The organism is Camelimonas sp. FR25 (assembly GCF_059740505.1).
Genome location: NZ_JCAWFG010000036.1, coordinates 1 through 57,671 on the forward strand (window position 1 = coordinate 1; position 57,671 = coordinate 57,671).

The window sequence follows — 57,671 nt, forward strand, 5'->3', positions numbered from 1 at the left end:
ATTCCGCGCATTTTAATTATATAAAGCGCATCAAATGCGCGAACGCCGCGTCACACTCAGATTACAATTGATATAATGTCATACTATATTGAATCTAAAAGATAACTATTGCACTTAAATCTTCACAGCCCTTAAACGCCCCCAACCAACGTTAGGAACGGGGCGCCATTGTGACGATCACTGCGCACATCAAACAGCCAAATGCGGCGCTTAACCGGCAGGGGCGCGCAGGCGCGGCCGTCGGCATCGGGGAGAACCCTACGCCTCACACCGCGACAAATATCAGGCGGCCCCGGCTTCCGGGCGCCGTCTCGCTGGGGGTGCTGATCATGCTGGCCGGGGCTGGCGACGCCTACGCACAGGAGCGCTCACGCACAGCTGAGCGCAAGCCCTCATCGACGACTGCAACAACCGCTGCGACAGTCGACAGCGCCGCTGCAACTGCGGCGCAAGCCCCGCACAGCATTGAACTCGACACCATCTCGGTCACGGCGACGCGCCAGCCCACGCAATTGCTTGATATCCCGGCCACGGTCAGCGTAATTGGCCGGGAGACCATCGACCAGTTGCAGATCAATAACAATCAGGAACTGGTGCGTTATCAGCCAGGTATTACGGTCGATCGCACCACCTCCGGCGCAGATCCGTGGGGTAATCTCGGCGGCTTCACCATCCGTGGCGTCAGTGGCAATCGTGTGCAGATCCAGGTCGATGGCGCGCGCATTCAGGAGCGTATTGGCGACGGCAACCGCAATTTCACAGACATGCCGGGCCTGAAGGCCGTCGAGATCGTGCGAGGGCCAGGCTCGGTGCTGTGGGGCTCCGACGCGCTTGGCGGCATCGTGGCCTTCCGCACGCTGGATCCGGATGACCTGCTGAAGAAGAAGCGTGACGGGGCAGGCTGGGCCGGGCAGGTCGAAGCTTCCTATGACAGTCTCGACAATGCCTTCAGCAAGACGGCGATGTTCGCCGCCCAGTTCAATCCTCAGTGGCAGGGGCTCGTGCTGGTTAATCAGAAGACCTACAATGAGGCGAAGCTTGGCAAGGCGCGCGCCGATGGCGGCGCCTGGGGCTGCCCGCGCCTTCCGGAAGCCATTCGCTGCAACGAGTTGAACCCGCTGTCCGGAACAACCTGGAACAGCTTGACCAAGCTGGTGTTCCGGCCTTCCGCCGACCACGAGTTCAAGCTGACCGGCGAGAGCTTCTCGTCCAGCGCCACCGTGTTCCAGCTGTATGATTACGGTCGTCAGAGCAACCGCTCGATCAATGGCGAATACAATCGGCAGCAGGAGCAGACCCGCTATCGCCTCGCCTTCTCCCACGCCTGGACCGTGGGCGCCCCGTGGCTCGACAATGTGCGCTGGAACGTCTCGTGGTCGCCGCAGAAGCGCGCCCTCGACAGCTGGCGTCACCAGATCAACACCGCCCGGCAATATGTGGTCACAAACGCTATCAATGATTACAGCGAAGAATTTCTGCAGGGCGATATACAGATGTCATCGCACGTCGACCTGCTGGGCGCGCGGCATAATTTGACCTATGGCTTCCAGGGCGACATGGCGACGGCGGATTACGTGCGCTATGACGACGTGTTCAATATTACCCGCAAAACCACCTCGCAGAGCAAGCCGTCGGGCTTCGCCAACGCTGATACCTGGCGGGCGGATTTCTATATTCAGGATGAGATCCGTATGTTTGGCGACAGGCTTGTCGTCACCCCCGGCCTGCGTTGGGCCAATTACAACATCAACCCCCGCCCCAACGCCGATTATGTGGTGGCGCCGGGGCGCGAGCCGCGCGAGCTCAGCTCCAGCAAGGTCATCCCGCAGATCGGCGCCTTGTTCCGCCTCAACGACCAGCTGGCGTTGTATGCGCGCTATGCTGAAGGCTTCAAAATGCCGACGGCGCAGCAGCTGTATTCGTCGTCGGTCTCCACCACCTTCATGACCATTCCCAATCCCAACCTGCGGCCAGAGAGCGTGCGCTCTTATGAGGGCGGGTTGCGCGGCAAGTTTGACAATGGCTGGTTCTCGATCGGCGCCTTCCACGCCGATTACGACGACTTTATCCAGAGTTTCTACCAGATTTACCCCAACACCTATACCTATCGTAATCTGACGTCGGTGAAGATATGGGGCATCGAAGCGTCGGCTGAATACCATTTCAACGAGAATTGGGCGGTGAGCGGCGCGCTGTCATGGCAATATGGCAAGCAGCAATATGAGCGTGGCGATCGCTACGTGCCCTATGATGGCGCTTCGCCGCTCAACGGAACGCTTGGCGTTAGATGGATGAAGCCCGAGTGGGGCCTTGAGACCGAAGTGCGCGGGTTGTTCTCCAGCGCCGTGACGCGGGCCAGCGCCCCGGATCTCTTCCTGCCAGGCGCTTATGCGGTGTTTGACGCTTTCGCCAACTGGAAGATCAACGACACTTTCACGCTACGCGCCGCCGTGCTGAACATGTTCGATACGCGTTACTTCAAGGGGCCAATGCCTTACACTTACAACCTTCAGCCGGGGAGTGCGGTGGCGAGCACCAACCCGCTTGAGCTGCAGACTGCTCCCGGCCGCACCTTCCGTCTCAGCGCGGTCGCCAATTTCTGAGCCAGGCCGAACCGCGCCTCGCAGACGCAACCAGCGTCTGCCTGGCGGCGACAACCGACGTCTGCAACCGCATTGGCCGTGCTGGCGTTTCGCCAGGCCGCCCGGCGCGCTGCATGGCCGATACCCGGCGCCACAGACGCGACATGATCAGAAGAACCCATATGAGCAACGCAGCCGAACGTTTCTTGCTCGACGCCAGCCCTGTCGAGGTGCTGAAGCGCGTCACCAAAATGAAGCGCGTCATGCAGTTGTTTCGCCATGGCGGCGCCGCCCGTCCTGCGCCGGGCCGCGGGCGCTCGCCGCCCCCCCCTGCCGACCGGTTGCGCCACAGGCAATTGTTGATGACGCTACAAATGAAGGTACATCGACAAAAGGCTGCCCGTAATTGCGTCAAAATATGACGTAATTACGGGCAGTCAAGACGTAGCGAGTGAGCCATTAATATACACGACTTTGCTGCATCGGCAACAGCGCCCAACGTTCCCTGACGCCTGATTACTTGAAGCCAAAGACGATTTTGCCACACCCGAATAGCTTCAGAACAAACGCTTTACGGCCAGATCAATCGCCATTTGTAGACACGCGCGCTCAGGGCGGGCAATGTCACCTTGTCGTGATATCGCGCATACCATATGGGGCGCGTGACGAGCACTACGACTGGACTGCCGAATGCGCAGACGCGGCGCCCGTCGACAAGCTGGATTGAATCTGGACCAGGAGATCACCACCCCGTCAGGCGCCGCCCCGTCAGGCGCCGCTCACGGGCGCGGCAAGGTTCACTGGAGTCTCGCGCCTGCGCCAGCTGCACGGGCGGCGCAATCGCCATTGTCTCCATACAATAGCGCGCGGGCTCCGCCGCAATTCAGATCACAAAGGCGCGATTGAATACAGTGTTACAACCAGCTTCCTGCCTTGGTTAACCTGACGTTTCACTTCAGCGTCGCGCAGAACCAGACGACACCTTGTTGAAATGGCGCGCCGCGCCAGGGGCAACAGGGCGGCCGATCAAACCGTGGCGTTCTCAGGCTTTGCGCCGCCGCCCCCGATCAAAAGACTGCGAGGCGCAGGCGCACAATTTACCCGACGGCGCCATAAAGTCCCGGACGGCTGGCCTCAAACACAAGGCCCAGGCGTTCAGCAGCTTCGGCTAGATTGACGTAAATAGGGGGAGAGTGTTCGCTGATGCGGAGACTGCATTTTAGTCAAATGTTTACGCCAAGGCTGTTGCTTGAGTGTTACAGACAGCATGCCTGATACCATGCATAGTGTGTCTCCTTCGCGGTGCGCGGGCGAGCCATCGCTAGAATGATACGGAGTGGGTCATGAAAAAAATTCTTCTCGCGGGTGTCGCTGCAACAGCCATGCTGGTTGCGGGCTCCGCCTTCGCCGCTGACTTGCCTTCAACCAAATACGCGCCGCCTGCGCCGGTTGTCGTGGTGCCAGTCTTCACCTGGACCGGCTTTTATGTCGGTGTGAACGCCGGTTACGGCTGGAACACCAACAACAACAACAATGCCTGGAACTATTACACGCCGGTCGCTTCTGACTATTTCTGGCATGGCGGCAGCAGCTCCAATGACGGTGGCTTCGTCGGCGGCGGTCAGATCGGTTACAATTACCAGATCGGCCAGTTCGTTATCGGCGTTGAAACCGACATCCAGTACGCTGACATGGGCGGCAAGAACCACTATGGTTACGGTAACCAGGGTATGGACTGGTTCGGCACCGTGCGCGCCCGCGCTGGTTTCGCTATCGACCGCGCCCTGATCTATGTCACCGGCGGTTTCGCTTATGGTGGCGGCGGTAATAGCCACAACTATTACGGCTATGGCCTCGCCAATACCGCGCTGAACTACGGTTATTACGCCGGCAACGGCAACGACACCGCGACCGGCTGGACCGTCGGCGGCGGCCTCGAATATGCCTTCACCGACAACATCACCGCCAAGATCGAGGGTCTGTACGTCAGCCTGGATCGCGGCAACAGCGACATCTATATCCCGGGCGCGGCCCTCGCCAGCCTGTATTACTCTGGCGGCCAGAAGACCAACGAATTTGGCGTCGTCCGCGTCGGCCTGAACTACAAGTTCTGATTTCATCAGGACTGCAAAGCTCCTGCACCCCCCGGCGCAAGCCGGGGGGTATTTCGGCACGCTGCGGCGTACTGGCCTCGAACGGACTCATAGCTTTGCGACGGGCGACGGGCCCGTCACGCGCGGCTATCGGCTTCGCAAAGCAGATGTGGGGCTGGATGTCCCGGTCATCCACGCACTGATGTGACGATGACGCTAACGCTGCGCACTCGTCTTCCGATCCGGGCTTTATGGGTGAGACGCAAGCGCCCCATGTGACCTGGGCGACGCGTGCATGGGCCGGCGGGTCGTGAGCGCCGGCCGTCGCCAGCCCTCGTCAAGCGGCCAATTGTTCTGGCGAGCGCTGCGCCCACCCACCTGCCTGTCGGCAGACCAATTCCCTTGCGCAACGTCAACGTGCAGCGGCACTGGCGCCGCAAGGATCGCCACCCCTGATACCATGATGCGAGGATGCTGACCCATCCGCATCCTGACATGCTCAGACGCCGTACGGGCTTAACCAGACCCCGATCCGTCATGCTCATCGGGGGCTGGCATTACCTTGGGGCTTTGCGGTGCAACGAGCAAGGAATAGACCACAATCGGCGACGTTGCGCTGCGCAGGGCTCTGGACGTGTCGCGGGCGTTCAATCTTCGCGCAGCAGCGGACAGCACGCTGAGATGTCGCCCTGAGGCGTCGCCAGGCGTCAGGAGCAGGAACACCAGGTCGACTGGCGCGCCGTCGATGGCGTGGAAGTCTACGGCGTGCTTCAGCACGAACATGACGGCCAACGCCTCGGGCAATCCGTCGATGGCGGCGTGGGGCAACGCCACGCCCTGGCCGATGCCGGTTGATCCCAGCTCTTCGCGACGCGTGAGCGCCAGTCGCACCGCCTCCTCAGCCACGCCGGCGCGCAGGGCGGCATGGGCCGCCAGTCTGCGGATCAGGCTGGCGCGCGAGTGCGTCACTGTTTCGATCAACACATCTTCCGGCTTGAGAATGTCCGCGAGTTTCAGCGTAGCGGCCGCTCCAGTCGCGGTGGGCGTTGTGTGGCTCATGGGTCAGCCTCGCGCAGGCGGTAACCCACGCCTGTCTCGGTGAGGATGTAGTGCGGCTGGTCAGGGGCGTGCTCAATCTTCAGGCGCAACTGGCGCACGTAAACCCGCAGATACTGGACATCGGCGGCGTTGCCCCAAACCTGTCGCATGATGTGTTGATGGGTGATCACCTTGCCGGCGTGCTGCACCAGGATGCGCAGGATGTCGTATTCCTTCGGCGACAGTTTCACCTCGCGGTCGCTGACGCGCACCAGGCGCTTCACCAGATCAACCGACAGCGCGCCTGTCTGGAACACCGGGCGTTCGCCCTGCTGCTGCAATTTGTGCCGCAGCGCCACACGAATGCGCGCCGCCAGCTCGCGCATGCCAAATGGCTTGACCAGATAATCGTCGGCGCCAAGCTCAAGCGCCTCGACGATCCCGGTCTCATCGGTGCGGCTCGACAGGATGATGACGGGCGTAACGATCCCCGCCGCGCGCCACATCTGCAACAGCTCAAGTCCGGACATGTCAGGCAGGCCCAGATCAAGCACAATCAGGTCAGGGTGGCGTCGCCCCGCGCCCTGGACATCCTGCGCATCGTCGCGACCGTCGCAGGCCTCGCCGGCCTCGCCGGCATGCGGCCTTTCGCCCGCTTCGCCGCCCATGCCGAGAATCTCCATGGCCTCGGCGCCGCTGGACGCTTCGATGACGGCGTGACCATTGGCCGAAAGTCCGACCCGCAGCAGGCGTCGGATCGCCGGCTCGTCATCAACCACCAGAATTTTCACGGCGAGTGTGCTCATGTCGCATCGTCCAGTTCGGCGCAATTCGGGGTGATGGGGAACCGCAGAGTGAACGCCGCGCCCGCCTGGCCGGGCCGGTTTGCGGCGGTGATCACACCACCCATGGCCTCGACGAAGCCCTTGCATACGGACAGACCAAGCCCGGTGCCCGCCGGGGCCTGATCGCGCCGTTGAACCCGGTGGAAATGGTCGAAAATCCGTTCCAGATCGTCGGGAGGGATGCCCGGTCCCTGGTCCAGCACCTCAAGCACAACGTCGGTCTTGTCACGCCCGGCCCGCACGGTCACCGTCGAGCCGGGAGGAGCAAACTTCCGGGCATTGTCGAGCAGATTGAACAGCGCCTGCTCGAACAGCACCGGGTCGATGCGCAGCATCGGTAAATCCGCCGGGACCGATACATCGACCTTGTGGCCCTGCAAGATCTTGCTGGCCCGGCGCAGCGCGCTGCCGATGGATGTCGCCGGGATAATTGAGCGAGGCTGTGGCGGCCAGCGCGCCCGATTCCAGTCGCATCATGTCGAGCAGATTGGCGATGAAACGGTTCAGCCGCTCAGCCTCATCCACAATGGTGCTGATCAGGTCGTCGCGCGCCGGGCTGGCGATACTTGCTCCATAGTCCCTGAGCGTCGTCGCCGAACCAAGAATTGAGGCGAGCGGCGTCCGCAAATCATGCGACAGCGACGTCAGCAAAGCCGAGCGCAAACGGTCTGCCTCTGCATCCAGCCGCGCCTGTTCGACATCTGCGGCCAGCTGGACGCGTTCGATCGCCAGCGCCGCCTGATCGGCCAGGGAGTCAAACAGCCGCTGCTGTGAAGGCGTCAGCACCGCCCCGGCGCCATCCCTGTCGAGACCGATCACGCCGAGACGGCTGCGGCCGGTGGTCAGCGGAAGGTACAGCCGTCGCGCGCCGGGCAAGGTGTCTGCGCCCCGTCCAGCCGGTCGATCATGCTCCCACGCCCATTGCGCGGCGGCGAGATCAGCCTCATCGAGCGTGTCATCCGGCGGGAAGCCGGCCTGAACGACCAGCACGCTGTCTGACGGCATGAGCGCGACGACCCGCACCTGCAACATCGCCGCCATCTGATATGACGTCGCCCACAGCACATCGTCGAGGCTTGCGGCTGCCGACAGTTTGCGGCTGAACAGGAACAGGCCTTCGGTGGTGCGGGCGCGGCGGCGCGCCGCCTGGGCCTGCCGTTGCACCCGCCCGACCAGATTGCTGGCGACGACGGCGACGCATAGAAAGAAACCAAGGGCGAGGATGCTTTCGGGATCCCCGATGTCGAGCGTGTACAGCGGCGCCAGAAAGAAAAAATTGAAAGCGAAGGCGGCGACCACCGAGCTGAACAGCCCCGGCCACAGGCCGCCTTTCAGCGCCGAAGCCAGCACAGCCATCAGGAAGACAAGGCCAATATTACGCACGTCGAGAAACTGGAGCAGCGCCAGCCCCGCGCCGACGGCGCAGGCCACAAACGCAGCGCTCCACACAAATGGCGCAACTTCCAGCCGGCGCGGCGCAGGCGCTTCAGCGCGGCGGCCTGCAGCCGGCCCTTCACCAGCGCCTGGCGAGATGACGTGGATATTGATCCCCGACGACGCGCGCATGAGATCGCTGGGCGCTGAGCCTGCCAGCAACTCCCGCCAACGCGGCGCACGCGGCTTGCCGACGATGATATGGGCAAAATTATTGGCCGCCGCGTAGTCGAGAATTTCGTGGGCTATGGCGTCTCCAGGCAGTGTCACCGTTTCCGCGCCGAGCTGACCGGCGAGGCGCATGGCGGCGGCGATGCTGTCCTTGCCGCCATCGGCGAGGCGCCCTTCCCTGCTGGTCTCCACATGTAGCGCCGCCCATGGCGCGCGTAGCCGCTCGGCCTGCCGCCGGCCGTACCGCACCAGCGCCTCGCCGCCCGCATTGGCGCCAATGCAAACCAGCACACGTTCGCCGGCCGACCACGGCCCCGGGATGGCGTGGGCCTGCATGTGGGTGAGCAGCTGGTCGTCAACCCGTTGAGCCGTGCGCCGCAGGGCGAGTTCGCGCAGGGCGGTCAGATTGCCTGGCGAGAAATAATTGGCGACCGCACGCTTCGCCGTGCCTGCCAGATAGACCTTGCCGTCATCCAGCCGCCGGATCAGGTCAGCGGGCGTGATGTCGATGATCTCAATGTCATCGGCGCGATCGATGATTGAATCCGGCACGGTTTCGCGCACCCGGATGCGGGTGATCTGCGCCACCACGTCGTTCAGGCTCTCGACGTGCTGGATGTTCAGCGTGGTGTAGACGTCGATGCCTTGCGCCAGCAATTCCTCGACATCCAGATAGCGCTTGGGGTGGCGGCTGCCGGGCGCATTGGCGTGAGCGAGTTCGTCGACGAGCGCAAGCTGTGGTCGCCGCGCCAGGATGGCGTCAATGTCCATTTCATCGAGTTTCAGGCCACGGTGCGCGGCGAGTCGGCGCGGGATCAGTTCAAACCCTGAGACCAGCGCTGCAGTTTCGCTGCGCCCATGCGTCTCCACAAGGCCAATCACCACATCGACGCCATTGGCCAGTTGCGCCCGGCCCGACAGCAGCATCTCATAGGTCTTGCCGACGCCCGGCGCTGCGCCGAGGAAAATCTTCAACTTGCCGCGACCGGCGCTGTCGGCCCTGTCGAGCAGGGCGTCCGGCGACGGACGCCCCTGTCGCGCTGATGCTGTTGGCACTGGCCGTTCCCCCGAGATCGCCTGGCGTCAGCCGCGTTTCGCATCATCCAGCGCCAGATTGAGCTTCAGCACGTTGACAACGGGCTCGCCCAGCACGCCGAGCATACGTGGTTCAATGTGCGCCTCAATCAGCGCCCGCAATTTGTGTTCGTCGATGCCCCGGGCCCTGGCCACCCGCGGCGCCTGGAACTGCGCCGCCGCAGGCGTAATATGCGGATCAAGGCCGCTGGCGGAGGTCGTCGCCAGATCGCCAGGAATGGCGGCGGCGCCATTTTCGGTGCGCAGCTTCTGCACGTCGCCCTTTATGCGGCTGAGAAGCGGGGCGCTGGTCGGGCCAAGATTGGAGCCGCCCGACGCCGTTGCATCATAGCCTGCCTGCCCGGCGGCTGACGGGCGACCATGAAAATAGCCAGGCCCGGCGAAGCCCTGCCCGACCAGCGCCGAGCCGATCACCTTGCCGTCACGGCTGATCAGGCTGCCATTGGCCTGTCCAGGGAACACCGTCTGGGCGACTCCGGTGATGGCCAGCGGATAGGCCAGCCCGGTGAGGACGGTGAATGCGACGATCATGACAATCGCCGGACGTATCTGGTTGCGCATGACGCCGTCTCCTCAGGCGAGGCCAATGGCCGTAATGGCCATGTCGATGAGTTTGATGCCGATAAACGGCGCGATGAGGCCGCCAAGGCCATAGACCAGCAGGTTGCGTGACAGCAGGGCGCCAGCGCCGATGGCGCGGTATCTGACGCCCTTCAGCGCCAGCGGGATCAATGCGACGATGATCAAGGCGTTGAAGATCGTCGCCGCCAGAATGGCGCTTTGCGGCGTCGCCAGGCCCATGACGTTGAGCGCGCCAAGTTGTGGGTAAAACGCCAGGAACATCGCCGGGATAATGGCGAAATATTTGGCCACATCATTGGCGATGGAGAAGGTTGTCAGCGCGCCGCGCGTCATCAACAGTTGCTTGCCGATCTCGACAATCTCGATGAGCTTGGTCGGGTCGCTGTCGAGATCGACCATGTTGCCAGCTTCGCGCGCCGCAACGGTTCCGGTGTTCATGGCCACGCCGACGTCGGCCTGGGCCAGGGCCGGGGCGTCATTGGTTCCGTCGCCGCACATGGCGACCAGTCTGCCCTTCGCCTGCTCGTCGCGGATGAGCGACAGTTTGTTCTCCGGTGTCGCCTGGGCCAGAAAGTCGTCGACGCCTGCTTCCGCCGCGATCGCCGCCGCCGTCATTGGATTGTCGCCGGTGATCATCACCGTACGGATGCCCATGCGACGCAGTTCGGCGAACCGCTCACGAATGCCGCCCTTGACGACGTCCTTCAGATAAATCACCCCGAGCAGGTCGCCGTCCCGCGCCACCGCCAGCGGCGTACCGCCTTCCTTTGCGATGGCGTCAGCAATCGACCGGATCTCACGCGCCCGCCAGCTGGCGTCGGGCCGCGTGGGGTCGCCGCCTTCGATATGCTTCAGCACCGCGTCGACAGCGCCCTTGCGGATCGCGTAGCCATCCATGTCGACGCCGCTCATCCGGGTTTGCGCTGTGAAGGGGACAAAGCGGGCGTTGCCGCCGCTGACCACCTCGCCACGCAGCCCGTACTTTTCCTTGGCGAGGATGACGATGGAGCGCCCTTCCGGCGTTTCATCGGCCAGCGAAGCCAGTTGCGCCGCCACGGCGAGTTCGCGTTCACTGACCCCGCTCACTGGCTGGAAAGCGCTGGCCTGGCGATTGCCTAGTGTGATGGTGCCAGTCTTGTCGAGCAGCAGGATGTCGACATCGCCGGCTGCCTCGACTGCCCTGCCGGACATGGCCAGCACATTGAAGCGCACCAGCCGATCCATGCCGGCGATGCCGATGGCGGACAGCAAGGCGCCGATGGTCGTCGGGATCAGCGTCACAAACAGCGCCACGAGCACGATCACCGGCACGGCGCCGCCAGCATAGCTGGCGAAAGCCGGAATGGTTGCAACGGCCAATACAAAGATCAGCGTCAGGCCGGCAAGCAGGATGTTGAGCGCAATTTCGTTGGGCGTCTTCTGCCGCTCGGCGCCCTCCACCAGCGCGATCATCCGGTCGATGAAGGTCGCGCCGGCCGCAGCGGTGATGCGCACCCTGATCCAGTCTGACAGCACCTGGGTGCCGCCGGTGACCGCAGAGCGGTCGCCGCCGGATTCGCGGATCACCGGCGCCGATTCGCCGGTGATCGCCGCTTCATTGACCGAGGCCGCGCCAGCGATGACCTCGCCATCAGATGGGATGCTGTCGCCGGCCTCAACCAGCACGATATCGCCGACCTTCAGGCTCTCACCGGCGACAAGCCGGTAGTCCGTTGCCTCTGCCGAGGCCAGCAGCCTGGCCTGGGTGTCGGAACGGCTGCGGCGCAGGCTGTCGGCCTGGGCCTTGCCCCGCCCCTCCGCCACCGCCTCGGCGAAATTGGCGAACAGCACCGTGAACCAGAGCCAGATAACGATCTGTAGCGAAAAACCGGTTTGCGGCGCGCCCTGAACATAGTCCCTGAGCAGCAGCACGGTGGTCATCGCCGAGACGACGGCCACCACGAACATCACCGGATTGCGGGCCAGCCGTCTGGGGGCAAGTTTGCGAAAGGCGTCGCCCAATGCGGGCACAAGAATGCTGGGGTCCAACATGCTCGCAGATTTGGAGTGGCTCATGACATTACTCCAGCGCAGAAGATCCGGCCCGGGCTTGTGCCTGCGAGGCGGTCACGCAAAGACAAGGATGGCCGCCAGCGCGAGCGCGAAGCCCACGAGGGTCAGCGCCGCAATGACGCTGGACGCCCGCGGCGCGCGGCCATGACGCGGCGACATGGTCAAAAGCTCTGGCCAGCCAGCATGGCGAAGTGCTCGACGATCGGTCCCAACGCCAGCGCCGGGAAAAACGTCAGGCCGCCGACGATCAGCGTGACGCCGATCACCAGGCCGACGAACAGCGGCCCCGTCGTTGGCAGCGTCCCGGTCGAGGCGGGAACCGTGGTCTTCGCCGCCAGCGAGCCGGCGATGGCCAGCACCGGGATGATCAGCAGAAACCGCCCTGCCAGCATCGCGAGGCCAATGGCTATGTTGTAAAATGGCGTATTGGCGTTGAGACCGGCGAAGGCGCTGCCATTGTTATTGGAGCCAGATGTGAAGGCGTAGAGAATTTCGCTGAAGCCATGCGGCCCTGCATCCTGAATACTGCTCAGGCCGGCAGGGACCACGACAGCGATCGCCGTCAGCGCCAGAATGGCGAGCGATGGCCCGAGCATCGCGAGGATGCTCATTTTCACCTCTTTGGCTTCAATTTTCTTGCCCAGATACTCCGGCGTCCGCCCAACCATCAGGCCCGCGATGAACACCGCCAGAATGGCGAAGATCAGCACGCCATAGACGCCAGCCCCGATGCCGCCGAGCGGCGGAATTTGCATGTTGAACAGCGGAACCAGCCCGCCCAGCGGCGTCAAGCTGTCATGCATGGCGTTGACCGCGCCGGTGGAGGCCGACGTCGTCACCACAGCGAATAGCGATGACAGCGCCAGGCCAAACCGGACCTCCTTGCCTTCCATATTGCCGCCGGCGACGCCGAGCGCATGGACCAGCGGATTGCCGCTCGCCTCAGACCAGTAAACCAGCGCAACGCCGGCCAGGGCGATGGTCACAATGACGCTGAGCAGCACCCAGCCGTGCCGCTCCTTGCCGAGCATGCGGCCGAAAACATTGAGCATGGCGAAGGACACCGAGAAGATCGCCAGCAAATGCAGCAAATTGGTCAGCGCGGTGGGATTTTCGAACGGGTGCGCTGCATTGGCGTTGAAAAAACCGCCGCCATTGGTGCCCAGATGCTTGATGAACATCTGTGAAGCGACGGGACCCTGGGCGATGGTCTGCTGTGCGCCCTCAAGCGTGGTTGCGACAGTATAGGGGTTCAGGTTTTGCGGCACGCCCTGCCAGACAAGGACAAGCGCCCCGACGACACAGATTGGCAGCAGCACATAGAGCGTGCCCCGGGTGAGATCGACCCAGAAATTGCCAACTGTACTGGCGGAAGAACGGGCGAAGCCCCGGATGATCGCCATGGCGCCAGCCATGCCGACAGCGGCCGAGACGAAATTCTGCACCGTCATGCCGAGCATCTGGGTTAGATAGCTCATGGTGCTTTCGCCAGCATAGCCCTGCCAATTGGTGTTGGTCATGAAGCTGACGGCCGTGTTGAAGGATGACTCTGCGCCAACATTGCCAAGACCAGCCGGGTTAAGCGGCAGCAACGCCTGGCTGCGTTGCAGCAGATACAGCAACGCAAATCCTGCCAGATTGAACAGCAACATGGCGAAGAGATAGCCCGTCCAGTGCTGTTCCTGGCGCTGGTCGACCCCGGCGAGCCGATAAAGCCCGCGCTCCAGCGGCCCGAACACTGCGGACAGCAAAGTCCGCTCCCCTGCCATGACGCGGGTGATGTAGCCGCCCAGAGGCCTGATCATTGCCAGAGCAAGTGCAAGGACGATGAATATTTGAACAAGTCCGTTTGCAGTCATGATGATTTTTCCGGTCGACAGGAAGTCAGTTCTCCTGCGTCGTGCGCAGGTCCGGTCACTGCGGCTACCGCCCAGCGCCACCGCAGCGCGCGGGCTGCGGGGAGTGGACAGCCGGGCGCGCGGGATCGACTTGTCCGGACATCAGACGGCGCGCTGTAGCCAGTGGCGCCAGCGGCCCGCCTGCATCCGGCGTGAATGGCGCAGCTTCAGGATCCGTCGCCCCAAGTCAGCCCGTCGCGCGTCAAGGACGTCGCGTCACAGAGCGCCTTTGTGTTGAAGCTCAGGCGCTCAAACCAGACCGCGAAGATGCTGACGCGTCCGCGACCGGAAAGGCCCAGTCGCCGCATGGGCCCGACCAGCACCCAATGGGTCATGCTCATTGTATTCTGGCCACAGGCGATATCGCCGAAGATGCTGGCCCGGATTGGCGTAGGGAGCCGCCCTGTGCCAGCCGCAGCGGCATCTGCGGTCAACGGCTGCGTATAACCCTCGCGCCTAGAAGCGCTCAGGCCGCGCCAGCGCATAAAGCAGATAGGCTGAGACAAGCAGGGCGACCGCTGCGCCTGCCAAATAATCGGCGAACATTGGCGCGTTCCCTCAAAGTCGTTCACAGATGCGAACGTAAAAGGCCATCGCCATGAAGAAGCCGAGCCCGACCGCCAATAATAATACATCCAGCATAAGGTCCCCCGTTTCGCGGGTCGGAGCCCAGGCACATGCTGTGCGCTTGCGGCGCTCCGTCAGCGGGGACTATGGCGATGGACGGCATAAATTTGCGAGACGGGCGCGCTGCCGCCTGCATAAATAAGTCATAGGAATTGATGTCGTACTGGAATGCAGCGCGCCAACGCAATGGCGCCTTCGGAAGGCCCGGACGCCGCCTGAGCCTGACAGGATGTGAATGCGTCAGCAGCTTCGCAGGCTGACATGATCCGGCATGAGTCGGGCAGCCGTCGCCAGGGTGCGTTGAAGGTTACGGCGATGGCGCGAGGCGCTGCGGCGCCATGCCAACGGCGCCTGGCGCGCCTGCGTTACGATCAGTCGGTGGGCTGAGGGTGATACAGCCGTTGCGCTCGCTGGCTGAGCGGATCAGATGGGCGCAACGCGCCCGGCGTCCGCCCCGCGCGCAAGGTGCTCGCCGCCTTACAACATAAACGGGCGCAGCAAGCTGCGCCCTGAGCCGACACTCACGCGCCCCTGAACTGCGGCGGGCGCCGTTCGCGAAATGCGGCGACGCCTTCCACAAAGTCGTCGGTCGCAAAGGCAATGGATTGCGCCTGGGCTTCCTGCGCGAGGAAGCTGTCCAGCGACCCCTCATAGCCAGCGCGGATCATGGCTTTCGACAGGCCGAGGGCGCAGCCAGGGCCCGCGGCAAGGCTACGGGCCGCCGCCATCGCCTCATCCTGAAGCGCCTCTGGCGCGACCAGGCGCGAGGCGATGCCGATCTGGTAGGCCTCCTGGGCAGAGACCAGGCGGTTGGTCAGCAGGATGTCGCTGGCGCGCTGGTGGCCGACGGCCCGGGGCAAGGTGCGGGCGAGGCCGAGGTCCGGGGCCGCGCCGATGCCGACGAAGGCGCAGCGGAACACTGCCTTTTCACTGGCCAGCACCACATCGCCCATCATCGCCAGGCCGAAGCCCGCGCCGACCGCCGGTCCGTTCACCGCCATGACGATCGGCTTTTGCGCCGCCAGCAATAGCCGCACCCAGCGATGAAAGCTTTCCATATGCGCCAGCGTGCTGGCCGCCGGGCGAGCGCCCATGCCGCTGATGTCGCCTCCGGCGCAGAACGCCCGGCCGGCGCCGCTGACCAGCAGACAGCGGACCTCGGGATCGTTGGTGAGGGCGTGGGCCGCCTCGGCGAGATCAGCTGAAATCGCCGGGCTCAGCGCATTCATCGTCTCCGGCTCGTTCAGAACGAGGCTGAGCACCCCATCCATTTGTGTCGCAACCACCCCGGCCATGTATCTTCTCCCTGTTTATAGAGTCTTCACGCCCCGTTATCCGGCGTCGCCGCGCCAGCTTTTGCATCCGCCGCGCTGTCAGCGGGGCCTTCGTCTGGTGGCGACACGCGCTCTGGTCCGCCGCGCAACCCGTAAGCGACGAATTTGGCGTAGGTCCTGGCGGCGTCGCGGATGGCGCCGGAAGGGTCCGGACTGCGCGCCACATGTTGCGAATAGATGTAATCGCGCGCCGACATCAGCAGCAGCGCCAGGGTATCGAGCTCGCTCTCGTCATAGCCAGACAATTCTCCAGCGGCGTAGCTGCGGCCAAGCGCCTTGCGATAACGGGCGAGAATATTGCCGATGTGCCTGCGGTGACCATCAGGCGCGGCCACATGCGCTTCATGCAGCAGGCGGAAAAACCAGGGGTGTTCCTGGGCATAGGCGAAGAAGCCGAGCAGGCCACGGTGCTCCATCTCGACGATATCTGGCGCGCCGCGCACCCGTGACTGGATGACATCCAGCACCTCTTCGCCCTTCATCGGCAACAAGGCGTCGAACAAATCCTGACGGCTGTCGAAATAGGCGTAGAACGTGCCATGACCCAGCCCTGCCCGCTCCATGATGCGCGATATGGAAGCGTTGGCGTAGCCATATTCGCCAATGATCTCTGCGGCGGCCTGGCAGATGGCGGCGCGGGTGCGCTCGGATTTCTCCTGGCGGGTCAGGCGTGGCTTGCGGGGCTTCGACTGACGGCCAGCCTGGCTGACCTGCGCCTTTAGGGAAGCGGCGTCGGCTTCCACGAGCTGCGCCGCGGGGGCTTTGGAGGCGCGCGCCCGCACGGCGGACTTCTGGTTCATCGGCTCATTCATCCCGGTCGGCTCGCGCCGCGCTTTACCTGTCTGCGCCATTCATCCTGTCCGTCACCCTGGCCATGCAGACGATCCATCCCTGACCTTGACCCTGACCCCTGTGCCTTACGCGGCCAGAGTCCCAATTTATCCGCCAACTGCCGCCCAACCTGCGCCCGAGGCCTACCGCGCAAGGCTCATTCACGTCACACCCATTCACGTCACGCCCATTCACATCACGCCCATCTGGGCCAGCCATGAGAGCAGGTTGAGGTTTCTCTGCATCGGCGCGGCTCCCCTGCTCCACCAGGCGCGCGAACGCCAGTCAATCAAATGCTTCCATCTGATGACCGGGCGCTCAGGCGGAACCCGCCGACAATGGCCGCAGGCGGCGCTACGCTCTATGCCGCCAAATGGCGCGGCGGCGCAAATCCCCGTGGCGCCGCCGCCTGACGACTGGCGCCGTTTATGCGGGCGCCAGTGGTCATATTATCCCTTCACCAATGGGCAGGCGTTATCCGACAGTGGCCGGAACGCCTTGTCGCCAGGCACCTCGCCGGTGATCTCATAATAGTCCCACGGGCCCTTCGAGGCTGCGGGCGACTTCATTTTGGCGAGATAGACCTTGCGCAGCAAACGGCCATCCTCGCGCAGACGGGCGTCGTCCATGTAAAAATCCTTGACGGGATTCTTGCGCATCTCAGCCATCACCGCCGCCGGATCGGTGGTTCCGGTCGCCTTCACCGCCTTCAGATAATGGGTGACGGCGCTGTATACGCCGGCATGCGCCTCGGCTGGCATCACCTTGTTGCGCGCCATGAAGCGCTCGGAGAACTTACGCGCCTCGGGGTTCATGTCCCAGTACCACACGGATGAGAACTGGATGCCCTGCGCCATGGCCGGACCGAGGCCATGGGCGTCGGTGAGCAGGAAGGCGAGGGCGACCAACTGCTGGCGACCATCGGCGCCCAGACCGAATTCCTGCGCCTGCTTCACCGAATTGCTCAGATCGGCGACGGCGTTAAGGAAGGCGACCGCGTCAGCGCCAGAATTCTGCGCCTGGAGCAGGATCGACGAATAGTCCTGCAGACCTGGCGGATGGCGAACCGCGCCAACGATCGTGCCGCCACCCTCTTCGACAACCTTGGTGACGTCGCGCTGCATGGCGTGGCCGAAGGCCCAGTCCTGAATGATCAGGAACCACTTCTTCTTGCCTTCAGCGAGCAGGCGCTTGGGCAACGAATTGGCCCACATGTAGCTGTCCTGGCTCCACTGGGCGGTATTGGGCGAACAGGCCTTGCCGGTGAGATCAGAGCTCGAGGCGCCGACATTGATGGCGATCTTCTTGTGGCTCTCGACCAGTTCCTTCACCGCCAGCGCCACCGCAGATGCGCCAATGTCGGCGATCATGCTGACATTGTCCTGTTCGAACCAGCGGCGGGCGACGCCTGCGCCAATGTCGGCCTTGCTCTGGTGATCTGCGAACACCAGCTCGATCGGCTTGCCAAACATTTGGCCGCCAAAGTCCTCAATCGCCATGCGGGCGCCGTCGACGGAGCCCGCGCCAAGGCCAGACGACAGCACGCCCGACATATCGGTGAGCACGCCGATCTTCAGCGGCGTCGTCGGCGCTGCGGCCGGCTTGTCCTGGGCCAGCGCCTGCGGCGCTGCTGCGCCGAGCGCCAGCGCGCCGCTCATCATCATCGCGCCGAGCCAGGCGCCGATGCGCCGCCGTGGCGGGGTATTGCCGATACGCCGCCGTGGCGGCGCCGTGTTCAAGTGCCTGTTCATCCCCAATCGCTCCCTTCCCCACGGGCGCAACTCGTTGTGGTCGCCGCTCCGTCTGCCGCGCAGTGTCGAAAAACCCCATGGACATGTCAACCAAAACTGACTAGTGAATCGAAAATCGAATTTATAAATTGCTCCGGGCAACGGAGCGGGCATGGGGATGGAGATGAGCGCAACGCGCCTGCCGGAAAGCATTGCTGGAAAAACGATATTTGATCTGGTGGCGACGCAGGCTGACATGCGTCCGAACGCCCATGCACTGACCGCCGTCTCAGCCTTCGGCGGCGAGCATCGCCTCAGTTACCGCCAGTTGCGCCATGTCGCGACGCGCCTGGCCGATGGCCTGCGGCGCCAGGGCGTGATCAGGGGCGACCATGTCGGCGTCATGCTCGACAATGATGCGGGGCTGGAAGCCGCTGTCACCATGCTGGCGCTGCACCGGATCGGCGCTGTGGTCGTTCCGGTGAACACCCGCTTCGCTTTGGCTGAATTGCGCTATGTGCTCGGCAAGGCCCGCTGCTCAGCGCTGGTGTGCGCCGCAGCCCTCTGGCCAAAGGCGGCGACCACGGCTGTCGAACTGCCAGACCTGCGCCTGCTGGTCTGTGTGGGCGATCAGCCCGATGGCGCCGCTGCGCCACAGGCCGCTTGCGCCGACTGGCGCGCCGTCTGCCACAGTGGCGACGCCCAGGCGGGCGACTGGCCGCTCCTGTCGCCCGACGACATGTCAGAAATCCTGTTCACATCCGGGACCACCGCCCACCCCAAGGGCGCGGTGATGACCCATGGCCGCTCGCTGGCCGCCGCTTATGGCTTCGCCGCCGCCATGTCGCTCACCGAACATGACGTTTTTGGCAGCTTCTTCCCGTTCTTCACCACGGCGGCGCTGCATTGTGTGCTGCTGCCGTGCTGGTTCGCAGGATCGGCGGCGGTCGTCGATCCATGCCTCGACATCGAAGAGGTGCTGGCGCGCATGGCGCGCGAGAGGACGACGAAATACATCGGCGCCCCGGCGTTCTATATCTTCCTGCTTGAGGCTTATGACGCACGTCGCCACGACCTCTCAGGCATGACGATGTTTGACTATGGCGGCGCCGCCATGCCGGTCGAGGTCATCCGCAAGCTGGCGGAGGTGTTTCCGGCTATCGAGCTTCGCCAGACCTGGGGCATGACCGAAACCGGCCCCTCCGGCACGGTGCTGCTCGGCAAGGACGCCTTGCGCAAGGCCGGCGCGGTTGGCCAGCCGTGGGCGATGACCGAAATTCGTATTGTTGACGACCATGGCGCGCCGCTGCCTGTCGGGGCGACGGGCGAGGTGGCGGTGCGCAGCCCGGCGGTGATGCGCGAATATTATGACCAGCCTGAGCTGACCCGGGAAACCTTGCGTGATGGCTGGATGATGACCGGTGACATCGGTTTCATCGATGCGGAAGGTTATTTGCATCATCTTGATCGCAAGAAGGACATGATCATCCGGGGCGGCCACAACATTGGCTCGCTGGAGGTGGAGGAAGCGCTGTTCCAGCACCCCGCCATCCAGGATGTGGCCGTGGTGGCGGCGCCGCATCCGAGACTGGGCGAAGACATTCACGCCTTCATCGTGTTGCGGCAGGGCGCCGTCGCCTCGCCAGACGATCTCCGCGCCTTCTGCGTCGACCGGCTGGCCGATTACAAGATCCCACGTCGCATGACCTTTCTGGAGGACATGCCGCGCGGCCCCATGGGCAAGGTGCTCAAGCAGGATTTGCGGCGGCTGGCCCGGGAGGCCTCCGCCGGGATGTACGACGGCGCCACGGGCAGGGCCGCCTGAGCGCGGTTGCATCGCATGAAGCGCGCTCCGGACGCCAGGGCCCGGCGCGTCAGATCATGCGTCCACTCGGTAAGCACGGCGTGCGCCCTCGCGTCCGTGGCGCCGGGACGCATGGCGGGCGCCGGGCGCACGACACTGCGCAATTGCGCATGAAGCGCCTGCGAGGCGCAGCATATGAACTGGCGTCGATCGCCAGCGGGAGAGAAACGACATGAGGCAGCAGGATTACAGCGCCATCTCCATCAGCCGGCGCGGACGCATTCTAACCCTGACCATGAACCGGCCAGACAGCCTGAACGCGGTGAACGCCACGCTGCATGAGGAGCTGTCGCGGGTGTTCACCGACGCAGCCAGGGACCCGGATTCGGATATCGTCGTGCTGACTGGCGCCGGCAGGGCGTTCTGCGCCGGGGGCGACGTCGACTGGATGCAGGACGCCATCGACAATCCCGACAGCTTTGAGACCACCGTCTCCGAGGCCAAGGCGATCGTGTTTTCGCTGATCGACTGCGACAAGCCGACCATTGCGCGCATCAACGGCCCGGCGGTCGGCCTTGGCGCGACGCTGGCGCTGCTCTGCGACATCAGCTTCGCGGCGGAAAAGGCGATTATCGCCGATCCGCATGTCTCCATCGGCATGGTGGCCGGCGACGGCGGAGCCGTGATCTGGCCGCAGCTGATCGGCTTTGCCCGCGCCAAGGAGTTTCTGCTCACCGGCGACGCCGTGCCGGCGCCGCGCGCCGCCGAGATCGGCCTGATCAATCATTGCGTGCCAGCCGACGAGCTCGATGCGCGGGTCGACGCCTTCGCCGATCGCCTTGCCGGCGGGGCCCAGAAGGCGATCCGCTGGAGCAAGGTCACCACCAATATCGCCTTGCGTCAGCTGGCGACGGCGATGATGGACACCGGCCTCGCCTATGAGGCGCTGACCAATGTCAGCGCCGATCACCAGCGCCTCGTCAACGAATTTCGCGACAGGTCTGCTGCGCGCAAGAAGGGCTGATCATGGCGGGCTTGATCGATCTCAGCGGCCGGACCGCGCTGGTCACCGGCGCCGCCGGCGGCATTGGCCTCGCCATCTGCCATACCTTCGCCCAGCAGGGCGCCGATGTGGTGCTGGCCGATCGTGACCGCGACCGGCTGGATGCGGCGATGGCGGAGCTCACCGCCCGCCATCCTGGTCGCGGCTTCAGCGCCGTCACCGGCGACATTGGCGCGCCTGATGGCCCGGACGCCATCTGCGCCGACGCCCTGGTAAAGGCAGGCCGCATCGACGTGCTGGTCAATAACGCCGGCGTCGGCGAGCCCATCGTGCGGACCATTGACCAGGATCTCGACGCCTGGCAGCGGGTGATGGACATCAATCTGCGCGGCGTCTTTCTGATGTCGCGCGCGATCGGCCGCCACATTCTTGGCCGTTCAGGCTCTGGCGCCATCGTCAATATCGCCTCCATCGCCGGACTGATGGGCGTGCCGTCTTCCAATGCCTACGCCGTGTCGAAGGCCGGCGTGGCGCACCTCACCCGCACCCTCGCGTCCGAATGGGCGGGCAGAGGCCTGCGGGTTAACGCCATCGCCCCCGGCTATATCGAGACCGGTCTGGCGCTCGGCATGTTCGCCGACGTCGGCATCGATCGCAGCAGACTGGAAAAGCGCCTGCCCATGCGCCGCATGGGCGCGCCGGCGGAGATCGCCAGCGCCGTGGCCTTTCTGGCTTCCGACGCCGCGTCCTATGTCAGCGGCGTGGTGCTGCCCGTCGACGGCGGCTGGACCGGCTTCGGCGGCCCATGACGCGCCGCGCCGCCCATGGGGCCTGATGCCAGAACCCGATGAGCACGACTCATCGGGTTCTGGTCAAGCCCGTGCGGCGCCTGAGCCTGTCAGGATGCGGATGCGTCAGCATCTTCGCAGCCTTTTATGACGCGTCCCATTTTCCCCATGCCTGTTCCGGAGCTGTCATGACCACCCAGAGCATCGAACCTGCGCCCGCCGATGATGCGGCCGAACTGGCGGCACTGCGCCAGTCCGTCGCCCGGTTTATCGCGCGCGAAATTACCCCACACTATGACCAGTGGGAGCGTGACGGCGTCATGCCGCGCGCGTTATGGCGGAAGATGGGCGCAGCTGGCTTTCTGGGCTGCTGCCTGCCTGAGGCCTATGGCGGCTCGGGCGCCGGCATTCAGCATGCGCTGGCGATCATTGAGGAATTTGCCCGCGCCTTCGTCGCCTTGCCTGGGTTCTACACCCATTCCGAGATCATCGCGCCCTATCTGGTCCATTACGGAACGGACGAGCAGAAGCAGCGCTGGCTCCCCGGCTGCATCAGCGGCGAGGTGGTGCTGTCGATCGCCATGACCGAACCGGGCGCCGGCAGCGACCTGAAGGGCGTGCGCACCCTCGCGCGCCAGGATGGCGATGATTTCCTGATCAGCGGCCAGAAGACCTTCATCACCAACGGCCACCACGCCGATCTGGTCATCGTGCTGGCCTCCGTCGCCGGTGATCCGCCTGGCAAGAAAACGCTGTTCCTGGTGGAGCGCGACCGGCCTGGCTTCACGCGTGGACGTATCCTCGACAAGCTGGGCCAGAAGGCCCAGGACACGGCGGAGCTGTTCTTCGACGATGTCCGCGTGCCCGCCAGCAATATCCTTGGCCGTCGCGGCGAGGGCCTGCGCTATCTGATGGCGCAACTGGCGCGCGAACGTCTGATGATCGGCATGACCGCCGTCGCGGGGGCCGAGGCGGCGCTGGCGGAGACCATCGCTTACGCCAACCAGCGTCAGGCCTTTGGCCAGGCCATCAGCCAGTTCCAGCATCTGCGCTTCAAACTGGCGGAGATGAAGACCGATGTCGCCGTGGGGCGCGCCTTTCTGGAGCAATGCGTGACGCGCTTTGGCGCGGGCGAGATGCAGGCCGAGCACGCCGCCATGTGCAAATACTGGCTGACCGACATGGAGGCGCGGGTGCTCGACCAATGCGTCCAGATGCACGGCGGCTATGGCTTCATGCGCGAATACAAGGTGGCGCGCGCCTATGGCGACTCGCGCGGCCAGCGGATCTACGCCGGAACCAATGAAGTGATGAAGGAGATCATCGCCCGCACGCTGTGACCTTCCTCCTTGCAGGAGCAGGTGTCGTCGGTGGATGGGCAGGCCCGTGCGGGCCTGGGCTTTGCAGCGAGCCGATGCGTCAGCCTCTGTGCTGCCTGATGGGAGCAGGACGGCATCCATCACGGCGCCCGGCCACATCCCGGCGGTGTGGTCCGCCCGGGACGCCAGCGCCAGGGCAAAGCCAGGCGCTGCTGGCGCCCCTCGCGCCAGTCCTGCGCGCCAGTCCTGCGCGCGGGCCAAGGCTGGCGCCCAAACACGGCGCCAGCAGCAGCCATGACGCCCGCTCACGGGCGCATGAACCAGCATGAATGGGGAAACGCCATGACATTATTGAAGCGACACGTGTTCACCACGCTGGCCATCGCCGGCGGCCTGTGCGGCGCGCTGCTCGGCGCAGGCGCCGCGCCGGCTGTGGCCCAGAGCAATGGGGTTACCGCCACCGAGATCCGGCTGGGCAATACAGCGCCCTACAGCGGCCCGGCCTCCGCCTATGGCACCATCGCCAAGGCGGCGATCGCCTATTTCGACATGGTCAATGAGCGCGGCGGCGTGCATGGCCGCAAGGTGCGGATCATTTCGCTCGATGACGCCTTTACGCCGCCAAAGGCCATCGAACAGACCCGCAAGCTGGTGGAAGGCGAGGACGTGCTGGCGATTTTCCTGCCGATCGGCACGCCGACCTCCGCCGCAACCCAGGCATGGCTCAACGGCAAGAAAGTGCCGCAGATCTTCGTGTCGTCCGGGGCGTCGCGCTGGAACCAGCCGAAGAAATTCCCGTGGACCTTCGCCTGGAACGTCGATTACCTCACCGAAGGCCAGATCTACGCCAAATACATCCTCGACACGGTCAAGGATCCGAAAATCGGCGTGCTCTACCAGAATGATGACTACGGCAAGGACATCCTGCAGGGTCTGCGCGACGGCCTCGGCGCACGCAAGGACGCCATTGTCGAGGCGATCGCCTACGAACTCTCCGACGCGACAGTGGATTCGCAGATTTCGCGCCTGCGCAGCGCCGGCGCCAATGTATTCATCAGCGCCACCACGCCAAAATTCGCCGCCCAGTCGATCCGCGCCGTCGACGCGCTGGGCTGGAAGCCCGTCTTTATCGTGCCCAGCGTATCCAATTCGGTCGATCCGGTGCTGACCGGGGCCGGGCTCGACAAATCCGTCGGCATTATCTCGACGTCCTACGTCAAGCAGCCGACCGATCCGCAATGGAAGGACAGCGCCGACTACAAGGCGTGGGACGCCTTCATGAACAAATACTATCCGTCAGGCGCCAAGAACGACTGGCTGAATGCCTATGCTTACGGCATGGCCTACGCCATGGAGCAGGCGCTGCGCGCCGCCGGCCCCAATCCGACCCGCGAAAAGCTGGTCGAAGCGCTGCACGGCATGCGCAACCTGGAAGTGCCCATGCTGCTGCCTGGCGTGACGGCGACCATCACTCCGGATGACCACGGCCCGCTGAAAGCCATGCAGATGATGCGCTTCAATGGCAAATCGTGGGAATCCATCGGCGGGCTGGTGTCGGCGCGCTGACAGGTCACGGATGACAAGCGGCGAGAAGGCGCAAACATGCGCCGCCTCGCCGCCCCGTTCAGAACGGCGCCAGCAGGCGCAGGGCGGCGCTGTTGCTGGAGATGCGGTGGGCGAATTCGCCGTCGTATTGCAGGCGCAGTTCGACGCCGTTGTGGCTGGCCAGCTGGAGCCCGGCAGAGAGGCGGGCAACGGCGCCGGAGGCTGGCAGGCGGGTGCTGAACTGGCCGACGCCAGCAGGCGCGCCCAGCAGCCGGCCATCGGCCTTCCAGCCGTCGCCGCTCAGGAACGCCACGCCAGCCGAAGCATAGGGCCGCAGCGACCAGCCATTGTCGAGCGCGACGCGCCCGCCAATTTCCAGCGAGGGCGCGGCGGAGAAGGTCAGTTGCTCGCCGCCATGCATGGCCAGCGCCAGAATGTTGGCGCTGCGCTCGCGATAGCCCGGCGTGCGGGTGAAGATGGCGTCGAGATCGACGAAAGGCTTCAGGTAAAACGCCTCGCCGCCCCAATGGTAGGCGACGCGCAATCGTGCCGACGCGCCGAACGCTTCCACATTGCTGCGCGGCGCATCGGCAAAGCCGCCAATAGTGATGCGGCGCATCAGATCGAAGCTGCCATAGCCCGCTGACAGCGCGCCGGAGAACGTCCAGGGACCGCGTTCATGCTTCAGCGTCGCGCCGACAAAGCCGCTGTCGCCTTCGCCGCTCACGCGCAGATCCTTGCCGCGCAGCCACGACCGCTCATAGCCAGCTGACAGACCTAGGAACCAGCCGTCGCGCACCTGCTTCTGGACGCCCGCCTGGGCCATGACGGAATCATGGGTGAAGGCGGCGATGCCGCCGCCGCTGCGCTGGCCGGTGTGGCGGCCATTTACCTGGCCCCAGACGCAATCGCTCTCGCGCACCCCGCGCGCCGCGCTGAACACCGGACAGCTCATCAGCGAGGCGCCGAAGCGCGACAGCCCGGCCTGCATATGCGCGGCGGGCGCCAGCGCCACGCCCGGCGACATGTCGCTGAGCTGGCTGGCATAGGCGCCGCCGCCGGCCTGCGCCGCTCCCTGCAGACCGGCGAACAGCACGCCGAAGGCGTCGGTGCCGCCAGCGTTCCAGATCTGCTGCAAATGGTTGGCCACCGCCGTCTGGCTGGCCCCAAGCCCCATGCCCGGCGCGGCGAAACGGGCGTCCGCCACCCGCAGCCGGTAGGTATCGCCATCCCGATCGAGGCCATAAGTGAACACCGGTGAGCCTGGAACCGTGAGCGCGCCGCTGTGCGCCCCGGCGATGCTCAGCACCGCCATGCTGCGGTCAGGCCGCAACGACAACGGCCGCACCTCGAGCACGCCATTGAGCGCGCCGTCGCCCGAGACGACGAGGTGATCCGCGCGCCAGCTGTTGAAGTCGGCGTCGGCGACCAACGCGCCTTCCGCCCCCTGGGCGAAGTCACCGGACAGCGCGGTGACGGCAAGGCGGCCATCGGCGCCCACATACAGCCGCCCGTCATTGACCACATGGCTCACATAGCGCGCGGCGTCGCGCATGACGCCGCGATTGTGCACGCGGCCTGCCGTTGCGCCATCCGCCGTGCGCAACAGGACATCGCCGCTGATCAGGCCGGCATTGGCGACATTGGCGGTCGCCTCCTCCACCGAGGTGACGCCGCTGTCGTAGCGCAGCGCCACATTATTGGCGCTGGAGACGGCGCCTGTGCTGGCGATGCTGATCTGGTTCATGGCGCCGCCGGCAATCCACACGCCCGCGCCCTGATCGCCCGAGCCGCCGCTGACCTCGCCGCCGATAGCGACAGTCACCGCGCCCGCGCCGCTGGCCCCGGCGCTCTGGGCGAAGATGCCAACCGAATTGGCCCCGCCAGCGCTGATCTGCCCCTGCTGGTTGACGCTGACCGCGCCGCCAGCGCCATAGGCCGAACTGCCGCCGGCAAAGCCGGCGATGATCGCGCCGCCGCCTGCAGCCCCCGACAGGCCGCCGCCGCCGCCGACTGACTGGGCGATGAGGCCGAACGCATTGGGGCCTACCGTGATGATCGTGCCGTCGACCGATACCGACACGGCGCCGCCTGAGCCATTGCCGCCGCCGGCGCCGCCATCCTGGCTATTGGCGCCGGTGGGCGTGATGTTGAAGGTTCCTGCCGCCAGATCCCCGGCGATGCCGCCGCCGCCGCCAATCGACTGGGCGATGACCGCATGGGCGCCGGCGCCATAGGTGTAGGCGTAGGTGTCTGCGGTCAACGCCACGTTCACCGCCCCGCCATTGCCCTGGGCGCCCGAGCCGCCGCCCAGCGACAGGCTGGCGACATTGCTGGCCGGGCCGGTGATGGCGAGCCCGCCGCCCCCGCCAATCGACTGGGCGATGACCGCCGAGGCGCGGTCGCCAGCGGTGACCGCCCTCAGCCCCATGGACAAATTAATCTCCCCGCCATTGCCATTGGCCCCGGCGCCGCCGCCCAGGGTGACGTCGATGGAATGGCTGCCCGGGGTTTTTGAGGCGGTGGCGTTGCCGGTGGCGCCAATGCCGCCGCCGCCGCCAATCGACTGGGCGATCAGCCCATGGGCGCTGTCGCCCGCCGTCGTCACATTCAGCCAGGCGCCCGCGCCCGCCATGCCGATGGCGCCGCCATCGCCAGCGGCGCCGCCCGCGCCGCCCATGGCGCCGCCAACGGTGAGATTGCCCGTCGCCTGATCCGAGCCATCGCCGCCCTGGCCGCCGCCGCCGCCGATGCTTTGCAGCACCACGCCGTGGGCCGCATAGCCGAGGGTGTTGGTCTGCACATTGGCGCTGTCGTCAAACATCACGCTGATGGCGCCGCCATTGCCGGCGACGCCGCCGCGACCGCCAATCGCCACATCGACATTGGCCTGCACCTTGCTGCCCGAGGTGGCTGAGGAGCCGCCAGCGCCGCCGCCGCCGCCAATCGACTGCGCCACAATGGCGTCGGCGTAATCGCCAGACGTTGCAATCTGGCCGGCGTGGTAGAGATTGATGTCGCCGCCATGGCCGCCAGCGCCGCCGCGACCGCCCACCGCCACTGAGAGGGTGTAGACATTGCCGCTATCGTCGCGGCGCGCGTTATTATCCATGGCGTTGCCGATGCGGTCGAGGATCGGATAGGACGCCGCGTCGGCGCCGATCGAACCACCCAGGCCACCGCCGCCGCCGATCGATTGCGCCACAATGCCATCGGCGTCGCCGCCACGGGTGCTGATGACGCCGCTGCTGGCGATGGACACGATGTCGCCGTCGCCGCCGCTACCGCCGCTCTGACCGACGCTGACCGACAGCCGGCCTTCGAGACTGCTGGCCCCGGCGGCGACAAACAGTGTGCCGCCCTGGGCGGTTCCCCCGCCGCCGCCAAGCGACTGGGCGACGAGGCCACGCGCGCCGGAGCCGTAGGTCTGCACCAGATGCCCGGCATATTGCGTCAGATACACCGCGCCGCCGTCGCCGCCATCGCCGCCGGCGCCGCCGACGCCGACCTCCGCCTTGACCGCCACCGCGCCGCCAATGGCGTAGGGATTGCTGTCGCCGATGCCGCCATTGCCGCCGCCGCCGCCAATCGACTGGGCGAGAACGGCGTTGGCCTGATCGCCATAGGTGCGGATGGCGGAGGGGCCAGCCAGCAGGCCTCCGCCTGACGTCACATCGGCATTGCTGTGGCCTGCTTCGCCGAGGGTGACGCTCACCGCGCCGCCATGGCCGCCGCCCATGAAATTGAAGGCCTCGCCAAGGATGGCGGAGGCGGCGCCGCCGCCGAGCGCTATGCTGGCGGTCATCTCCGCGGTGTCGCCATCGCCGATGGTGGTGGCGAGGGTTGAGGAATCGCCGCCATTGCCGCCGCCGCCGCCCACCGATTGGGCGATCACGCCATGGGCGCCGTCGCCCAGCGTTGTCAGCGAGAAGCCGTTGGTGAGGTTGAGGCCGACCGTGCCGCCGTCGCCGCCGCCGCCGCCATTGCCGCCCACCGCGGCGAGAAAATTGAAGGCGAGCGAGACGCCCTCCCCGGTCGGCACGGCCACCACCATGTCGGAGGCGCTGACCCCGCCGCCATTGCCGCCGCCGCCGCCTATCGACTGCGCCACCACGCCAAAAGCGTCGGTGGGCGCAAACTGCGCCGGATTGACGTTCTGTGGCGGAAGGCCGGTGACCAGCTGGCCGCCGCTGAGCGCCACCGTGACGTCGCCGCCATGGCCGCCGCCGCCGCCCGCGCCGCCAATAAAGGCGCCGGCGTTAAAGCCGATGGTGAGGTCGTAATAGGACGCCGCGCCGCCCGTGCCGCCGCCGCCGCCCACCGACTGGGCCAAAACGCCGATGGCGCGGGCGCCGCTGGTGGCGATCTGCGCATCGGACTGGACCACCGACACCGCCCCACCCGCGCCGCCGCCGGCCCCAGCGCCGCCGATCTGCAAGGCGAGGAAGGAGAGCAACGACACATTGCTGGCGCTGCCGCCGCTGCCGCCGCCGCCGCCAATCGACTGGGCGATAATCCCCGCTGCGTAATCGCCGAAGGTGGTGATCTGGGTGGTCGAGGCGGCGGGCGGCGGCAATGGTCCGCCGCTGCTGTAACAGGCGCCGCCGCCACTATTGTCGACGCACACCGCGCCGCCATTGCCGGCCCCCGCCGCCGCGCCGCCGATGCCGAGCGAGGCCAGGGCCGATATGGTCATGACGTCGCCGCCATTGCCGCCGCCGCCGCCAACGGAATGGGCCAGCACGCCGTGGGCGGCTGTGCCGGAGGAGGTGATCTGGCTGATCGCGGTGATCTGCACCGCGCCGCCATCGCCGCCCGCCTGGCCGCTGCCGCCGACGCCGGCGATGCCCTTCGCATCGCCGCCCGAGCCGCCGCCACCGCCGACCGATTGCCCCAGCAGGCCGATGGCGGCGGCGCCGGCGGTGACGATCTGTCCGCGATTATCAATAGTCACCGCGCCGCCTGCCGAAGCGGCCGAGCCGGCGGCGGCGCCGCCAATGCTGAGCAGGCCGGTGGATGCGCCAGCGGCGCCGCCGCCGCCGCCGATCGACTGGCCGACCACCCCATGCGCCGCATAGCCTGCGGTGGTCACCACGCCGCTATTGGCGATCGACACCGTCCCGGGCGTGCCGCCGCCCGCGCCATCGCCGCCAAGCGCCACAAATTTGCTGGTGTCGGCGCCGCCGGCGCCGCCGCTGCCGGCGATCGACTGGCCCAGCAGGCCGTAGGCGTGATCGCCCTGGGTCGTAACCTGGCCCTGGGTTTGCAGCAGCACGTCGCCGCCATTGCCGCCATTGCCGCCATTGCCGCCCTGACCGCCAAGCACGGCGACGAAATCAGCGCCAGTGCCACCGCCGCCGCCAACCGCATGGGCGGCGACACCGGTCGCATAGGCGCCGCTGGTGGCGATGGTGGAGCCGCTGAAGGTGGTGACGGTGACGGCGCCGGCATCGCCGCCCTGACCGCCGCCGCCGCCCTCGCCCGCCAGGGCGTCGCCGTCGCCGCCATCACCGCCGCTGCCGCCGATCGACTGGGCGAGCACCCCGAACATGCTGTCGCCGGAGGTTTGCAGGCGGGCGCCGCCCTGCAACGTCACCTGCACGCCGCCGCCGTGGCCGCCCTGGCCGCCGGTGTGATCCTTTGTGGGCCCGGTTCCGCCTGCGCCGCCGAGGCTGAGCGCCCGCACCGCGCCGCCATAGGACCCGGCGGGTTGCGCGACAAAGGTCAGGTCGACCGCGCCAGAGACGGTGACCGTCACGCCGCCGCCCGCGCCGCCGTCGCCGCCCGGGTCGCTGTCATCATGGGAGGCCAGCCCTTCGCCGCCCATGCTGACGCCGCTCAGGCAGAAGAAGCTTTCCCCTGAGCTGGCGTTCCACCACGCGGAAATCTGGCCTGTATGGCTGATGCTGACCGCGCCGCCTGAGCCGGCGTCGCCATTGTCGGCGCCGCCCATGCCGCCGGCAGAGAGGGCGAGCGCGCCCGCCCCATCGAACAGCCCGGTCATCGGCGCCGCCTGGGAGCCCATGGTGATCACGCCGTCGCTGAGCAGGGTGACCGCGCCGCCGTCGCCTCCGGCGCCGCCGTGCTGGTCGCCGAAGATGCTATTGTTTTGAGCGCCGCCAATGCCGCCGATGCTGGCCGCCACCAGGCCGCTCGCCCCGGCAAAGTCGATACTGGTCCAGCCGCCATAACTGCCTGACAGGGTCAGCGTCGCGCCTGCGGCGTGGGAGAGCCACACGGCGCCGCCTGCGCCGCCGTCGCCGCCGTTGGAGTTGTTATTGTCATTGTCGTCATCGCCGTCGCCGCCATGGGATAGCGCCATGATGCCGGCGGCCAGCCCGCCGCCGCCGCCCAGCTGGACGGAGACATCGCCATAATTGGCCACGCTCGCCGCACTGCCCACGCCCCCAGCGCTGTTATCGTGCCCGGCCCCGCCAGTCGTCTGGAAGTGCAGCGCGCCGGTGGGAAAGGTGTAAACCGACGATGTGACGTCAAACGCGCCGTAATTGTAGGCAGTGAGCGCCGGCGCCGTGCCTCCCGGTTGCGAGCTTGAGGAACTGTCCTCGCCTTCCAGCAGCACTATTTGCTGGTCTGAGCCCCCTCCGGTCAGGGTGCAGACCACCGGATCGCCAGATGCGCAATAGCTGGGCGTGTCGGCGATAGCCGGCGCCATCAGCGCCAGACAGGAGGCGGTGGACAGCAGCACCAGACGTTGCAGGCGGCGATGGCCACGGCCCATCCCGGCGTGATCTGGCCCGAGGGTCGGAGCGCCGACCGCGCGTCCCGGCTCCTGGCGATGTGCAACACCCGTCATGGCCGGAGCCTCCCTGCATGTCAGGACCGGCGCGTGGCGGATCCGGCGGCAGGATGACACAGCTGGCGACCAGGCATGCCAAAGTGTGATGCAGCTCCATCGACTTGATCAACAGTTTCATCGAAAAAGATTTTTTGTCCTGGTGTCGCCGCTGACTGCCTGCTGCGATGGAACTGCTTGACCCCATGCGCCGGAATGCCTGAGGAGCCTGACTGTCGTTGACCAGGATGGCGCCACGATGCATGGCCTAAGGGCGTCAAGACTTCAACGCAACGCCCGTCACAGGTCGAGGCTGTTTGTGGCGCATCGATTAGCGCGGCGCCAAAGCGTGTCCCGTTGTCCTGGGACCGGAAGGCGCCCTGAGCCTCACGCACCGGCGTCGCCCCGCCCCTCCCCATCACCCAACATCTGCGCAATGGCGGCGCTCGCGAGGCGCGCGGTGGCGGCGAGGCGGGACGCGTCGTGGCCATTGCGGGCCATGGCTGACATGCCGGCGAGGGTGACGCTGAGGTAATCGGTCACGCTATCGGCCTGTTGCGGGCAGCGGGCGCCGATGAAGGCGTGCAGACGCGCCGTCGCCACCGCCTGGGCGGCCCTTGCGGCAGCGCGCGCCTCGGCGTCCTGACAGTGCGCCGCTTCCAGCACGAGGCAACCGCCGCCCTGGGTCGCAGAAAGGCGTTGCGCGGCGCCAGCGGCGTCAACAAGAGCTGTCGTCGCCGCACTTTCCATGGGGCCTGCGGGCGCATTTGCTGATCGCCCCGCCGCCGATGCGGCGGCGTTTGCATCACTGCCCATCGCCCCTGCGTGCTTCAACGCAGTGGCGTCGGGCCTGTCACCGGCCACAGCATCGTCCCCTGCGCGCAGCGCCTCCATGTCCCCGCTGACGGGGGGCGCGGCGTAGCGGCTTGCGGCATCCTCGAGCACCGCGGCGAGGCACGCGGCCACCGGCCTGTCGGGCCGCAGGAGTTGATCAAGCGGGATCGCGTCCTGGGCGCCATAACGCGCCAGCACCCGGTCGAACAGGCCAAGCTTGCTGCCATAAGCGGCGTAAAAACTCGGCGGGTTGACGCCAAGCGCCTCGGTCATTTCGGCGACGCCAAGCCCATCATAGCCCCTTGCGTGGAACAGCCGCTGGGCCGTGGACAGGGCGCGCTCCGCGTCAAAACGTCGGGGGCGACCGCGCGGTCGCGATATTTTTGTATCGGACACTACAATTATCCTTGAACCAGCTGCCTCAGGCATTATGTAGCGATCACTAGGTTAATGCTCAAGGATGCAGTTCATGACAAATTTCTCAGGCAAGAAGGCGCTGGTGCTGGGCGGCAGTCGCGGTATTGGCGCGGCGATCGTCCGGCGCCTCGCCGCCGATGGCGCCAGCGTGACGTTCAGCTACAGCGGCTCGCCCCAGGCGGCGGCCGAGGGCGCGGCGGCGACCGGCGCGGAGGCGCGCGCCGCCGACAGCGCCGACCGTGACGCGGTCATCGCTCCGCGACGCCGGCCCACTCGATATCCTGGTGGTCAACGCTGGCATTGGCGTATTCGGCGATGCGCTGGAGCTTGATCCGGATCAGGTGGACCGGCTGTTCGCCATCAACATCCACGCCCCCTATCACGCCGCCGTCGAGGCGGCGCGGCGCATGGCGCCGGGCGGGCGCATTATCATTATCGGCTCGGTCAATGGCGACCGCATGCCGCTGCCGGGCATGGCGGCCTACGCGCTGAGCAAGTCGGCGCTACAGGGCTTGGCGCGCGGCCTGGCCAGGGACTTTGGTCCGCGCGGGCTCACCGTCAATGTGGTGCAACCTGGACCGATCGACACTGACGCCAACCCGGCCGATGGCCCGATGAAGGACGTCATGCACGGCTTCATGGCCATCAAGCGCCATGGCCACGTCGATGAGGTGGCCGCGATGACCGCCTGGCTGGCCCGGCCCGAGGCCGGTTTCGTCACCGGGGCCATGCATACCATAGATGGCGGTTTCGGCGCCTGAGCGTTTCAGCGTGCCGATGCGTTAGCATTTCGGCATCCGGTTATGAGCCTTGCAGGTCGCGGATGCCTCAGCATTGTCGCGGCCTGACAGGAGGTCGCCGGAACGACGCTCTCAACACATCAGGCCGGGCGGTGGTGATCCGCCCGGCCTGCGATAGTCAAAGTCGCAGGGCCACGCCGCCGCCGTGAACCGGCGGGCTGGCGATGGCCGGCGCCTCACATGCGCTCAATGATGATCGCAGGCGCCATGCCGCCGCCGGCGCACATGGTGACGAGGCCGCGCTTCAGATCGCGGCGCTCCAGCTCATCGAGCACGGTGCCAATCAGCATGGCGCCGGTGGCGCCGATCGGGTGGCCCAGCGCCATGGCGCCGCCGTTCACATTGACCTTGTCGCGATCGAGCTTGAGGTCGCGGATGAACTTCTCCGCCACGACCGCGAAGGCCTCATTGATCTCGAACAGGTCGATGTCGTCAGTGGTCAGGCCGGCCTTGGCCAGCACGCGGCGCGCCGCCGGCACCGGGGCGTTGAGCATCAGCGTCGGGTCATCGCCCATATTGGCCATGGCCACCACGCGGGCGCGCGGCTTCATGCCATGCGCCCTGGCATATTCCGGGTTAGCCAGCAGGATCGCCGCGGCGCCGTCGACCACGCCGGAGGAATTGCCCGGATGGTGAATCGGCTTGATATCGAGGCCCGGATACTTTTGCAGGATCAGGCTACGATAGGTCACGCCGGTGTCGTCCACCGCCACATCGGCCAGCGCCTCAAACGACGGCTTCAGCGCCGCGAGGCCCTCGAGCGTGGTGCTGGGGCGCGGGAACTCTTCCCGGTCGAGGGCGATCGAGCCATCCTGGCGGCGCACCGGCACGAGGGACTTGTCGAAGCGGCCTTCCTTGATGGCGATGTCAGCGCGACGCTGGCTCTCCAGCGCGAGGCGATCGGTGTCCTCGCGGGTGATGCCTTCAAGCGAGGCGATGGCGTCGGCGCAGACGCCCTGGTTTGACTGCGGGTGCAGGGCGCGCAGCTCCAGATTGCCGCGGTCCATGACCGGCGGACCATCGCTCGGGCCGCGCCGCACCGGCATCGACATCATTTCGCAGCCGCCGGCCACCACCAGATCGCCGAGGCCCGACATCACCGTCGCCGCGCCAAAATTCACGGCGCTGATGCCGGAGCCGCAGAAGCGGTCGAGGGTCACGCCGCTGCTGGTGACGTCATAGCCGGCGGTGAGCGCCGACATGCGGCCCAGATCGCCGCCCTGCGGGCCAACCTGGGCGCTGGTGCCCCAGATCACGTCGCTGACGTCGGCGGTGTTGAAGCCGTTGCGCTCGACCAGCGCCTTCAGCACCGTGGCGCCCAGATGCTGCGGGTGGATTTCGGACAGGGCGCCCTTGGGGTATTTGCCGACGCCGCGCGGGGTGCGGCAGGCGTCGATGATCCAGGCTTCAGTCATGGCGTTCCTCTGGTGTTTCCTCAGCCGGCGCCGGTCGGCGCCTGGTTATTTGAACCGGCGTGGGCTTTGGCGGCGACCGGAAAGCAAAAGCGCTGACTGCGCCGCTACTCCGGGCCATGCAAAAACTCCACCCCGCATCAGGCAACAGATAAGCGCTCCGCACGGCAAACCGCCAGAGGCGGCGCGCCCTTGCACACATGCGCTGGATGCATGCGGCGCCCCGCGACCGTCTGCTCAGGCCACGAGCCTGATCCAGATCACCGCCAGCACTGTGCAGACGACAGAGACCGGCACGCCGGCTCGCGCGAACTCGCCAAACGAAATCGTCACGCCCTTGCGCGCCGCCTGCTCGACCACAATGATGCCGGCGAGGCTGCCAAACACAATCAGATTGCTGAAAAAGCCCGTGCCCAGCGCCAGCGCCGCGCCGAGGGCCGACGGGTCGCCGCCATGCAGGTAAGGCGCCAGCAGCATCACCGCCGGATTATTGCCGACGATATTGCTGAGCACGCCGCCGACCAGCAGCAGGGTCTCGGGATCGTGCAGATTGACGCCAGCGTCGCGCAGCGCGCCGAGCAAGTGCTGGGGCTCACCAGTGGCGGCGAAGGCGGCGTTGACGACGAACAGGCCCATGATCAGCAGCAACAGATTGCCATCCACCTGCTCCAGCATGTCATGCGAGGAAATGCTGCGGCTGATCAGCAGAACGCCGGCGCCGGTGAGCGCAATCAGCTCGCGCGGCCAGTCGCTGAGGATGAAGGCGAGGACAACCGCAGCCGTGACCAGCGCGGCCTTGACCACCTCGGCGACATTGAGCGGCGGCGCCGGCTTTGCCGCTGCGTTTTGGCCGGCGGCGGCGTTCGCCGCCAGCTGCCAGCGGTTGCGATACATCAGCGCCAGCACGCCCCAGATCAGCGGCAGCGACAGCAGCGCCGGCAGGCCGGCGAGGCGCAAAAAGCCGTTGAACGACAGGCCAAGCTCCTGGGCGATGATCATGTTCTGCGGGCTGCCGATCAGCACGCCTGCCGCGCCCGCATTGGCGGCGAAACAGAAGCCGAGCAGGAAGGGGATCGGATTGAGCCCACGCGACAGGGTGATCGACACCAATAGCGGCGTCATCGCCACCACCACCACGTCATTGGTCAGCAGCGCCGACATGGCGCCGCTGACGCCGATCATCGCGGCGAGCAGCACGGGCGGGCTCACCGGCAGGGTGGCGACCTTGCGCGCCAGCCATTCATACAGCCCGGCCGTGGCGAAGGCCGCCGACACCACCATCAGGCCGAACAGCATGCCGATGGTGCTGTAGCTGATGGCATCCCAGGCCGCCTTGGGCGTCATGTCGCCGAAGGTCATCAGGGCGAGCGCGCCGACGATGGCGGCGCCGGTGCGATCAACGCGGAAGCCCGGCAGTTTGCCGAAGGCCATGGCGACATACACGAGAAGGAAGATGAGAAGAGTCGTCGACACTGTGCCCCCTGCCCCCAGCCTGAACGCGGGACCCTGGCGGCGTCGTCAGATCGACCAGAACCGGATTGACTGGGGCGTTGCGCCGGCGACGGCCGGCTACGTCCCTATTGGCGCAAGGCGGGCCGCGACGCAAAGACTTTGGCTCGGCGGTAAAACTGCCGCCGCAGCCTGACGGACCAGTCCTGGGCCCGGGCGGCGGCCAAACGGCGAACGGCCCGCCTGGAAAGCGGGCCGTTCTGAGCATGGGATTTATGGCAGGCGCCTGCCTTCAGCGCTGGCGCGCCCGTCAGCGAAGGTCCGCGATCAGAGATTGATCTCGTAGCGGCCGACCACCATGTGGTGCACCTCGTCCGGACCATCGGCGAAGCGCAGGTGGCGCACGTCGGTGTAGAGCTCCGACAGCGGGAACCATTGCGACACGCCGGCGGCGCCGTGGATCTGCATGGCCTGGTCGATGATGCGGCAGGCCTTTTCCGGCACCATGGCCTTGACCATGGAGACCCAGACGCGGGCTTCCTTGTTGCCCAGCACGTCCATGGCCTTGGCCGCCTTCAGCACCATCAGGCGCATCGCTTCGATCTCGATCCGGGCGCGGGAGATGTGCTCAAGATTGGCGCCGAGATTGGCCAGCTTCTGGCCGAAGGCGGTGCGCGAATTGCCGCGCTCGACCATCAGATCCAGCGCCTTCTCGGCCTTGCCGATGGTGCGCATGCAGTGATGGATGCGGCCTGGGCCAAGGCGGACCTGCGAGATCTCAAAGCCACGGCCTTCGCCGAGCAGCATGTTCTCCTTGGGCACCCGCACATTGTTGAAGCGGATGTGCATGTGGCCGCGCGGCGCGTGGTCGTGGCCGAACACCTCCATCGGGCCAACGATCTCGACGCCGGGCGCGTCGATAGGCACCAGGATCTGCGACTGCTGCTTCGAAGGCGGCGCGTCCGGGCTGGTCTTGACCATGGTGATCATGATCTTGCAGCGCGGGTCGCCAGCGCCCGAGATATAGAACTTCTCGCCGTTGATCACCCATTCGTCGCCCTCAAGCACCGCGGATGTGCTGACGTTCTTGGCGTCGGAGGAGGCGACGTTCGGCTCGGTCATGGCGTAAGCGGAGCGGATTTCGCCATTGAGCAGCGGCTCCAGCCACTGCTTCTTCTGCTCGGGCGTGCCGACACGCTCCAGCACTTCCATATTGCCGGTATCCGGGGCGGAGCAGTTCATCACCTCAGAGGCCAGCGGGCTCTTGCCGAGTTCGGCGGCGATGTAGGCGTAGTCGAGATTGCTCAGGCCCTCGCCGGTCTCGGCGTCCGGCAGGAAGAAGTTCCACAGCCCCTCGGCCTTGGCCTTGTCCTTGGCCTGCTGCAACAGTTCGAGCTGACCCGGCGCGAAGCTCCAGCGATCGGTCTTGGTGTCTTCGAGCTTGAAATACTCGACCGAAATGGGATCGACCACGTCGCGGATGAAGCGACGGACGTGATCGTACAGCGGCCGCGCCTTGTCGGACATGCGCAGATCGTTGAGTTCGCTGTCAGGCGCCAGGTTGAAGGGGGTCTGCCGCGGGGTATAGACGTGAGTGCTCTTCAAGTTTCCTCTCCTCTTATTGTTGTGTGGGCGACCCGCTTTTTGGCCGCGCCTGGGGCTGTACCGTAGCACGCCCCTGGGCCGCTGCAGGCTGGCGCTAACACGCACAAGGCGCCGACCTTGCGCCGACGCCCGCTCTCATTCCTTTATAAGATATAATTTATGAACAGCGTGAGACGGTCAATGGCGATCACCGCCTGAAGCCGCGCCCGTCAATGCGGCGAACGCATGACTGGCTGCGTGAGGGGCCATATGACTGCTCGCCTCGCCGCAGCCCTGCTCCGCAACGCCGGACAAGCTCGTGCGGCGAGCGGGCGTTTCAGGTCGCGGATGCGTCAGCATGTTCGCGGCCTGGTATGAGCGTCACAGCGCCACGCGCAGGATGGTTTCACGAAACGACAGAATATGCTGCCGCGTCGCTTCGGAAGCGCGGTTCTCATCACGAGCGGCGATGGCCTGCAGGATCGCAAGGTGTTCGGCCTGCACCTGGGCGAGATGGTCGGGCGAGCTCAGCGATATGAACCAGAAGCGCAGCGCGCGATCCTGCAATTTGCCGATCACCTCCCCCAGCACCCGGTTGCCGCCGGTCTGGGCGATCCAGGCGTGGAATTCGCGGTCAAGCTGCATCAGCTCTTCCACGCCATTGGCGGCGTCGATCTCCTGCTGCGCCGTGGCGAGAATGGCGCGCGGCGCCTCGAGATCAGCCTGGGTGACCCGACGCGCCGCAAGCGCGGCGCAATAGGGCTCAATCACCAGGCGCGCCTCAATGATCTGCGCGACTTCATCGAGTGAGACGGGCCGCACCATCACGCCCTTGCGCGGCTTGATGTCGACGAGGCCCTCTTCAGCCAGCAACTGGATGGCCTGGTGCACCGGCGTGCGGCCAATCGACAGCTCGTCGCAGATGCGCATCTCGTTGAGGAACTCGCCCGGCGCATAGCCCAGGGTCAAAATGCGGTGCTTGATCGCCGCATGCGCCTGGGCCGCCAGCGACTGGCCTGGCTGACGCGGCGGCCGGACCGGGTTGCGTGGGCTCGCTGGCTTCATGCCTCGCCCCGCCGCAGCCATGCGTCGCCATGCGCGCCTGTCGCGCCGGTATTGCGGCCGATGGCGAAACCGTCGCCATCCAAGCGCACAACTATGGCAACATCAGACGTCGCCATCTGATGGCGAAGCGCTGTCCTCCGCCAGGCTCCCATGCCCATCCTGCCTCCTCGCCATCCCTGTCGCCCCGCCCTGCGGCGGTTGCGCGGCGCAGCGGCGCTGGTCTGCGCCATCGTGCTGCGCCGCTGTTCCCGAGCCAGTTTTGAACCAGCTCGCTGGCCATCGCCAGCAGTTTCGCCACATGCCGCTAGAACTGGCGCCTCGCAGGCAGGCATTCGCCCTGCCCTGCGGCGCGAACCCCCGCCGTTGCTGCGCAACCGCGCCGCGAAGCGTCAGCCGGCGATGGCCAGCTCTTCCACCGTGTAGGTGTGGCGCAGCGTGCGGCCAAGCACTGGATCAGCCAGCTCCAGCTCAAACACGCCGGAGGGCTGGAAGCCGCCATGCACCGGCATGGTGCCGCACAGCATGACGCAGCCCTGCTCGAACACCCCGCCTTCAGCGCGATACAGGTCGATCAGCTCCAGCGGATGCCGCAGGCCGGACACCGGGCCTTCCTGATACAAACGACGGACGCCGTCGACGGTCACGAAAGAGCGCAGCACCAGCTGGTCCCAATGCGGCAGCACGTCGTCGAGCAGCCACAGATCAGGGCCCAGCGGCTTGGCGCAGACCTGCTTGGAGACGGTGACGCCATAGGCCTCAACCTCGCGGTCGGTGTGGTCAGAGCCGATGCCGACACAGAGGACGTCGCCGAAATGCACGATCGTCGCCTCGGCCTCGCCGCTGCTGGCGCCGCCGACCACCTGCATGGCGCCGCTGGTGGTCACCAGGCTGGCGGCGACCCGGTAGAACAGCGGCGTCTTGCTCGGGCGGGCCACGCCAATCTCTTCCAGCTCGGCGATATGCGCCTCGACGGCGGCGAGGTCCCGGCCAGCCCAGCCAGCGATGATGGCGTTGCGCACCGGCAGCTCGCGGCCGCTGACGCCGTCGGTGGAATGGATGCGGAAGCAGGTCGGCGGCACGCTGGCCACGGCGTCGGTTGTCACGGCGTCAGCGGTCACGGACTGGAATTGGGAATCGCTCTTTGTCACGACGGACATCTCCACATAGCGGCGGCCGGACCGCGCCGGCGACTACTGATATTTCTGTAATACATCACAAACTGCCCAGTTGCGCGCCGCCTGACAAGACCGCCAACGCCCGTAAACAAGGCCATTAAGCAGCAATTGCCTGCCAATTGGGCAGAGAAGACGCGCCGCTCAGGCACATCGCCCAAATCATCAGCGCCGGCCCTGATGCATTCCATTGGGGGGTGAGGCTATGAATTGTCCTGTCACTAATATTTCACTGTCACATCACTCCTTCCATCGCGTCACCCCTGGTTCCATTTGCGCCCGTGGGGCATAACTGAGGCACGTCAATGCAGAAGACATTCAGGCAGGCCGTGTTGGCGGCGGCGTTCACGACCCTCGCCGCCGTCGCCCCGGCGGCGGCTGACAGCACCGGCGTCACCGACAGCGCCATCAAGATCGGCTTCGTCGGCTCGATCACCGGCCCGGCCGCTATCTGGGGCTCGGGCAATCTGGCTGGCGCCACCCTCGCCTTTGAGGAAATCAATGCGGCTGGCGGCGTGCATGGCCGCAAGATCGATTTCTCCTTGATCGACGACGAGACCTCGGCGCCCAAGGGCATCGCCGGCCTTAATCGCCTCGTGAATGACGACAAGGTGTTCGCAGTATTCGGCCCCAGCTCCAGCGCTGTCGGCGTGCCGATGAAGGATGCGCTGCAGAAGTCTGGCGTGCCGGTGGTGATTCCGAGCTTCTCGTCGCCGCTGATGACCGAGCCGCCGATGAAGAATGTCTTCCGCTCGGGCACGCTGAACGACCGCCAGCAGGGTCGCGGCATCGCCAATTATCTGTATCGCGACTCCGGCCTGAAGCGCATCGCCATCATGCGCCAGTCTGACGAATATGGCCTGACCGGCGCCAATTCCATCGCCACCCGCCTCAAGGAGCTGGGCGCCGAGCCCGTCGCCGTTGAGATTTTCAACACCACGGACACCGACTTCACCTCGCAGGTGCTGCGCGTGCGTTCGGCGAAGCCTGACGCTGTCGTGGTCTATGGCTACCCCGCCGCCAGCGCCACCATCACCCGCCAGCTGCGCGAGATGGGCGTGAAGGGCGAGATCATCGGCTCCAGCGCCACCTCGAACCAGAACTACCCGCAGATGGTCGGCAAGCTCGGCGCTGGCGTGAAGATGGCCACCATGCTGCAGCACCTGCCGGAAGGCGATCATCCGCCGATGGTCAGGTTCCGCGAGGCGTTCCAGAAGCGCTATCCGGAGCTGGTGCGCCAGGGCCGTCCGGCCATCTCCGACGTGCTTGGCTATGGCGGCGCGCTCATCATGATCGAAGGCCTGCAGCGCGCCGGCAAGGATCTCACCCGCGAAAACTTCATCAAGGCGATGGAGACGCTGGAGAATTTCGATGCAGGCGTCATCGCCCCGACGACGTTCACCGCCGACCGTCACGAAGGCAATGTCGACATGTATATCGCGGTCATCAAGGACGACCTGACCCGCGAAGTACTGCCGAAGTCTTACGACACCAAGTAACGGCGCGCCCCAGGCGGCGCGTCCCAGGGACGTATTCCTCGTGAAATATCCCTCGTGACGCGCTCCTCGCAGCGCCCCTTGTAGCGCCGCCTCCAGCTGCCGCGCCGTCATGCGCGCGACAGCCCCGTTCGCCGACACCTCGCGCCCCGCGCGCCGCCGCCAGACGCACGCCTTTGCGTCGGTCGCGGCGCGCCAGCTGGCCCCATTTCGGGCCGCTGTCGGGGCGCGCCCCTCGCAACGGGCCCGACCGTCAATTTGCATCTGAAGCGCATTCCGCACGGAACGGCGCCCGCTTCGCTGGACCACGCACTGAGGGCGACAGGCATATGGATATTCTGCAATTGATCGCGAACGGCGTTCCGGCGGGCGTCATGTACGCCCTCGTCGCGCTCGGCATCGTGCTAATCCACAACGGCACCAATGTGGTGCACTTCGGCTACGGCGATCAGGTCGCCCTGGCGGGCTATCTGGTGGTCATCTCCCAGGTGCTGTTCAGCGCCTCCCTGCCGGTGGCGCTGCTGGTGTCGCTGGTGCTGTCCTGCCTGCTCGCCCTCGCCATGTATCTCGGCATTCTGGCGCCGCTGCGCCGGGCGCCATTGCTGGTGCAGGTGATCGCAACCCTGGCCATCGGCACGGCCATTCGTGAAGGCCTGCGCGCCTTCATGGGCCCCGACCCGTGGCCCTTCCCGTCGCTGATCACGCCAGGCGTCTATGAGATCGGCGAGGTGTTCGTCACCAGCGCCAATGTCGCCATGGTGGTCGCCGCCGCCGTGCTGACACTGGCCCTGTTCGCCTTCTTCCGGTTCTCCAAGCACGGCCAGGCCATCCTCGCCGCCTGCGCCAACCCGCGCGGCGCCGCCATCGTCGGCATCCCGGTCAACCTCGCCTACACGGCCATCTGGGTGGTGGCGGCGGTGCTCGCCACCGTCACCGGCGTGCTGATGGCGCCGGTGGTGACGCTGTCGCCCGAGATGGGCCTGATCGGCATCAAGGGCTTCTGCGCCGCCATTCTCGGCGGTTTCCGCAGCCTGCCAGGCGCCGTGCTCGGCGGCGTGCTGCTCGGCCTGATCGAGACGGCCGCTGGCTATTACATCTCCACCGCCGCCAAGGACGTGGTCGCCTACGGCGTCCTGATCGCAGTGGTGATCTTCATGCCGCAGGGCCTGCTCGGCAAGGCTCAGGTCAGAAAGGTCTGAGGCGATGAACCAACCTGTCCGCATCGCGCTCGCCGTCGCCGGCGCCGCGCTCTTCCTCGCCGGTCCCAGCTTCCTGTCGTCGCACATGATGCTGCTGATCGCCCTGATCGCCACCACCTCGATCATCACCGCCGGCCTCAGCATCGTCACTGGCGTCGCCGGCCAGGTGACCATGGCCCAGGCCGCCTTCTGCGCCTTCGGCGCCTATGGCGCGACCCTGCTCACCGTGCACACCGGGGCGCCGATGTGGCTGACCATTCCGGTCGCCACCGTGCTCACCGCCGTGCTGGGCTACGGCCTCGGCGTCATGTCGCTGCGGGTTGAGGGCCACTACCTCGCCCTCGTCACCCTCGCCTTCGCCGGCATCGTCAATCTCGGCCTCATTCATCTGACGTCGATCACGGGCGGCGCCGTGGGCCGCCCGGCCGAGAAGCTGACCATCCTCGGCTACACCTTCGGCTCGCCGGCCTCGCTGTATTACCTCTCGGGCGTTGCTGCGGCGGTCACCCTGCTCGTCGTCGCCAACATCCTCACCTCGCGCTGGGGCCGGGCGTTTGACGCGGTGCGCCAGAGCGAGGTCGCCGCCGGCAGCCTTGGCGTCGACGTGCGCCGCATGAAGGCCGCCGCCTTCGCCATCAGCGCCCTGCTCGGCGCCTTCGGCGGCGCGCTGCAGTCGCTGCAGACCACATATCTCGATCCGGCGCAGTTCACCGTGCTGATGGGCGTCGCCTATCTGTCGGTGCTGGTCATCGGCGGCCTGCGCAGTCTCACTGGCGCCATCGCCGGGGCGGTGATCTTCGTGATGACCCCTGAACTGCTGGGCTCGTTCAAGACCTGGATGGGCCTGATGTTCGCGGTTGCGCTGATCATCATCATCCTCACCGCGCCGCAGGGCATCGAGCCGCTGATCCGCAACCTGTTCCGCCGCCGCGCCGCTTCCAGGACAGGAGCCTCCCGATGAGCACGCTGCTTTCGCTCGACAATGTCACGGTGCGCTTCGGCGGCCTGGTCGCGGTCAACAAGGTCAGCATCGATGTGGCCGAAGGCGCCATTCACAGCCTGATTGGCCCCAATGGCGCCGGCAAGACCACCATTATCAATACGGTGACGGGCGTTTATCGCCCCACCGAAGGCTCGGTCACCTTCGCCGGCAAGCAGCTGTCGGCCAATGGCGCCTCATCCTTCAACGCCCAGCAGATCTGCGCGCTGGGCCTGACCCGGACGTTCCAGAACACGGAGCTGTTCGGCGAGTTGTCGCTGGCTGACAATGTGGCGGTGGGGCTGCACCGGATCCGCCGCTACGGCCTGCTGGCGGCGGGCCTACGCCTGCCGGCCCGCGCCGCCGGCGAGGCCTGGATCCGCGACCGCGTCGATGAGTTGCTCGACCTCGTCGGCCTGCTCGACCAGCGGGAGGTTGAGGCTCGCTATCTGCCGTTCTCGCAGATGCGCCGGCTGGAGCTGGCGCGGGCGCTGGCCGCCGAGCCGCGCATGCTGCTGCTGGATGAACCCGCCGCCGGCCTGCGCGCAGGCGAGATCGACGATCTCAACCAGATCCTGCTGATGCTGCGCCAGCGTCTCGGCATCACCATCCTGCTGGTCGACCACGTCATGCCGGTGGTGATGAACGTCTCCGACCGCATCACCGTGGTGAATTTTGGCGCGCGCATCGCTGAGGGCGCGCCCGCCGACATCCGCGCCGACCCCGCCGTCATCGCCGCCTATCTCGGCCATTGAGGAGCGCGCCATGCTGAAGATTGCATCCCTCACCACGGGCTATGGCCTCGTCCAGGTGCTGAACGGCGTCAATCTGGAGGTGCCGGAGCGCTCCGTCGTGACGCTGCTCGGCGCCAATGGCGCTGGCAAGACCACCACGCTGAACACCGTGGCCGGGCTGATGAAGCCCTGGTCTGGCGAGATTTCATGGAAGGGCCAGCGCTGCGACGGCCTGCCGGCCAACCGGCTGCTGCGCATGGGCATGGCGCTGGTGGCGGAACAGCGCGAGCTGTTTCTCGACATGAGCGTGCAGGAAAACCTGATGCTCGGCGCCTATACGCTGAGCGACCGCACGGTGATCCGTCGCAACCTCGACATGGCGTTCGAGATGTTCCCGCGTCTGCAGGAGCGGCGCGAGCAAAACGCCCGCACCCTGTCGGGCGGCGAGCAGCAGATGCTGGCCATCGCCCGCTCGCTGATGTCGAACCCGGAGCTGCTGCTGCTGGATGAGCCGTCGCTCGGCATTGCGCCGCTGCTGGTCCAGGAGATTTTCCGCCAGGTGAAGCGCATCAGCGAGACCGGCGTCACCGTGCTCGTCGTCGAGCAGAACGCCGCCATCGCGCTCGACGCCGCCGACTATGGCTACGTCATGGAGAGCGGCGCCGTGACCATCCATGGCCCGGCCGCCGTGCTGCGCGAGGACAAGCGCATCCAGGAGGCCTACCTCGGCTCCTGACGCCAGGAGCGGATGACGCCAGCCCACACACTGCCGCTGCGGCGTCCTGACAAGCCCAACCGCCGCCCCCCGAACCAATCCACCGTGGCCCCCCGGAGGTCGCCACCCAGATGGGCCCAGCCCCTGACGGCGCTCCGCGCGGTGAACCAGACGCCTTTCACACAAGGGAGTTCATCATGAACATCCACAGTCCTGCGCCCGCAACATCCGCTGCCCGGCGCAAGCTGAGCCTGGCGACCAGGGACCAGGCGGCGCTGGCGGCGGCGCTGGCGGAAGCCGACATCGTGCCGCAACTGCTGGTCGAGGCGCAGCTTTCCGGCAAGACCGATCTGCTCGACGAGGCCGCGCCTTTCATCACCGGCGCCTGGAGCTATCAGGAGGCCATCCCGACGGATCTGCGCGCCCGCATCAGCGCCCGGCTGATCGAAGCCCTGAACGCCGCCGCCGCCAGCGACGCCGCGCTGCCTGCGCCGGATGCGGCGACGTTCGCCCGCATCTTCAGCGCCGGCGTCGGCCAGCCGGTGCCCGACGATTATATCTCGATGCTGGCCGAAGAGATGACCGAGGAGCCGCGCGACGCCCGCTCGGTAAGCTTCCGCACCCCTGCCGCCGCAGGCCGCGCCGGCTTCCGCGTCATCATCATCGGCGCTGGCCTCTCCGGCATCTGCATGGGCGTCAAGCTGCGCGAGGCCGGCGTCCCCTTCGTCATCTATGAGAAGAACGACCAGGTGGGCGGCACCTGGTATGAGAACCATTATCCGGGCTGCGCCGTCGACATTCCGACGCATTTTTACTCGTTCTCCTTTGATCTGAAGGATGACTGGTCACGCCACTTCGCCCGCCATGACGAGATCTGGGCCTATCTCAACGACGTCGTTGACCGCTTCGGCATCCGCGACGCCATCCGCTTCGGCCACACGGTCGATGCGTCGGTCTGGGACGAGGAGGCTGGCGTCTGGCGCGTGTCCTTCACCGATGCGCAGGGCGAAGCCGGGGTGGATGAGGGGCGCGCCCTCGTCTCCGGCGTCGGCCAGCTCAACCGTCCGTTGACCCCGAAGATCCCTGGCCTCGACAGCTTCACGGGTCCCGCCGTCCACACCGCGCGCTGGGATCGTGACCTCGACGTCAAGGGCAAGCGGGTGGCGCTGGTCGGCACTGGCGCCTCCAGCATGCAGGTTGGCCCCGCCATCGCCGATGAGGTGGCGCGGTTGATGGTGTTCCAGCGCTCGCCGCCGTGGGCCAACCCCAATCCGAACTATTTCAAGACCGTGCCGCCAGGCATGGTGTGGGCGCTGAAGCATATACCGTGGTTTGCGCGCTGGCACCGGGCGCTGCTGTCCTGGGCCTCTGGCGACGGTTTCCACGCCATGTTGCAGGTCGACCCCACGTGGGACCAGCCGACCCTGTCGCTTAACGCGGAGAACCACGCCTTCCGCGAGCGGCTTGTCGCCCATATCAAGACTGAGCTTGAGGGCCGCGACGACCTGATCGCCAGGGTGATCCCGGACTATCCGCCCTATGGCAAGCGCATGCTGCGCGACAACAACTGGTATCGCATGCTCCGCAAGGAGAATGTCGCGCTGGTCGACAGCGGCGTCAGCGCCATCAGCGAAAACGCCGTCATCGACGCCGATGGCGTGGCCCATGAGACCGACGTCATCATCTTCGCCACCGGCTTCGAGACCCGCGCCATGCTGGCGCCGCTGCATGTGGTGGGCCGCAATGGCCAGACGATCCGCGACGCCTGGGGCGACGATGACCCGCGCGCTTATATGGGGATGACCACGCCCGGCTTCCCCAACCTGTTCATCATGTTCGGCCCCAACACGGCGCTGTCGCACGGCGGCAGCCTGTTCTTCCACACCGAATGCCAGACCCGCTACATCATGCAGTGCATTCGCGAGCTGATCGAGCGCGACCTCAAGGCGATGGAGGTGCGGCCGTCGGTGCACGACGCCTACAACCGCTCGGTCGATGAAGCGCATGGCCGCATGGTCTGGGCCCATAAGGGCATGACCAGCTGGTACAAGAATGACAGCGGCCGCGTCTTCACCAACTCGCCCTGGCGTCTCGTCGACTACTGGAAGATGACCTGGGCGCTGAACCCCTCTGACTACGTCCTGACCCCCAACAGCGCCTGATCCTGCGATCAGGCGCTGGCGGCGCGCCCCGCTTCCCTTCCCCCCCCCTCTGGCCTGGCGGGGCGCGCATCCCAATCCAGTCAGCGACAGCCGGCCTGGACGCTGACGCCACGCCCGCCGTGGTCCCGTTCACGCGACGCCGGCGCCTGCGGATCGATCCGCGCGGCGGCGCTTACCCTTCCACCCTGGCCGCAAGGCCTGGACGCCCGCCAGCCCCGGGCTGGCGACGGAGCAAAGCAGATGACCGATGTGATGACCGCTGACTTTTGCGAGGTGCAATACAACCCACGCCTGCGGGTCGCCAATGTGCCGGAGATCGCCGGCCGCTGGACCGCAGCGTCCGAAGCCGCCCGCGCCGCGCCAGACGTGACGCTCAACCTCAGCGTCGGGCCGCATGCCCGCGATCTGGTCGACGTGTTCCGCCCCAATGGCGCCAGCCGCGGCGCGGTGCTGTTCTACCATTGCGGCAACTGGATCCGCTTCAGCAAGGACGCCTTCAGCTGGGTCGCCAACGCCTTTACGGCGGCCGGCTATACGGCGGTGATCGTCAATTACCCGGTGTGCCCGCAAAACACCCTGCCGGAGATCGCCGCCGCCACCCGCGCCTCCTTCGCCCGCATCTGGACCGACGTGCTGAATGACGCCGAGCGCGGCAATCTGATCCCCATCGGTCATTCCGCCGGCGGCTTCCTCGTCGCCGACCTGTTCACCGTCGACTGGCGCGCCCATGGCCTGCCGGCGACGCCGTTCCGCGCCGCCCTGTGCGTCTCCGGCCTGTACGAGCTGGCGCCGTTGACCCTCACCGAAGCCAACGCAGAGATGGGCCTTACCGACTCCATCACCAGCGCCCTGAGCCTCACCGGCCAGCAGCCACTTGTGGCGGCGCCGCTGCTGCTGGCGGTCGCGGAAGACGATTCCGATGGCTTCAAATCCCAGTCGGCGCGCCTGCACGCCGCCTGGCCGCAGACCTGCCCGGAGCCGGTGATCAGCGTTGCTGGCGCCAATCATTTCACCGTGGCCGACGCGCTGCTGCCAGACGGCGCATTGGCGGACAAGGTGCTGGCGGTGCTGGCGACGGCGGTCGCCTGATACGGGGCGCCGCCATGCTGGCGCCATCCACAGCGCAAAACCGTAAAACCACGTGCCTTCCGTAACGGCATTTGCTAGTAGAGTGTCCAACAGTTGTGCTTGAGCTGCGCGCGTTCACGAAAATGTGAAGACAGGTCACTAAAATGACCTGACTGACGCCGCCTAGCACACCGACCTGCATGCAACGTTCGCGTTGCATACAGGCCCGTCGGCCGGATCATCCTCCCCCCAATCTGGATGGTTCGGCCGACAGGTGGCCGTGCAACACATGCCTCTGCGCCAGCCGTTTCACCGGGTTTTTCCGGACACGCTTCCCCGACCATAGCGGCGAGACGTCACACTGCTGCCGGACGCGATCCGTGCTGCGCACGCCAGATTTTCCTTCATCCCGGTTCGCGCCGGCGGCCATCTGACGCCGCCGCACCGGCTATACGGTCACCGCGTTGCGCCGGACGGCTGATAGCCGCCGCGTCGCGCGCAAAGAGGCGCGTCGCCTGCGCGCCGTCCCCAGCGGAGCAACAGCATGAGCAATCCAGCCTTTGATCTTCACGGCAAGGTCGCGCTCGTCACCGGCGCGGCCCAGGGACTTGGCGCGACCTTTGCGCTGGCGCTGGCCCGCGCCGGCGCCCGGGTCGTGTTGGGTGACGTAACGTCATGTGACGCAGCCGTGGCGGCCATTCACGCCGCCGGCGGCACGGCGATCGGCGCGCCGCTCGACGTCACCGACGCCGCATCCGTCACCGCGTTCGTCGATATGGCGGTGACGGCCTTTGGCGGCGTCGACATCCTCGTCAATAATGCGGCGATCTCCGGCGCCTTGCATCTGGGGCATTTCACCCACATCGAGTCCGCCGATTTCGACCGGGTGCTGAGCGTCAACATTCGTGGCGTGTTTGAGTGCGCCAAGGCGGTGGCCCCGGTCATGCGCCAGCGCGGCTATGGCAAGATCATCAATCTGTCGTCGGGCCAGGCCTTCAAGGGCACGCCGGGCATGCTGCATTACGTCGCCACCAAGGGCGCCATCGTCTCGATGACCCGTTCGCTGGCCCGTGAGCTCGGCGACTGGGGCATCCGCGTCAACGCCGTGGCGCCAGGCCTGACCATGAGCGAAAGCATGCGCGCCAATCCCACCTGGCAGGACGCCTCCGCCGCCAACATCGCCACCCGCGCCCTGAAGCGCGAGGCGACCCCAGACGATCTGATCGGCTGCCTGCTGTTCCTCGCCTCCCCGGCCAGCGACTTCATCACCGGCCAGAACGTGCCTGTCGACGGCGGCTCCTACATGCATTGAGACGTGAACCCGATGAGCACGCCACATCGGGTTCTGGTTGAGCCCGTGCGGCGCCTGAGCATTTCAGGATGCGGAAGCGTCAGCATCTTCGCATCATGGCATGGGCCGAAAAGGCGCGCGCGCATGCTCAGCCTGCCCCGCGCCCCGGGGCTGCGCGCATCAGCATGCCGTAGAGATCGCGGGGGTCGTCGGGATCGGCGAGCAGGTCGAGCTCCGTGTAGAAATCCGGCGTCAGGCGGTCGCGGATGTAGCGCAGCGCGGAGAAATCCTCGATGGCGAAGCCGACGGAGTCGAACAGGGTGATCTGCTGCTGCGACGTTCGCCCCGGCGCCTCGCCGCGCAGCACCCGCCACAACTCGGTGACGGGATAATCGGCGGGCAATTGCTGGATCTCGCCCTCGATGCGGGTTTGCGGCAAATGCTCGGCGAAAATGTCGGCGCGCAGGAGAACCTCGCGTTGCAACTCGGTCTTGCCGGGGCAATCGCCGCCGACGCCATTAATGTGCACCCCCGCCCCGACCATATTGTCGCTGACAATCACCGCCTGTTCCTTGCTCGCGGTGGCGGTGGTGATGATGTCGGCGCCCTCCACCGCCTGCTGGCCGCTGGCGCAGATGACGATATCGAGGCCGCGACCGGCGAGATTGCGGGCGCACTTCTCGCTGGCCGCCGGGTCGATGTCGTAGAGCCGCAGACGGTCGACCCCCAGCATGGTCTGGAAGGCGATGGCCTGGAACTCGGCCTGGGCGCCATTGCCGATCAGCGCCATCACCCGCGACCCAGGCCGCGCCAGATAACGCGCCGCCATGGCCGAGGTCGCCGCCGTGCGCAGCGCAGTGAGCATGGTCATTTCCGACAGCAACATCGGATAGCCATTGCCGACATCGGCCAGCAGCCCGAAGGCGGCGACAGTTTGCAGCCCTTCCGCAGCGTTGCGGGGGTGGCCATTGACGTATTTGAAGCCATAAAGCGCGCCATCGCTGGTCGGCATCAGCTCAATGACGCCGTTGCGGCTGTGTGAGGCGACGCGCGGCGTGCGGTCGAAATCTTCCCAGCGGCGGAAATCATCCTCGAGGCAGGCCGCCAGTCCTTGCAGAAAGCGGTCAACGCCCGTGGCATGGATCAGCTGCATCATGTGATCGACGCTGACAAAGGGCACGACATTGCGGGCGGGCCGGGTCATGCGTAGCTCCGGGTCGGCCGGTCCAGCACCCGCCGGCCCAGCAGGCTGGCGGTCAGCTCAACCATCAGCGTCGCCGTGCGGCCGCGCTCGTCGAGAAACGGATTGAGCTCGGCCAGGTCGAGGCTGCCGACGAGGCCGCTGTCGCACAGCATCTCCATCACCAGATGCGCCTCACGCACCGTGGCGCCGCCTGGCACGGTGGTGCCCACCGCCGGCGCGATCTCCGGATCGAGAAAATCCACGTCGAGGCTGACGTGCAGCATGCCATTGGCGGCGGCGACCCTGGCCAGAAACGCCCGCAGCAGCGGCGCAAAACCATGCTCGTCGATCGCCCGCATGTCATGGGTGGTCGCGCCGCTGGCGAGGATGGCGCGCTTCTCGTCCGCGTCGACGCTGCGCAGGCCCATTAGACAGACATTGGCCGGTTCGATCGCCGCCAGCAGCTCCGGGAAGCGCCCGGAAAAACCTTTCGCACCACAGGCATAGGCCAGCGGCACGCCATGCAAATTACCCGACTGGGTGCTGTCCGGCGTGTGGAAATCCGTGTGGGCGTCGAGCCACAGCACAAACAGCGGCCGCCCGGCCCGGGCGGCGAGCCGCGCCCGCCCGGCGAGCGAGCCCGCAGCCAGGCTGTGATCGCCGCCGAGGCAGATGGTCAGGCCCTCATCTCCAGCGGCGAACACCGCGTCCGCGATGACGTCGACCCAGGCGGCGACCTGCGGCAGCCGCCTGACCACCGGGCTGGCTGGCTGCGTCACGGCGCGCGGCGGCGGCGGCGCCAGATCGCCCCTGTCGTCAATCTGGTGGCCCAGCGCCTGCAAGGCCGGCACGAGCCCGGCGGTCCGAAGCGCCGCCGGCCCCATGACGCACCCGGGGCGGCCTGCGCCATCTTCAACCGGAATGCCAATCAATGTGCAAAGCATACCCATACGTACAAACTATCCATTAAATATATATGAGATCAACTTGCGCGATTACGCTGTGCGACGCAAGGTTACGGGGTGCTCAGGCCAGCGCCGAGCGCCGGAAGCTGTAAAGCGCATAGAACACCAGCGCCGCCGCCATCCAGATGGCGAACAGGCCGAGGGTGATGGAACGTAGCGACGCCACGAGGCCGAGGCACAGGGCGATGCTGACCAGCGGCGTCACCGGATAGAGCGGAGCCCTGAAGTGGCGCGGCAGATTGGGATGTGTCCGGCGCAGGCGCATGACCGCGAACGAGATCACCGCCAGCACGATCAGCGTGCCGATGCTGGTCATTTCCGCAAGGATATCGAGCTGCAGGAAGGCCGCCGCTAGCGCAACGGCGGCGCCGACGATCCAGGTGTTGGCCACGGGCGTGCCAGTGGCTGGCCGGATGCGGCTGAACACCGGCGGCAACAGGCCGTCGCGGCTGACCGCCAGCAGAATGCGGGTCTGGCTGTACAGCACCACCAGCGACACGCTGAAAATCGAGACGATGGCGCCGAGCGTGAGCAACAAAGACGGCCAGCGCGCGCCAGTAATCGTGGCGACGATCACCGCCAGCCCGGCTTCCTGCCCGGCGAATGTGTCGAGATCCTGAGCGCCAATCGCCGCCGTGGCCACGAGGATGTAGACGCCGGTGACAATCACCATGGCGATCAGCGTGGCGCGGGGAATGGCGCGGCCCGGATCCGCCGCCTCCTCGCCCGCCGTGGCGATGCTGTCGATGCCGATAAAGCTGAAGAAAATCAGCGCCGCGGCGGCGGTGACGCCGCTGAAGCCGAAGGGCGCAAACGGCGTGAAGCGGCTCGCTTCAAAGCCGCTGAAGGCAAGGATGGCGAACAGCGCCAGAATACCGAGCTTGATCACCGTCATGATGGCGTTGGCGGTGGCGGTCTGGCGGGCGCCCCGGGTCAGCAGCAGGCAGCACATGCCGACCAGCACCACGGCGGGCAGATTGGTCACGCCGCCCTGCCCCGGCGCGGCGCTGAGCGCCGCCGGCAGCCGCCAGCCGAACAGCGCCTGCAGCCCGGCGTTGAGATATTCGCTCCACGACACCGCGATGGCGGCGACGGACACGGCGTATTCCAGAACCAGACAGGCGGCGACAATGAAGGCGACCAGCTCGCCAAACGCCACATAAGCGCAGGTGTAGCCAGCGCCAGCCACCGGCAAGGCCGAGGCCAGCTCGGCATAGCACAGGGCGCTGAGCGCGGCGGTCAGGCCAGCCAGCACGAATGACATAATGATAGCCGGCCCGGCGATGGGCGCCGCCACGCTAAAAATGAAGAAAATGCCGGTGCCGACCGTGGCGCTGACGCCGAGCAGCGCCAGCCGCCAGACGCCCAGTGATCGACGCAAACGCGCGTCGTCGCATCCATGCGCCTGCTGCAGCGCGACCGCCGCCGGTTTCTTGCGGAACAACTGGGCGAATAGCGGCGAAGACGCGGGGGTGACCGTCGTATGATTGTACATGAAAACCTGTGGCATATGGCGCGGAGCAAAGGGAGGTGACGGTGGCGACGCCACCGCCTGAACCGGCGAGCGTCGGGCGGCGCGCAGGCGTGGGCGGCGACGACGTGGCTGCGCCCACCGGCCGCCGCATCAGACGGGAGGTTCCGCGGACAGGACGCTGCCCTGGCTGCCCGGCTGACAGGCCTCCGCCGCGCGGCGCCGTGTTATCCAGGCGTAAAGCGCAAGGCCAAGCGCGTGCCAGATCACGAAGGTGATCTGGGTCAGATGGCTGAGGCTGAAGAAAAACATGACGCTGCCAGCCAGGGTCACCCAGCCGGCGAGCGGTCCCAGCGGCGCAAGGAACGGCCGGCGATGCCCGGGGGCCTGGCGGCGCAGCACGATAACGCCAAAGCCTACCGAGGCGAAGGCCGCCAGCGTGCCTGCATTGGCCAACGCCGCCAGATGATCGAGGGGCGCGAGGCCGGCCAGCGCGGCGGTGATGGCGCAAGTGAACAGCGTCACCGCGACTGGCGCGCCGCGCGGCGACAGCCGCGCTAGCCGGGCCGGCGCCAGGCCGGCCCGCGCCATGCCGAGGAACACCCGGCTTTGGCCATAGAGAAACGCCAGCACCACGGTTGGCAGGGCGATCACCGCCGTGGCGGCGAGGAAGTTGCCAGCCAGCGGCCGGCCAATCCCGGTCAGCAGCGTCGCCAGCGGCGCGCTGGAATAAGCGAATTCTGCGACGGGCGCAGCGCCAATGGCTGCGGTGGCCACCGCAATATACAGCAGCACGCACACCAGCATGGCGCCGATGATGCCGATGGCGATGTCGCGTTCCGGGCGAACCGTCTCTTCCGCCGCCGACGCAATGGTGTCGAAGCCGTAAAACGCGAAGAAAATGATCGCAGCCGCAGCAAGCACTCCGGTCTGCGACAGTGGACCGCCAAAGCCATGGGGCAGGAAGGGCGAGAAATTGTCTGCGTCGAAGAACGGCGCCGCAACGGCGACGAACACCAGCAGCGCGACGATCTTCAGCGCCACCAGCGCGGCGTTGATGGTGGCGGTTTCATGCAGTCCCACCAGCATGATCGCGGTGACCACCACAATGATGAAGATGGCCGGCAGATTGATCAGGCCGCCAGGAACGCCTGGCCCCGCCGCCAGCCACACGGGCAGCTCCACCCCCAGACCTGCCAGAAACCCCGCCATATAGCCGGACCAGCTCACCGCCACCGTGGCGACCACCAGGGTATATTCGAGCACAAGGCTCCAGCCGATAAGCCAGGCGAAGCCTTCGCCGCCGCTGACATGCGCATAGGTGAAGGCGCCGCCAGCCAGCGGCATCATGCCAGCCAGTTCCGCGTAGCACAAAGCCGCGCAGGCGCTGACCACGCCGGCAAGCAGGAAGCTGACTAACACGCCAGGCCCGGCAAGGCGGGCGCCGACGCCGATCAGGGTCAGAATGCCGGCGCCGACCACTGCGCCGATGCCCAGCGCCATCAGATGCGGCCAACGCAGTGACGGCTTCATACTGTCGGAACCGCCACGAGCGATGCAATGGACCGACGTTGGCGCCATGAACTCATAATGGGCTCTCCTGCCGGAGGCGCGTGATCCCGACCAGCAATTGACGCACGCATCGCCCGACCCATCTCAGGCGATCGGCCTGTCCGGACTGAAAAGCGAACGAATGCGATGGTGAGAACACACGCGATAAAACAATAAATGAGAATAATTCGCCAATTGCGGCGCTAAATACTTACGACGACAGACCACTCCAGGCAGCGAGCCGTCAAGAACGACCAAGGGATGACCTCAATTCTGGACATGGGGAGTGATGTGGCGCTGCTGCGCCTGGCGAAGGTGATATGCCACGGCAAGATCGGCGGCGCCGTCATGGTCCTGCCGCCGACGCATCGGCTAGCCGCCCATCGCGCCCGATGCTGCGACGGGCCGCCCAACAGCCCGGATCACGGACGTCGCCCAGCACCGGTCGACGCGCCGGAGCACCTCGGTGGCTGCACGATCCGCCGCCTTCACCCCTTGCGGAGCGGCATGATCACGCCCCATCATCCAGCGCCAGCAGGCCGGGATCGCCGCCTGCAGCTGCGGTGTTGACCGATATGGCTACTTCCTCCGCCAGCCAGTCCAGCGGCCACAGATCAGGCTGCGCCGCGATGGCCGCGGGCGTCGCCGCAAGCACCGGGATGATGGCGCCAGATCGCTCCGCCAGTCTGAGCCGCAAAGCGTGCAGCGGCGGGCCTTCGCCTTCCACCAGGGCGACGGCCGCGTCAGGGGCGTCCTCCAGCTTCTCCGGCCAGACAAAGCGCTTGACGATTTCAGGCGGCGGCGCGGCGGCGAGCCCTGCCCCGCCGACAATCAGCGCCTCGGCGTCGCAGGCCAGCGCAGCGGCGATCATGGCGTAGAGCCCGACGCCCGTCTGCGGCGCCAGCAGGATCGGCGCCGCCGGACGCAGCAGCAGATCATTGGCCTCGCCGACCGGGCCTGGCAGTCGCACCCGCTTGCCTGCCGGTCGCAGGCCGTCATCGGACCTCGCGCAGGCGGCGGATGCTGGCCGCACCTGGCTGCCGCCGCCCGGCGCGGGCGCAGGCGCCCCCGCAGCTATCGGCGTGCAGACGGCGCGAGCCCGCCGCGCCATGTCACGCGCCGCCTGGGCGAGCCTTGTCTCGCCATGCTCCTCCAGCCAGTCAGCGAACAAGGCGCTGAGCGGCGGCAAGGCGACGTCGGCGACATGCCCGCCATCCTCCAGCCCCGGCCCTGTCGCCACCGGACGCCGCAGGCGCCGCAGCATCAGCGGTCCGCCAGCCTTGGGTCCGGTGCCGGACAGGCCGCGCCCGCCAAACGGCTGCACGCCGACCACCGCGCCCACCATATTGCGATTGACATAGATATTGCCGGCGCGAATGCGCCGGGTCACCCGGTCGATGACGCCGTCGAGGCGGGTGTGCAGGCCGAAGGTCAAGCCATAGCCAGTGGCGTTGATCGCCTGCAGCAACGGCTCCAGTTCCTGCCGCCGCCAGCGCAGCACATGCAGCACCGGGCCAAACGCCTCTTCAGGCACATCGGCGAGGCTGTCGATTTCGATCAGCGTCGGCGCGACGAAGGTTCCGCGCTGCGCCTCCGGCGGCAGCGGCAACCGCTCCACCTTGCGCCCCATGGCGGCGAGCCGCGCCACATGCTGCTCCAGCCGCTGACGGGCGGCCTCGCTGATCACTGGCCCCACATCCACCGCCAGCCGGTCGGTGCGGCCGATGGTCAATTCGCGCATGGCGCCGCGCAGCATGGTCAGCGCCACATCGGCGATATCCTCCTGCAGGCACAGCACCCGCAGCGCCGAACAGCGCTGGCCGGCGCTGTCAAAGGCGGAGGTGAGCACGTCGGCGACCACCTGCTCCACCAGAGCCGAGGAATCGACCACCATGCAGTTGAGACCGCCGGTCTCCGCCACCAGCACCGGCGTCACATCCGTGGCGCGCGCCGCCAGCTGAAGGTTGAGCTTGCGGGCCACGGCGGTGGAGCCGGTGAACAGCACGCCAGCAACCCCAGGCTGGGCGGCCAGCGCCGCGCCGACGGCGCCGTCGCCCGGGGCCAACTGCAACGCTTCAACGGGCACGCCATCTGCGTGCAGCAGCCGGACCGCAGCGGCGGCGATCAGCGGCGTCTCCTCCGACGGCTTGGCGATCACCGCATTGCCCGCCGCCAGCGCCGCCGCCACCTGGCCGACGAAAATGGCCAGCGGGAAGTTCCAGGGGCTGATGCACAGCACCACGCCAAGCGGCGCGCCCACCCGTGTCCCCCCCCCGGCGCCATGGCGGCACGCTTCTGCAGCGTAATAACGCAGGAAATCCACCGCCTCGCGAACCTCGCCAAGAGCGTTGGCCGCCGTCTTGCCGGCCTCGCGCATGATCAGCCCGATCAGCTCTGGCGCAGCCGCCTCAAGACTGCCGGCGGCGCGCCTGAGACAATCAGCGCGGTCGGCGGCGGAGGTGGTCGCCCATGGCCGGGCGGCAGCGACGAGGCTTGCGGCGGCGGCGGGCGGCGCATCCCGGGCTTCGCCCACCACGTCCGCATGATCGCCAGGATTGAC

Annotated in this window: 37 protein-coding genes and 2 pseudogenes (1 of these 39 running past the window's edge); 17 read left to right on the forward strand and 22 right to left on the reverse strand. The window is 66.4% G+C overall.

All coding sequences use genetic code 11. The features are described 5' to 3' along the window. The first annotated feature begins 170 nt into the window (after positions 1 to 170). From AC6A67_RS04575 to AC6A67_RS04585, 3 genes are all read left to right on the forward strand, one after another. Positions 171 to 2,603, forward strand: coding sequence for a TonB-dependent hemoglobin/transferrin/lactoferrin family receptor (locus tag AC6A67_RS04575; RefSeq protein ID WP_498035377.1), 2,433 nt, complete (start codon positions 171 to 173; stop codon positions 2,601 to 2,603). Between the two features lie 161 nt (positions 2,604 to 2,764). Beyond that, positions 2,765 to 3,004 (forward strand): hypothetical protein, encoded by a 240-nt coding sequence (locus AC6A67_RS04580; protein ID WP_498035378.1) that lies wholly within the window; start codon positions 2,765 to 2,767, stop codon positions 3,002 to 3,004. A 921-nt stretch (positions 3,005 to 3,925) separates the two neighbouring features. Beyond that, positions 3,926 to 4,696 carry an outer membrane protein gene (locus tag AC6A67_RS04585; protein ID WP_498035379.1) on the forward strand — a complete coding sequence of 257 codons (771 nt, stop codon included), beginning with the start codon at positions 3,926 to 3,928 and terminating at the stop codon, positions 4,694 to 4,696. A 495-nt stretch (positions 4,697 to 5,191) separates the two neighbouring features. On the opposite strand, the gene AC6A67_RS04590 is transcribed toward AC6A67_RS04585, so the two are convergent. The 10 genes and pseudogenes from AC6A67_RS04590 to AC6A67_RS04635 all read right to left on the reverse strand — a co-directional run bounded on the left by AC6A67_RS04590 (position 5,192) and on the right by AC6A67_RS04635 (position 18,333). After that, entirely contained in the window at positions 5,192 to 5,734 is a 543-nt protein-coding gene (locus tag AC6A67_RS04590) for a PTS sugar transporter subunit IIA (RefSeq protein WP_498035380.1), read from the reverse strand. Then, on the reverse strand, positions 5,731 to 6,519 hold the full coding sequence (locus AC6A67_RS04595; RefSeq protein WP_498035381.1) for a response regulator transcription factor: 789 nt from the start codon (positions 6,517 to 6,519) through the stop codon (positions 5,731 to 5,733). Before AC6A67_RS04595 ends, AC6A67_RS04590 begins: the two co-directional genes overlap by 4 nt. Continuing rightward, positions 6,516 to 9,219: pseudogene (locus tag AC6A67_RS04600) on the reverse strand (DUF4118 domain-containing protein). The gene AC6A67_RS04595 and the pseudogene AC6A67_RS04600 overlap by 4 nt, the downstream one beginning before the upstream one ends. Before the next feature lie 27 nt (positions 9,220 to 9,246). Then, on the reverse strand, positions 9,247 to 9,819 hold the full coding sequence (kdpC, locus tag AC6A67_RS04605) for a potassium-transporting ATPase subunit KdpC (RefSeq protein WP_498035382.1): 573 nt from the start codon (positions 9,817 to 9,819) through the stop codon (positions 9,247 to 9,249). Between the two features lie 12 nt (positions 9,820 to 9,831). Continuing rightward, positions 9,832 to 11,895 (reverse strand): potassium-transporting ATPase subunit KdpB, encoded by a 2,064-nt coding sequence (gene kdpB, locus AC6A67_RS04610; protein WP_498035383.1) that lies wholly within the window; start codon positions 11,893 to 11,895, stop codon positions 9,832 to 9,834. A 158-nt stretch (positions 11,896 to 12,053) separates the two neighbouring features. Further along, entirely contained in the window at positions 12,054 to 13,751 is a 1,698-nt protein-coding gene (kdpA, locus tag AC6A67_RS04615) for a potassium-transporting ATPase subunit KdpA (RefSeq protein WP_498035384.1), read from the reverse strand. 495 nt (positions 13,752 to 14,246) lie between these two features. Then, a complete protein-coding gene (locus tag AC6A67_RS04620; RefSeq protein ID WP_498035385.1) occupies positions 14,247 to 14,336 on the reverse strand; it encodes a potassium-transporting ATPase subunit F in 90 nt (29 codons plus the stop codon). Positions 14,337 to 14,938: 602 nt separating this feature from the next. Continuing rightward, the gene (locus AC6A67_RS04625; protein WP_498035386.1) at positions 14,939 to 15,712 is read right to left on the reverse strand and encodes an enoyl-CoA hydratase/isomerase family protein; all 774 of its coding nucleotides are present in this window, start codon (positions 15,710 to 15,712) and stop codon (positions 14,939 to 14,941) included. A gap of 26 nt (positions 15,713 to 15,738) precedes the next feature. Further along, positions 15,739 to 16,602: a TetR/AcrR family transcriptional regulator gene (locus AC6A67_RS04630; RefSeq protein ID WP_498035387.1), complete on the reverse strand. Its 864-nt coding sequence runs from the start codon at positions 16,600 to 16,602 to the stop codon at positions 15,739 to 15,741. Between the two features lie 429 nt (positions 16,603 to 17,031). Continuing rightward, on the reverse strand, positions 17,032 to 18,333 hold the full coding sequence (locus AC6A67_RS04635) for an ABC transporter substrate-binding protein (protein WP_498035388.1): 1,302 nt from the start codon (positions 18,331 to 18,333) through the stop codon (positions 17,032 to 17,034). 163 nt (positions 18,334 to 18,496) lie between these two features. Here AC6A67_RS04635 and AC6A67_RS04640 point away from each other — a divergent pair, with 163 nt between their 5' ends. The 5 genes from AC6A67_RS04640 to AC6A67_RS04660 all read left to right on the forward strand — a co-directional run bounded on the left by AC6A67_RS04640 (position 18,497) and on the right by AC6A67_RS04660 (position 24,792). Then, positions 18,497 to 20,137: a class I adenylate-forming enzyme family protein gene (locus tag AC6A67_RS04640; RefSeq protein ID WP_498035389.1), complete on the forward strand. Its 1,641-nt coding sequence runs from the start codon at positions 18,497 to 18,499 to the stop codon at positions 20,135 to 20,137. 211 nt (positions 20,138 to 20,348) lie between these two features. Further along, a complete protein-coding gene (locus AC6A67_RS04645; RefSeq protein ID WP_498035390.1) occupies positions 20,349 to 21,140 on the forward strand; it encodes an enoyl-CoA hydratase/isomerase family protein in 792 nt (263 codons plus the stop codon). Between the two features lie 2 nt (positions 21,141 to 21,142). Further along, complete coding sequence (locus AC6A67_RS04650; protein WP_498035391.1) at positions 21,143 to 21,928, forward strand: SDR family NAD(P)-dependent oxidoreductase; 786 nt, start codon at positions 21,143 to 21,145, stop codon at positions 21,926 to 21,928. Between the two features lie 167 nt (positions 21,929 to 22,095). Then, positions 22,096 to 23,247 carry an acyl-CoA dehydrogenase family protein gene (locus tag AC6A67_RS04655; protein WP_498035392.1) on the forward strand — a complete coding sequence of 384 codons (1,152 nt, stop codon included), beginning with the start codon at positions 22,096 to 22,098 and terminating at the stop codon, positions 23,245 to 23,247. Positions 23,248 to 23,568: 321 nt separating this feature from the next. Further along, positions 23,569 to 24,792 (forward strand): ABC transporter substrate-binding protein, encoded by a 1,224-nt coding sequence (locus AC6A67_RS04660; RefSeq protein WP_498035393.1) that lies wholly within the window; start codon positions 23,569 to 23,571, stop codon positions 24,790 to 24,792. Positions 24,793 to 24,850: 58 nt separating this feature from the next. On the opposite strand, the gene AC6A67_RS04665 is transcribed toward AC6A67_RS04660, so the two are convergent. Next, the gene (locus AC6A67_RS04665; protein WP_498035394.1) at positions 24,851 to 31,585 is read right to left on the reverse strand and encodes an autotransporter outer membrane beta-barrel domain-containing protein; all 6,735 of its coding nucleotides are present in this window, start codon (positions 31,583 to 31,585) and stop codon (positions 24,851 to 24,853) included. Between the two features lie 366 nt (positions 31,586 to 31,951). After that, positions 31,952 to 32,794, reverse strand: a complete 843-nt coding sequence (locus AC6A67_RS04670) for a TetR/AcrR family transcriptional regulator (RefSeq protein ID WP_498035395.1) — start codon at positions 32,792 to 32,794, stop codon at positions 31,952 to 31,954. A gap of 73 nt (positions 32,795 to 32,867) precedes the next feature. On the opposite strand from AC6A67_RS04670, the pseudogene bdcA reads away from it, so the two are divergent. Further along, a pseudogene (gene bdcA / locus AC6A67_RS04675) lies at positions 32,868 to 33,576 on the forward strand (SDR family oxidoreductase). A gap of 215 nt (positions 33,577 to 33,791) precedes the next feature. Here bdcA and AC6A67_RS04680 read toward each other — a convergent pair. The 5 genes from AC6A67_RS04680 to AC6A67_RS04700 form a co-directional block, all read right to left on the reverse strand. Continuing rightward, the gene (locus AC6A67_RS04680) at positions 33,792 to 35,030 is read right to left on the reverse strand and encodes an acetyl-CoA C-acetyltransferase (protein WP_498035396.1); all 1,239 of its coding nucleotides are present in this window, start codon (positions 35,028 to 35,030) and stop codon (positions 33,792 to 33,794) included. A gap of 234 nt (positions 35,031 to 35,264) precedes the next feature. Beyond that, the gene (locus AC6A67_RS04685; RefSeq protein WP_498035397.1) at positions 35,265 to 36,500 is read right to left on the reverse strand and encodes an ArsB/NhaD family transporter; all 1,236 of its coding nucleotides are present in this window, start codon (positions 36,498 to 36,500) and stop codon (positions 35,265 to 35,267) included. A 303-nt stretch (positions 36,501 to 36,803) separates the two neighbouring features. Continuing rightward, complete coding sequence (locus AC6A67_RS04690) at positions 36,804 to 38,003, reverse strand: acyl-CoA dehydrogenase family protein (protein WP_498035462.1); 1,200 nt, start codon at positions 38,001 to 38,003, stop codon at positions 36,804 to 36,806. Positions 38,004 to 38,441: 438 nt separating this feature from the next. Then, entirely contained in the window at positions 38,442 to 39,125 is a 684-nt protein-coding gene (locus tag AC6A67_RS04695; protein ID WP_498035398.1) for a GntR family transcriptional regulator, read from the reverse strand. Between the two features lie 389 nt (positions 39,126 to 39,514). Further along, entirely contained in the window at positions 39,515 to 40,273 is a 759-nt protein-coding gene (locus AC6A67_RS04700; RefSeq protein WP_498035399.1) for a DUF2848 domain-containing protein, read from the reverse strand. Between the two features lie 329 nt (positions 40,274 to 40,602). On the opposite strand from AC6A67_RS04700, the gene AC6A67_RS04705 reads away from it, so the two are divergent. The 8 genes from AC6A67_RS04705 (at position 40,603) to AC6A67_RS04740 (ending at position 49,962) form a co-directional block, all read left to right on the forward strand. Next, the gene (locus tag AC6A67_RS04705; RefSeq protein WP_498035400.1) at positions 40,603 to 41,796 is read left to right on the forward strand and encodes an ABC transporter substrate-binding protein; all 1,194 of its coding nucleotides are present in this window, start codon (positions 40,603 to 40,605) and stop codon (positions 41,794 to 41,796) included. Positions 41,797 to 42,122: 326 nt separating this feature from the next. After that, on the forward strand, positions 42,123 to 42,992 hold the full coding sequence (locus tag AC6A67_RS04710) for a branched-chain amino acid ABC transporter permease (RefSeq protein WP_498035401.1): 870 nt from the start codon (positions 42,123 to 42,125) through the stop codon (positions 42,990 to 42,992). Positions 42,993 to 42,996: 4 nt separating this feature from the next. Next, on the forward strand, positions 42,997 to 43,953 hold the full coding sequence (locus AC6A67_RS04715; RefSeq protein ID WP_498035402.1) for a branched-chain amino acid ABC transporter permease: 957 nt from the start codon (positions 42,997 to 42,999) through the stop codon (positions 43,951 to 43,953). Then, positions 43,950 to 44,726 (forward strand): ABC transporter ATP-binding protein, encoded by a 777-nt coding sequence (locus tag AC6A67_RS04720; RefSeq protein WP_498035403.1) that lies wholly within the window; start codon positions 43,950 to 43,952, stop codon positions 44,724 to 44,726. Before AC6A67_RS04715 ends, AC6A67_RS04720 begins: the two co-directional genes overlap by 4 nt. A gap of 10 nt (positions 44,727 to 44,736) precedes the next feature. Continuing rightward, positions 44,737 to 45,441: an ABC transporter ATP-binding protein gene (locus tag AC6A67_RS04725; RefSeq protein ID WP_498035404.1), complete on the forward strand. Its 705-nt coding sequence runs from the start codon at positions 44,737 to 44,739 to the stop codon at positions 45,439 to 45,441. A 176-nt stretch (positions 45,442 to 45,617) separates the two neighbouring features. Then, complete coding sequence (locus AC6A67_RS04730; protein ID WP_498035405.1) at positions 45,618 to 47,582, forward strand: flavin-containing monooxygenase; 1,965 nt, start codon at positions 45,618 to 45,620, stop codon at positions 47,580 to 47,582. Between the two features lie 240 nt (positions 47,583 to 47,822). Then, on the forward strand, positions 47,823 to 48,671 hold the full coding sequence (locus AC6A67_RS04735; RefSeq protein ID WP_498035406.1) for an alpha/beta hydrolase: 849 nt from the start codon (positions 47,823 to 47,825) through the stop codon (positions 48,669 to 48,671). Positions 48,672 to 49,194: 523 nt separating this feature from the next. Beyond that, positions 49,195 to 49,962: an SDR family NAD(P)-dependent oxidoreductase gene (locus tag AC6A67_RS04740; protein WP_498035407.1), complete on the forward strand. Its 768-nt coding sequence runs from the start codon at positions 49,195 to 49,197 to the stop codon at positions 49,960 to 49,962. 127 nt (positions 49,963 to 50,089) lie between these two features. On the opposite strand, the gene ocd is transcribed toward AC6A67_RS04740, so the two are convergent. The 5 genes from ocd to putA form a co-directional block, all read right to left on the reverse strand. Continuing rightward, the gene (gene ocd, locus AC6A67_RS04745; protein ID WP_498035408.1) at positions 50,090 to 51,145 is read right to left on the reverse strand and encodes an ornithine cyclodeaminase; all 1,056 of its coding nucleotides are present in this window, start codon (positions 51,143 to 51,145) and stop codon (positions 50,090 to 50,092) included. Continuing rightward, positions 51,142 to 52,068, reverse strand: a complete 927-nt coding sequence (gene rocF / locus AC6A67_RS04750) for an arginase (protein ID WP_498035463.1) — start codon at positions 52,066 to 52,068, stop codon at positions 51,142 to 51,144. The genes ocd and rocF overlap by 4 nt, the downstream gene beginning before the upstream one ends. 82 nt (positions 52,069 to 52,150) lie before the next feature. Next, entirely contained in the window at positions 52,151 to 53,584 is a 1,434-nt protein-coding gene (locus tag AC6A67_RS04755; RefSeq protein WP_498035409.1) for an APC family permease, read from the reverse strand. 129 nt (positions 53,585 to 53,713) lie between these two features. Beyond that, on the reverse strand, positions 53,714 to 55,093 hold the full coding sequence (locus tag AC6A67_RS04760) for an APC family permease (protein WP_498035410.1): 1,380 nt from the start codon (positions 55,091 to 55,093) through the stop codon (positions 53,714 to 53,716). A gap of 529 nt (positions 55,094 to 55,622) precedes the next feature. Then, on the reverse strand, positions 55,623 to 57,671 hold the 3' portion of the coding sequence (gene putA / locus AC6A67_RS04765) for a bifunctional proline dehydrogenase/L-glutamate gamma-semialdehyde dehydrogenase PutA (RefSeq protein WP_498035464.1). Its footprint extends 1,785 nt past the window's final position; the window shows 2,049 of its 3,834 coding nt (coding positions 1,786-3,834); the start codon falls outside the window, past its right edge — the gene reads right to left on this strand; the stop codon is at positions 55,623 to 55,625.

Coding starts and splice junctions, on each gene's coding strand:
- kdpB (WP_498035383.1), bottom strand. CDS start 11,895: ATGAGCCACTCCAAATCTGCGAGCATGTTGGACCCCAGCATTCTTGTG.
- AC6A67_RS04590 (WP_498035380.1), bottom strand. CDS start 5,734: ATGAGCCACACAACGCCCACCGCGACTGGAGCGGCCGCTACGCTGAAA.
- AC6A67_RS04645 (WP_498035390.1), top strand. CDS start 20,349: ATGAGGCAGCAGGATTACAGCGCCATCTCCATCAGCCGGCGCGGACGC.
- AC6A67_RS04680 (WP_498035396.1), bottom strand. CDS start 35,030: ATGACTGAAGCCTGGATCATCGACGCCTGCCGCACCCCGCGCGGCGTC.
- AC6A67_RS04655 (WP_498035392.1), top strand. CDS start 22,096: ATGACCACCCAGAGCATCGAACCTGCGCCCGCCGATGATGCGGCCGAA.
- kdpA (WP_498035384.1), bottom strand. CDS start 13,751: ATGACTGCAAACGGACTTGTTCAAATATTCATCGTCCTTGCACTTGCT.
- AC6A67_RS04710 (WP_498035401.1), top strand. CDS start 42,123: ATGGATATTCTGCAATTGATCGCGAACGGCGTTCCGGCGGGCGTCATG.
- ocd (WP_498035408.1), bottom strand. CDS start 51,145: ATGACCCGGCCCGCCCGCAATGTCGTGCCCTTTGTCAGCGTCGATCAC.
- AC6A67_RS04625 (WP_498035386.1), bottom strand. CDS start 15,712: ATGGCCGGGGTGGTTGCGACACAAATGGATGGGGTGCTCAGCCTCGTT.
- AC6A67_RS04725 (WP_498035404.1), top strand. CDS start 44,737: ATGCTGAAGATTGCATCCCTCACCACGGGCTATGGCCTCGTCCAGGTG.
- AC6A67_RS04705 (WP_498035400.1), top strand. CDS start 40,603: ATGCAGAAGACATTCAGGCAGGCCGTGTTGGCGGCGGCGTTCACGACC.
- AC6A67_RS04620 (WP_498035385.1), bottom strand. CDS start 14,336: ATGTTCGCCGATTATTTGGCAGGCGCAGCGGTCGCCCTGCTTGTCTCA.
- AC6A67_RS04630 (WP_498035387.1), bottom strand. CDS start 16,602: ATGGCGCAGACAGGTAAAGCGCGGCGCGAGCCGACCGGGATGAATGAG.
- AC6A67_RS04695 (WP_498035398.1), bottom strand. CDS start 39,125: ATGAAGCCAGCGAGCCCACGCAACCCGGTCCGGCCGCCGCGTCAGCCA.
- AC6A67_RS04585 (WP_498035379.1), top strand. CDS start 3,926: ATGAAAAAAATTCTTCTCGCGGGTGTCGCTGCAACAGCCATGCTGGTT.
- AC6A67_RS04595 (WP_498035381.1), bottom strand. CDS start 6,519: ATGAGCACACTCGCCGTGAAAATTCTGGTGGTTGATGACGAGCCGGCG.
- AC6A67_RS04640 (WP_498035389.1), top strand. CDS start 18,497: ATGAGCGCAACGCGCCTGCCGGAAAGCATTGCTGGAAAAACGATATTT.
- AC6A67_RS04690 (WP_498035462.1), bottom strand. CDS start 38,003: ATGTCCGACAAGGCGCGGCCGCTGTACGATCACGTCCGTCGCTTCATC.
- AC6A67_RS04760 (WP_498035410.1), bottom strand. CDS start 55,093: ATGAAGCCGTCACTGCGTTGGCCGCATCTGATGGCGCTGGGCATCGGC.
- AC6A67_RS04635 (WP_498035388.1), bottom strand. CDS start 18,333: ATGAACAGGCACTTGAACACGGCGCCGCCACGGCGGCGTATCGGCAAT.
- AC6A67_RS04665 (WP_498035394.1), bottom strand. CDS start 31,585: ATGACGGGTGTTGCACATCGCCAGGAGCCGGGACGCGCGGTCGGCGCT.
- AC6A67_RS04650 (WP_498035391.1), top strand. CDS start 21,143: ATGGCGGGCTTGATCGATCTCAGCGGCCGGACCGCGCTGGTCACCGGC.
- AC6A67_RS04755 (WP_498035409.1), bottom strand. CDS start 53,584: ATGTACAATCATACGACGGTCACCCCCGCGTCTTCGCCGCTATTCGCC.
- AC6A67_RS04715 (WP_498035402.1), top strand. CDS start 42,997: ATGAACCAACCTGTCCGCATCGCGCTCGCCGTCGCCGGCGCCGCGCTC.
- rocF (WP_498035463.1), bottom strand. CDS start 52,068: ATGCTTTGCACATTGATTGGCATTCCGGTTGAAGATGGCGCAGGCCGC.
- AC6A67_RS04720 (WP_498035403.1), top strand. CDS start 43,950: ATGAGCACGCTGCTTTCGCTCGACAATGTCACGGTGCGCTTCGGCGGC.
- AC6A67_RS04660 (WP_498035393.1), top strand. CDS start 23,569: ATGACATTATTGAAGCGACACGTGTTCACCACGCTGGCCATCGCCGGC.
- AC6A67_RS04730 (WP_498035405.1), top strand. CDS start 45,618: ATGAACATCCACAGTCCTGCGCCCGCAACATCCGCTGCCCGGCGCAAG.
- AC6A67_RS04740 (WP_498035407.1), top strand. CDS start 49,195: ATGAGCAATCCAGCCTTTGATCTTCACGGCAAGGTCGCGCTCGTCACC.
- AC6A67_RS04580 (WP_498035378.1), top strand. CDS start 2,765: ATGAGCAACGCAGCCGAACGTTTCTTGCTCGACGCCAGCCCTGTCGAG.
- kdpC (WP_498035382.1), bottom strand. CDS start 9,819: ATGCGCAACCAGATACGTCCGGCGATTGTCATGATCGTCGCATTCACC.
- AC6A67_RS04735 (WP_498035406.1), top strand. CDS start 47,823: ATGACCGATGTGATGACCGCTGACTTTTGCGAGGTGCAATACAACCCA.